The 57671-nt window shown below is 58.2% G+C and carries 46 protein-coding genes and 1 tRNA gene (1 of these 47 only partly in view); 17 read left to right on the top strand and 30 right to left on the bottom strand.

Translation table 11 applies throughout. The features are described 5' to 3' along the window. Nucleotides 1-303, bottom strand: partial view of a bifunctional 2-polyprenyl-6-hydroxyphenol methylase/3-demethylubiquinol 3-O-methyltransferase UbiG gene (gene ubiG / locus BHE81_RS11305; protein WP_002913014.1) — the 5' end (the start) only. 426 nt of this gene lie to the left of the window's left edge; 303 of the gene's 729 nt are visible here — the first part of the coding sequence; the start codon lies at nt 301-303; its stop codon lies beyond the left edge, outside the window. A gap of 146 nt (nt 304-449) precedes the next feature. Between ubiG and gyrA the strand changes: the two genes are divergently transcribed. Next, a complete protein-coding gene (gene gyrA / locus BHE81_RS11300) occupies nt 450-3086 on the top strand; it encodes a DNA topoisomerase (ATP-hydrolyzing) subunit A (protein WP_004184961.1) in 2637 nt (878 codons plus the stop codon). 110 nt (nt 3087-3196) lie between these two features. Here gyrA and BHE81_RS11295 read toward each other — a convergent pair whose 3' ends face one another. The 6 genes from BHE81_RS11295 to atoS all read right to left on the bottom strand — a co-directional run bounded on the left by BHE81_RS11295 (nt 3197) and on the right by atoS (nt 10446). Beyond that, complete coding sequence (locus BHE81_RS11295; protein ID WP_004899541.1) at nt 3197-4381, bottom strand: acetyl-CoA C-acetyltransferase; 1185 nt, start codon at nt 4379-4381, stop codon at nt 3197-3199. A gap of 28 nt (nt 4382-4409) precedes the next feature. Beyond that, nucleotides 4410-5732 carry a TIGR00366 family protein gene (locus BHE81_RS11290; RefSeq protein WP_004184957.1) on the bottom strand — a complete coding sequence of 441 codons (1323 nt, stop codon included), beginning with the start codon at nt 5730-5732 and terminating at the stop codon, nt 4410-4412. After that, nucleotides 5729-6379, bottom strand: a complete 651-nt coding sequence (locus BHE81_RS11285) for a 3-oxoacid CoA-transferase subunit B (RefSeq protein WP_023158524.1) — start codon at nt 6377-6379, stop codon at nt 5729-5731. The genes BHE81_RS11290 and BHE81_RS11285 overlap by 4 nt, the downstream gene beginning before the upstream one ends. Beyond that, nucleotides 6379-7041 carry an acetate CoA-transferase subunit alpha gene (gene atoD, locus BHE81_RS11280; RefSeq protein WP_004184954.1) on the bottom strand — a complete coding sequence of 221 codons (663 nt, stop codon included), beginning with the start codon at nt 7039-7041 and terminating at the stop codon, nt 6379-6381. The genes BHE81_RS11285 and atoD overlap by 1 nt, the downstream gene beginning before the upstream one ends. A 196-nt stretch (nt 7042-7237) precedes the next feature. Continuing rightward, the gene (gene atoC / locus BHE81_RS11275; protein ID WP_004184948.1) at nt 7238-8623 is read right to left on the bottom strand and encodes an acetoacetate metabolism transcriptional regulator AtoC; all 1386 of its coding nucleotides are present in this window, start codon (nt 8621-8623) and stop codon (nt 7238-7240) included. Next, complete coding sequence (gene atoS, locus BHE81_RS11270) at nt 8620-10446, bottom strand: two-component system sensor histidine kinase AtoS (protein WP_032424147.1); 1827 nt, start codon at nt 10444-10446, stop codon at nt 8620-8622. The genes atoC and atoS overlap by 4 nt, the downstream gene beginning before the upstream one ends. A 169-nt stretch (nt 10447-10615) precedes the next feature. On the opposite strand from atoS, the gene rcsC reads away from it, so the two are divergent. After that, the gene (gene rcsC / locus BHE81_RS11265; RefSeq protein WP_002913009.1) at nt 10616-13456 is read left to right on the top strand and encodes a two-component system sensor histidine kinase RcsC; all 2841 of its coding nucleotides are present in this window, start codon (nt 10616-10618) and stop codon (nt 13454-13456) included. A gap of 45 nt (nt 13457-13501) precedes the next feature. On the opposite strand, the gene rcsB is transcribed toward rcsC, so the two are convergent. Together rcsB and rcsD are read right to left on the bottom strand one after the other, a co-directional pair. Then, nucleotides 13502-14152, bottom strand: coding sequence for a response regulator transcription factor RcsB (gene rcsB / locus BHE81_RS11260; protein ID WP_002913007.1), 651 nt, complete (start codon nt 14150-14152; stop codon nt 13502-13504). A gap of 15 nt (nt 14153-14167) precedes the next feature. Continuing rightward, nucleotides 14168-16825, bottom strand: coding sequence for a phosphotransferase RcsD (gene rcsD, locus BHE81_RS11255; RefSeq protein WP_002913006.1), 2658 nt, complete (start codon nt 16823-16825; stop codon nt 14168-14170). 771 nt (nt 16826-17596) lie between these two features. Between rcsD and BHE81_RS11250 the strand changes: the two genes are divergently transcribed. The 6 genes from BHE81_RS11250 (at nt 17597) to mgtE (ending at nt 24950) form a co-directional block, all read left to right on the top strand. After that, nucleotides 17597-18700, top strand: coding sequence for a porin OmpC (locus tag BHE81_RS11250; protein ID WP_002913005.1), 1104 nt, complete (start codon nt 17597-17599; stop codon nt 18698-18700). Nucleotides 18701-18803: 103 nt separating this feature from the next. Continuing rightward, complete coding sequence (gene apbE, locus BHE81_RS11245) at nt 18804-19856, top strand: FAD:protein FMN transferase ApbE (RefSeq protein ID WP_004180700.1); 1053 nt, start codon at nt 18804-18806, stop codon at nt 19854-19856. Between the two features lie 73 nt (nt 19857-19929). After that, the gene (gene ada / locus BHE81_RS11240) at nt 19930-20994 is read left to right on the top strand and encodes a bifunctional DNA-binding transcriptional regulator/O6-methylguanine-DNA methyltransferase Ada (protein WP_002913002.1); all 1065 of its coding nucleotides are present in this window, start codon (nt 19930-19932) and stop codon (nt 20992-20994) included. Beyond that, nucleotides 20994-21647: a DNA oxidative demethylase AlkB gene (alkB, locus tag BHE81_RS11235; protein WP_004140817.1), complete on the top strand. Its 654-nt coding sequence runs from the start codon at nt 20994-20996 to the stop codon at nt 21645-21647. The genes ada and alkB overlap by 1 nt, the downstream gene beginning before the upstream one ends. 74 nt (nt 21648-21721) lie before the next feature. Then, on the top strand, nt 21722-23365 hold the full coding sequence (locus BHE81_RS11230) for a multidrug ABC transporter permease/ATP-binding protein (protein ID WP_004184919.1): 1644 nt from the start codon (nt 21722-21724) through the stop codon (nt 23363-23365). 148 nt (nt 23366-23513) lie between these two features. After that, entirely contained in the window at nt 23514-24950 is a 1437-nt protein-coding gene (gene mgtE, locus BHE81_RS11225; protein WP_002912996.1) for a magnesium transporter, read from the top strand. Here the strand turns inward: mgtE and BHE81_RS11220 are convergent. After that, nucleotides 24913-26073 (bottom strand): SulP family inorganic anion transporter, encoded by a 1161-nt coding sequence (locus BHE81_RS11220; RefSeq protein WP_073545739.1) that lies wholly within the window; start codon nt 26071-26073, stop codon nt 24913-24915. The two genes, mgtE and BHE81_RS11220, sit on opposite strands and share 38 nt — an antisense overlap. 358 nt (nt 26074-26431) lie before the next feature. On the opposite strand from BHE81_RS11220, the gene mqo reads away from it, so the two are divergent. Beyond that, complete coding sequence (mqo, locus tag BHE81_RS11215; RefSeq protein WP_002912994.1) at nt 26432-28066, top strand: malate dehydrogenase (quinone); 1635 nt, start codon at nt 26432-26434, stop codon at nt 28064-28066. 66 nt (nt 28067-28132) lie between these two features. Here mqo and eco read toward each other — a convergent pair whose 3' ends face one another. The 5 genes from eco to BHE81_RS11190 form a co-directional block, all read right to left on the bottom strand. Next, nucleotides 28133-28624, bottom strand: a complete 492-nt coding sequence (gene eco, locus BHE81_RS11210; RefSeq protein ID WP_004175048.1) for a serine protease inhibitor ecotin — start codon at nt 28622-28624, stop codon at nt 28133-28135. Between the two features lie 174 nt (nt 28625-28798). Further along, nucleotides 28799-29908 carry an AI-2E family transporter gene (locus tag BHE81_RS11205; protein WP_002912992.1) on the bottom strand — a complete coding sequence of 370 codons (1110 nt, stop codon included), beginning with the start codon at nt 29906-29908 and terminating at the stop codon, nt 28799-28801. 184 nt (nt 29909-30092) lie between these two features. Then, nucleotides 30093-30169 (bottom strand) — tRNA-Pro (locus BHE81_RS11200). Between the two features lie 76 nt (nt 30170-30245). Further along, a complete protein-coding gene (gene yejM / locus BHE81_RS11195; protein ID WP_002912990.1) occupies nt 30246-32006 on the bottom strand; it encodes an LPS biosynthesis-modulating metalloenzyme YejM in 1761 nt (586 codons plus the stop codon). A gap of 18 nt (nt 32007-32024) precedes the next feature. Continuing rightward, nucleotides 32025-32252, bottom strand: a complete 228-nt coding sequence (locus BHE81_RS11190) for a YejL family protein (RefSeq protein ID WP_004195346.1) — start codon at nt 32250-32252, stop codon at nt 32025-32027. 186 nt (nt 32253-32438) lie between these two features. Between BHE81_RS11190 and yejK the strand changes: the two genes are divergently transcribed. Then, complete coding sequence (yejK, locus tag BHE81_RS11180; protein WP_004144267.1) at nt 32439-33446, top strand: nucleoid-associated protein YejK; 1008 nt, start codon at nt 32439-32441, stop codon at nt 33444-33446. A gap of 19 nt (nt 33447-33465) precedes the next feature. On the opposite strand, the gene BHE81_RS11175 is transcribed toward yejK, so the two are convergent. Next, on the bottom strand, nt 33466-34227 hold the full coding sequence (locus BHE81_RS11175) for a DeoR/GlpR family DNA-binding transcription regulator (protein WP_009307400.1): 762 nt from the start codon (nt 34225-34227) through the stop codon (nt 33466-33468). A gap of 82 nt (nt 34228-34309) precedes the next feature. Here BHE81_RS11175 and BHE81_RS11170 point away from each other — a divergent pair, with 82 nt between their 5' ends. Further along, the gene (locus tag BHE81_RS11170; RefSeq protein WP_004144265.1) at nt 34310-34906 is read left to right on the top strand and encodes an NUDIX domain-containing protein; all 597 of its coding nucleotides are present in this window, start codon (nt 34310-34312) and stop codon (nt 34904-34906) included. A gap of 18 nt (nt 34907-34924) precedes the next feature. Here the strand turns inward: BHE81_RS11170 and BHE81_RS11165 are convergent, their stop codons facing one another. Further along, a complete protein-coding gene (locus BHE81_RS11165) occupies nt 34925-36211 on the bottom strand; it encodes a serine hydrolase domain-containing protein (protein WP_004175054.1) in 1287 nt (428 codons plus the stop codon). 103 nt (nt 36212-36314) lie between these two features. Here BHE81_RS11165 and BHE81_RS11160 point away from each other — a divergent pair, with 103 nt between their 5' ends. Then, nucleotides 36315-37202: a LysR family transcriptional regulator gene (locus BHE81_RS11160; protein ID WP_110246499.1), complete on the top strand. Its 888-nt coding sequence runs from the start codon at nt 36315-36317 to the stop codon at nt 37200-37202. A gap of 58 nt (nt 37203-37260) precedes the next feature. Here the strand turns inward: BHE81_RS11160 and rplY are convergent, their stop codons facing one another. After that, on the bottom strand, nt 37261-37545 hold the full coding sequence (gene rplY, locus BHE81_RS11155; RefSeq protein WP_004189006.1) for a 50S ribosomal protein L25: 285 nt from the start codon (nt 37543-37545) through the stop codon (nt 37261-37263). 136 nt (nt 37546-37681) lie between these two features. After that, the gene (locus tag BHE81_RS11150; protein ID WP_009307404.1) at nt 37682-39439 is read right to left on the bottom strand and encodes a DEAD/DEAH box helicase; all 1758 of its coding nucleotides are present in this window, start codon (nt 39437-39439) and stop codon (nt 37682-37684) included. Nucleotides 39440-39586: 147 nt separating this feature from the next. On the opposite strand from BHE81_RS11150, the gene rsuA reads away from it, so the two are divergent. The 3 genes from rsuA (at nt 39587) to BHE81_RS11135 (ending at nt 42175) form a co-directional block, all read left to right on the top strand. Then, a complete protein-coding gene (gene rsuA / locus BHE81_RS11145; protein WP_002912977.1) occupies nt 39587-40306 on the top strand; it encodes a 16S rRNA pseudouridine(516) synthase RsuA in 720 nt (239 codons plus the stop codon). Continuing rightward, complete coding sequence (locus BHE81_RS11140; RefSeq protein ID WP_009307405.1) at nt 40303-41499, top strand: Bcr/CflA family multidrug efflux MFS transporter; 1197 nt, start codon at nt 40303-40305, stop codon at nt 41497-41499. The genes rsuA and BHE81_RS11140 overlap by 4 nt, the downstream gene beginning before the upstream one ends. A gap of 331 nt (nt 41500-41830) precedes the next feature. Continuing rightward, a complete protein-coding gene (locus BHE81_RS11135; RefSeq protein WP_002912974.1) occupies nt 41831-42175 on the top strand; it encodes a YejG family protein in 345 nt (114 codons plus the stop codon). Between the two features lie 3 nt (nt 42176-42178). On the opposite strand, the gene yejF is transcribed toward BHE81_RS11135, so the two are convergent. The 9 genes from yejF to BHE81_RS11090 form a co-directional block, all read right to left on the bottom strand. Then, nucleotides 42179-43768, bottom strand: a complete 1590-nt coding sequence (gene yejF / locus BHE81_RS11130) for a microcin C ABC transporter ATP-binding protein YejF (RefSeq protein ID WP_004151118.1) — start codon at nt 43766-43768, stop codon at nt 42179-42181. 1 nt (nt 43769) lies between these two features. After that, nucleotides 43770-44795, bottom strand: a complete 1026-nt coding sequence (locus tag BHE81_RS11125) for a microcin C ABC transporter permease (protein WP_002912972.1) — start codon at nt 44793-44795, stop codon at nt 43770-43772. Further along, nucleotides 44795-45889 carry a microcin C ABC transporter permease YejB gene (locus BHE81_RS11120; protein ID WP_004200501.1) on the bottom strand — a complete coding sequence of 365 codons (1095 nt, stop codon included), beginning with the start codon at nt 45887-45889 and terminating at the stop codon, nt 44795-44797. The genes BHE81_RS11125 and BHE81_RS11120 overlap by 1 nt, the downstream gene beginning before the upstream one ends. Nucleotides 45890-45898: 9 nt before the next feature. Further along, nucleotides 45899-47704 (bottom strand): extracellular solute-binding protein, encoded by a 1806-nt coding sequence (locus BHE81_RS11115; RefSeq protein WP_009307406.1) that lies wholly within the window; start codon nt 47702-47704, stop codon nt 45899-45901. Nucleotides 47705-47772: 68 nt separating this feature from the next. Beyond that, nucleotides 47773-49335: a cyclic di-GMP phosphodiesterase gene (locus BHE81_RS11110; protein WP_002912968.1), complete on the bottom strand. Its 1563-nt coding sequence runs from the start codon at nt 49333-49335 to the stop codon at nt 47773-47775. A 188-nt stretch (nt 49336-49523) separates the two neighbouring features. Beyond that, nucleotides 49524-50093, bottom strand: coding sequence for a bifunctional murein DD-endopeptidase/murein LD-carboxypeptidase (mepS, locus tag BHE81_RS11105; protein ID WP_002912967.1), 570 nt, complete (start codon nt 50091-50093; stop codon nt 49524-49526). Nucleotides 50094-50519: 426 nt separating this feature from the next. Further along, nucleotides 50520-51233, bottom strand: coding sequence for a phosphatase PAP2 family protein (locus tag BHE81_RS11100; RefSeq protein ID WP_002912965.1), 714 nt, complete (start codon nt 51231-51233; stop codon nt 50520-50522). Nucleotides 51234-51270: 37 nt separating this feature from the next. Beyond that, a complete protein-coding gene (locus tag BHE81_RS11095; protein WP_110246502.1) occupies nt 51271-52248 on the bottom strand; it encodes a CobW family GTP-binding protein in 978 nt (325 codons plus the stop codon). Nucleotides 52249-52369: 121 nt separating this feature from the next. Further along, on the bottom strand, nt 52370-53836 hold the full coding sequence (locus tag BHE81_RS11090) for a mannitol dehydrogenase family protein (RefSeq protein ID WP_009307407.1): 1467 nt from the start codon (nt 53834-53836) through the stop codon (nt 52370-52372). A 207-nt stretch (nt 53837-54043) separates the two neighbouring features. Between BHE81_RS11090 and uxuA the strand changes: the two genes are divergently transcribed. Next, entirely contained in the window at nt 54044-55234 is a 1191-nt protein-coding gene (gene uxuA, locus BHE81_RS11085) for a mannonate dehydratase (protein ID WP_002912952.1), read from the top strand. A gap of 70 nt (nt 55235-55304) precedes the next feature. On the opposite strand, the gene yeiP is transcribed toward uxuA, so the two are convergent. Then, complete coding sequence (gene yeiP / locus BHE81_RS11080; RefSeq protein WP_002912951.1) at nt 55305-55877, bottom strand: elongation factor P-like protein YeiP; 573 nt, start codon at nt 55875-55877, stop codon at nt 55305-55307. 147 nt (nt 55878-56024) lie between these two features. Between yeiP and BHE81_RS11075 the strand changes: the two genes are divergently transcribed. Beyond that, the gene (locus BHE81_RS11075; protein ID WP_004175066.1) at nt 56025-56279 is read left to right on the top strand and encodes a YkgJ family cysteine cluster protein; all 255 of its coding nucleotides are present in this window, start codon (nt 56025-56027) and stop codon (nt 56277-56279) included. Nucleotides 56280-56318: 39 nt separating this feature from the next. Here the strand turns inward: BHE81_RS11075 and setB are convergent, their stop codons facing one another. After that, nucleotides 56319-57500 (bottom strand): sugar efflux transporter SetB, encoded by a 1182-nt coding sequence (setB, locus tag BHE81_RS11070; RefSeq protein WP_004151122.1) that lies wholly within the window; start codon nt 57498-57500, stop codon nt 56319-56321. Nucleotides 57501-57671 lie beyond the last annotated feature (171 nt).

Raw genomic sequence — 57671 nt, 5'->3', positions numbered from 1 at the left:
GCTCTCCAGGGCGTGCAGCCTGGCGACCTGCAGCGGTTCGGCCCCCATGTCCAGCCCGGTGACCGTCGCGCCTTCGCGCGCCATGCTCTCGGCGAGGATGCCGCCGCCGCAGCCGACATCGAGGACTTTTTTACCGAACAGGCCGCCGGAGCGTTCGGCAATATAGCCCAGCCGCAGCGGGTTGATGCGGTGGAGCGGTTTGAACTCGCCCTCCAGATCCCACCAGCGCGAGGCGACGGCTTCGAATTTGGCGATTTCAGCATGATCGACATTAGGGGCTACCGACGTTTTTTCGGCATTCATGGGCGCTTTTACTCCTTTTCTGTTCAGACCTGCGAGTATATCAGCAGCGCGCCATGAATAAACCGTATTGCTTTACCTCTATTAGCGCGGCTGTGTTATAATTTGCGACCTTTGAATCCGGGATACAGTAGAGGGATAGCGGTTAGATGAGCGACCTTGCGAGAGAAATTACACCGGTCAACATTGAGGAAGAGCTTAAGAACTCTTATCTGGATTATGCGATGTCGGTCATTGTTGGCCGTGCGCTGCCGGATGTCCGAGATGGCCTGAAGCCGGTACACCGTCGCGTACTTTACGCCATGAACGTATTGGGCAATGACTGGAACAAAGCCTATAAAAAATCAGCCCGTGTCGTTGGTGACGTAATCGGTAAATACCACCCGCACGGCGACTCCGCGGTATACGACACCATCGTGCGTATGGCGCAGCCGTTCTCGCTGCGTTACATGCTGGTGGACGGCCAGGGTAACTTTGGTTCCATCGACGGCGACTCCGCCGCGGCGATGCGTTATACCGAAATTCGTCTGGCGAAAATCGCTCATGAGCTGATGGCCGATCTTGAAAAAGAGACGGTCGATTTCGTCGACAACTATGACGGTACGGAGCGTATTCCGGACGTCATGCCGACCAAAATTCCTAACCTGCTGGTGAACGGCGCCTCCGGGATCGCCGTAGGGATGGCCACCAACATACCGCCGCATAACCTGACGGAAGTGATTAACGGCTGTCTGGCGTATGTTGACGATGAAGACATCAGCATTGAAGGGCTGATGGCGCATATTCCTGGCCCTGATTTCCCGACCGCCGCCATTATCAATGGCCGTCGCGGCATCGAAGAGGCCTACCGCACCGGTCGCGGTAAAGTGTACATCCGCGCGCGCGCGGAAGTGGAAGTGGACGCGAAATCCGGCCGCGAAACCATCATCGTGCACGAAATTCCGTATCAGGTGAACAAAGCGCGCCTGATCGAGAAAATCGCCGAGCTGGTCAAAGAAAAACGCGTGGAAGGCATCAGCGCGCTGCGTGACGAGTCTGATAAAGACGGGATGCGCATCGTGATTGAAGTGAAGCGCGATGCGGTAGGGGAAGTGGTGCTTAACAACCTCTATTCCCAGACCCAGCTGCAGGTCTCCTTCGGCATCAACATGGTAGCTCTGCACCATGGTCAGCCGAAGATCATGAACCTGAAGGACATCATCGCCGCGTTTGTACGCCACCGCCGTGAAGTGGTGACCCGTCGTACGATTTTCGAACTGCGCAAAGCGCGCGACCGGGCGCATATCCTCGAAGCGCTGGCCGTTGCGCTGGCCAACATCGACCCGATTATCGAACTGATCCGTCGCGCGCCGACCCCGGCAGAAGCGAAAACGGCGCTGGTTGCCCAGGCGTGGGATCTCGGTAACGTCGCGGCGATGCTGGAGCGCGCCGGGGATGACGCCGCGCGTCCGGAATGGCTGGAACCAGAGTTCGGCGTGCGCGACGGTAAATACTACCTGACCGAGCAGCAGGCTCAGGCGATTCTGGATCTGCGTCTGCAGAAACTGACCGGCCTTGAGCATGAAAAACTGCTCGACGAATATAAAGAGCTGCTGGAGCAGATCGCAGAGCTGCTGCACATTCTCGGCAGCGCCGACCGTCTGATGGAAGTGATTCGCGAAGAGCTGGAGCTGATCCGCGACCAGTTCGGCGACGAACGTCGTACCGAAATCACCGCCAACAGCGCTGATATTAACATCGAAGATCTGATCAACCAGGAAGATGTGGTGGTCACCCTGTCGCATCAGGGGTATGTGAAGTATCAGCCGCTGACCGACTACGAAGCACAGCGTCGTGGCGGTAAAGGCAAATCGGCAGCGCGCATTAAAGAAGAAGACTTTATCGACCGCCTGCTGGTGGCTAACACCCATGACACCATCCTCTGCTTCTCAAGCCGCGGCCGTCTGTACTGGATGAAGGTCTATCAGCTGCCGGAAGCCAGCCGCGGCGCGCGCGGTCGGCCGATCGTCAACCTGCTGCCGCTGGAAGCCGATGAGCGCATTACCGCCATCCTGCCGGTCCGCGAGTACGAAGAGGGCGTCAACGTCTTTATGGCCACCGCCAGCGGTACCGTGAAGAAAACCGCGCTGACCGAGTTCAGCCGTCCGCGTTCCGCCGGTATCATCGCGGTCAACCTGAACGAAGGCGATGAGCTGATCGGCGTCGATCTGACCTCTGGTCAGGATGAAGTGATGCTGTTCTCCGCGGCCGGTAAGGTTGTACGCTTCAAAGAAGACGCCGTTCGCGCCATGGGCCGTACCGCCACCGGCGTACGCGGTATTAAGCTTGCGGAAAACGACAGCGTCGTCTCGCTGATTATTCCACGCGGCGAAGGCGCGATCCTGACGGTGACGCAAAACGGTTACGGTAAACGTACCGCGGCGGCGGAGTATCCGACCAAGTCGCGTGCCACCCAGGGCGTTATTTCGATCAAAGTCACCGAGCGTAACGGTTCCGTGGTCGGCGCCGTGCAGGTGGATGACTGCGATCAGATCATGATGATCACCGACGCCGGGACGCTGGTGCGTACCCGCGTTTCCGAAGTGAGCATCGTGGGCCGTAACACCCAGGGCGTGATCCTCATCCGCACCGCGGAAGATGAAAACGTGGTGGGTCTGCAGCGCGTGGCTGAGCCGGTGGATGATGAAGAGCTGGATGCCATCGATGGTAGCGCGGCGGAAGGCGATGACGATATCGCCCCGGAAGCGGATACCGATGATGATGTCGCGGATGACGCCGACGAGTAATTCCGTATTGTGATATCGCACAGAAGGGAGGCCTGGCCTCCCTTTTTTTCGTTCTGAATATACTGCGTAACGATGGGCTGCCGAATGACAAAGCACTCGGCAAAGGGGGGTTAATTTATCCTTTCCACAATCATCGCGATGCCCTGACCGCCGCCGATGCACAGCGTGGCCAGACCGAGCGTTTTATCGTGCGCTGACAAGGCATGCAGCAGGGTCACAAGAATACGCGCACCGCTGGCGCCGATAGGGTGTCCAAGGGCGATTGCCCCGCCGTTGACGTTCACCTTCTGCGGATCGAAACCCAGCGTCTTACCCACGGCAAGGAACTGTGCGGCAAACGCTTCGTTGGCTTCGATCAGATCGATATCAGAAAGTGTCAGTCCGCTCAGTTGCAGCGCTCTCTGCGTAGCGGGAACCGGCCCCATCCCCATTAACGCCGGCGCGACGCCGCCGCTGGCCCAGGCTTTGATCCGTGCAAGAGGTTTTAATCCCGCTGCCAGCGCTGCGGATTCTTCCATCACCACCAGCGCCGCCGCGCCGTCGTTAATGCCGGAAGCATTACCTGCCGTTACTGTGCCAGACTTGTCGAAGGCCGGACGCAAAGCGGCAAGCCCTTCTGTCGTAGAGTCGGCTTTAGGAAACTCATCACGTTCAAAAATGGTCGTTTTTTTACGGGAGGTGACGCTGACCGGCACAATTTCGGCCCGGAATGCGCCGGAATCGATGGCGGCAAGCGCTTTACGCTGTGAAAGCAGCGCCAGCTCATCCTGCATTTCCCGGCTGATGCCGTATTCCTTAGCAACGTTTTCTGCGGTGATCCCCATATGATAACCGTGAGTGGCGCAGATAAGACCGTCGCGCAGGATCACGTCGGAGAGCCGCCCGTCGCCGAGACGGTAGCCCCAGCGGGCTTTAGCGTCCAGCAGGTACGGCGCCTGGCTCATGTTTTCCATACCGCCTGCGACCAGCGCTTGCGCCTGTCCGGCCAGAATCGCCTGCGCGGCCAGCGCCACGCTTTTGAGGCCGGAGCCGCACACTTTGTTAACGGTAAAGCCGCATACCGTCTCGGCAAGACCGCTTTTGAGCAGCGCCTGGCGGGCCGGGTTTTGCCCGAGACCGGCCTGTAGGACGTTGCCCATAATCACTTCATCCACGCGCTGAGGATCGAGTTGCGCGCGCTGAAGGGCTGCCTTAATTACCGTAGCGCCGAGGTCGATGGCGCTGGTGGTCGCCAGCGCGCCGTTAAAACTGCCGATTGCGGTACGCGCCGCGCTGACGATGACACAATTTTTCATCTTAATTCCTTAAAAGTGAGGGGGGCCGTCAGAACAAGGTCAAACCAATGACAAAAATGACCCCAGAGAAGAGAAGGGCGGTGATGCAGTAGCCCATAATGTCGCGTACTCCGAGTCCGGCAATGGCCAGCGCGGGCAGCGCCCAGAACGGTTGCGCCATGTTCATCCACTGCTCGCCGTAGGCGATCGCCATCACCGATTTACCGAGGTCGGCCCCTAACGCCTGAGCGGCAGGTATCACAAACGGCCCCTGGATAACCCAGTGGCCGCCGCCCGACGGCACGGCGAAGTTAATCAGCGCGGAGCTGAAGAAGGTCATCACCGGGAAGGTGTCTTTGTTGGCGACGTTGATGAAAAACTCCGTGATAAGACCGCCGAGGCCGGAGTGTTCCATCATCAGTTGGATCCCGGCGTAGAAGGGGAATTGCACCAGGATACCGGCGGTGCTGCGCGCGGCGGCGCTGATGGCGCGCATATAGGCCATCGGCGTTTTGTGCAGCAGCAGACCGGCGATCATAAACATCAGATTGACGGTGTTAATGGTGATGTTGAATCCCTTTTCGGCGAAGTAGATCGCCAGATAAGCAATCCCCAACGCGCCAATGATCAGCGCGAGGATGCGGCTCTCTTCCAGCTTTTCCGACGGCGGGGCGTCAGCCGGCAGTTTCTTCTGAAAATCGGCCTCTTCCAGCAGCAGTTTCGGATCGATGCTGATTACATCGGACGGTTTTGGCGTCATCATGCGGGTGATAAACGGCATTACCACGATAAGCCCGAGCGTGATGAAGATGTTGAATCCGGTGAGCAGGGTATCGCTGACCGGGATTAAGCCCGCAATATGTTCGACCGGGTTGCCCGGCGTCGCCGCCAACAGGGGCATGGAGCCGGAAAAGCCGCCGCCCCAGGTGAGAAAACCGATATAGGCGCAGGCAATCAGCAGCGGATAATCGGAGCCGGGCACGCGACGGGCGACCTCACGGGCAAACATCGCCCCGACCACCAGGCCAAATCCCCAGTTGATCACGCAGGCGACGGAGCCAAAGAAAGTCACCAGCATCACGCCCTGAACGGGCGTTTTCGCGGCGGAAGCGGCGGCGCGCAGCAGGCTTTTAACCGGGCCGGAACTGGCCAGCGCGTGACCGGTGACGATAATCAGCGCCATCTGCATGCCGAACGCCAGCAAGTTCCAGAAGCCGTCGCCCCAGAATTTCACCATACTGATTGGCGTTTGCGGCGTCAGCCAGAGGGCAATGCCAAAGGTCAGCAGGGTCAGCAGCATCGCGAAGATCAGCGGATCAGGAAGCCAGCGGCTGACGACCCGCGTCATAAAGCGTGAGAGACGGCCAATCATGCGCCACCCCGCTGGATCAGCAGATCTGCGGCAATGTCGAAGCGTGCTTCGGTTTTCGCCCGCAGAGTTTCAGGGGCGCACCCTTCGGCGATTTCAGTCAGCCACATCCGGCCATCAATAAAGCGGAATACCGCCAGTTCAGTGACCAGCACATGAACCGCATGCTGGGCGGTCAGCGGCATGGTGCACTGGCGCAGGATCTTCGCGGAACCGTCTTTGGCGCAGTGTTCCATGGCGATGATTACTTTGCGCGAGCCGGTCACCAGATCCATCGCGCCGCCCATGCCGGGCACCATTTTGCCGGGCACTACCCAGTTGGCGAGGTTGGCTTGTTCATCCACCTGCAGCCCGCCGAGGACGCAGGCGTCGACGTGACCGCCGCGAATCAGCGCGAACGACATCGCGCTATCGAACATCGCCGCCCCGGGCACTATTCCACAGGGCTGTCCGCCAGCATTCACCAGATCCGGGTGGACGGTTGTGACGGGACCCAGCCCGAGAAAGCCGTTCTCCGATTGCAGCGTGATGTTAATTCCTTCCGGCAGGTAATTGGCGACCATCGTCGGCAGGCCAATCCCTAAGTTTACGACGTCGCCATCACGAAGCTCTTGCGCCACGCGGCGCGCAATACGTTGTTTAGCATCCATTATTTGCTCTCCTGTGGAATGACGATGTGGTCGATAACGGCGCCCGGGGTGACGATCTGGTCGGGAAGCAGCTCGCCTGTCGCCACCATTTCGTCAGGCTCAACCAGCGTAATGTCGGCGGCGAGAGCAATGAGGGGGTTAAAATTACGGGCGCTGAGCTGGTAGGTCAGGTTGCCGAGCGGGTCGGCGCGATGGGCGCGGATAAGGGCCAAATCCGCACGCAGTGGGCGTTCCAGCAGCCAGGTTTTACCGTCAAGCTGGAGCGTTTGCTTCCCTTCCTCCACCACGGTGCCGACGCCGGTCGGGGTGAGAAACCCGCCCAGCCCTGCGCCGCCGCAGCGGATTTGTTCAATCAGGGTGCCTTGCGGAACCAGTTGAACCTCCATCTCCTGGGTTATCATCCGCCGTCCGGTTTCCGGATTCGTGCCGATATGAGAAGCGATGACTTTGCTCACCCGACCATTAACGATCAGCGGGCCGACGCCGGTATCGACAAATGCGGTATCGTTGGCGATGAGCGTCAGGTCTCTGACGCCGGATTCAAGCAGGGCTTCCACAAGGCGGGGCGGGGTGCCTACCCCCATAAAACCGCCAACCATGATGGTCATGCCGTCACGAAAGAAGCCAGAGGCGTTCTGTAAGCTAATCAGTTTTGTTTTCATTATGTTTCCCTTTGCATACTCCATTTTGGGTACGCAGAGGGAATAGCAAGCGGGATGCCAGGATTGATTCGTCGGAAGGAAATTCGTTAACTTACTGAATATGAACTTTTATTTTCCCTGCGGTGCGCAGGAATATTGGCGGGCGTTATGCAGAATTTTGCGCACTGTGCAAAATTCTGCATAGCAGATTCTGGTACTAAAGGCCGGCCGGATCGATACCGTACTCTTGCAGTTTGTACATCAACGCGCGTCGGCTGATGCCTAACATTAATGCGCTGCGCGTGCGGTTTCCCTCCTGCTGTTCCAGCACTTCCATAATAATTCGCCGCTCTTCACGCTTAATCTCCTCTTTCAGGTTGCGCTCCCCTGGCTGCGCGGCTTTTACTTCGCCGCCTTTGCTCACCGGCTGGCGGAATGGGGCGGGCAGATCTTCAGCGAAAATTACTGCGCCGGTGCTCATTACCACCGCGCGCTCAATCACATTGGATAATTCGCGGATGTTGCCCGGCCACGGCCAGGCGGTAAGCCGCGACATGGCGGCGGGATCGATCTCAATCATATCGCGCTGATTTTCCGCGCTGAATTTCTGTAGAAAGTGGTTGGCTAACAGGGCGATATCCTCCCGCCGCTCGCGCAGGGGCGGAAGCAGCAGATGGATCACGTTCAGCCGGTAAAACAGATCTTCACGAAAGGTTCCCTCTTTTACCATCGCCGCCAGATCGCGGTTGGTGGCGGCAACGATACGGATATCCACCTGAATGGTTTGCTGCCCGCCGATACGCTCAAACTCTCTTTCCTGCAGGATCCGCAGCAGCTTAGCCTGCAACACCAGCGGCATTTCACCGATTTCGTCCAGCAGCAGCGTTCCCTGATGGGCGCGTTCAAACAGCCCTTGACGTTGCGTTTGTGCGCCGGTAAACGCCCCTTTTTCGTGGCCAAACAGTTCGCTCTCCAGCAGCGATTCGGGCAGGGCGGCGCAGTTTATCTTGATAAAGGGGCCGTTTGCCCGCCGGGAGTTGTAGTGAATGGCGCGGGCAATCAGCTCTTTTCCGGTGCCGCTTTCGCCGCAAATCAGCACGCTGGCCTGCGAAAGGGCGATTTTCGCCGTGTCTTTGCAGATATCCATCATCCGCGGACTGTTGGTCAGGATATGTCCCCACTGCCAGCTGGTGCTCAGCGCCTGATGCAGGCTGCGGATCTCCTGCTTCATCGCCTGTAGCTGTAAGGCCCGCTGAATCAGCAGGTTAAGCTCATCAAGATCAAATGGTTTAATCACATAATCAAATGCGCCGCTACGCAACGCTTCGACTGCGGTTTCCACTTCGGCGTAAGCGGTCATCAGAATGATGGGGATCCGCGGCTGCTGCGCGCGCATCACTTTCAGCGCCTCAATTCCGTTCATTTCCGGCATCCGGATATCCATCAGCACCACGTCGGGCGGCGTGTCGGCAAAGTGTTGCAGCGCCGCCTGACCATTACTGGCGCAGTGGGTCTCATGCCCCTGTAGCGAAAACGCGGTGGCAAGCATACGGCGAACGTTATCTTCGTCATCAACGATAAGAATACGGTAGCTGGTTTTCATTCTGACGAGGTTTCCTGCGGGTTAATCGGTAAAATAAGGGTAAAGGTCGCGCCGCATCCCGGCTGGCTAGCCACACGGATATCGCCCTGATGCGCGTTGATAATGCGCTGGCTTAGCGCCAGCCCGAGACCAGTTCCTGATGCTTTGGTGGTGAAGAACGGATCGAAGATCTTTTTTTGCACATCGCTGTCGATACCGCAGCCATTGTCTTCGATGGTCAGCGCCAGATGCGTTGACGTATCGCGCCAGGTGCGGATGCGGATTTCACCGCGCGCGCCGATCGCCTGTACCGCGTTGATTAACAGATTCAGGAGCACCTGTTTAAGCAGTTCGCGATCGGCGACGATCGCGGGCAGCTCGGCGTCGAATTGCGTACTAAAGTCGATCCGCGCCTGGACTCCGGAGGTTTGCACCAGGATCAGCGCCTCCTCAATTAGCGCTTTGAGCTGCACCTGCTGCCACTGGCTTTGCCGTGGGCGGGAAAAGTCCAGCAGCTGCTGGATGACCTTATTGATCGAATCAATTTCATTAAGGACTACCGACAGATACTCCTGATGCACCGGCAGGGTCGTCTGCTGGCGAATAATCTGCACGTAGCCGCGGATGGCGGTGAGCGGGTTGCGCACCTCATGCGCGACGCCCGCCATCAGCTCCCCCAGCGTGGCGAGTCTCTCCGTTTGCGCCAGGCGACGCTGTGCCTCTTTGCGGGCGGTTAAATCGGAGAAGATAACCAGCGCGCCGATCAGTTCGCCGTTGGCGTTATGGATGCGGCTGGTGGTGACGCTGATCTCAATCGTGCGGTCACGGCCAGGAAAACTGACCTCCTGCGCCAGATGCTCTGTGCCGTGCGCCAGGGTATCCAGCACCGGGCTATAAAAGTGGGTGTTGGCGAATAAGGTCGCATAGGGTTGCCCGACCAGCTCATCCAGTTTGTAGCCCGTGATGATCTCCGCCGCCGGGTTCATGGTGGTGACATTCCCCTCTCTGTCGATGGCGATAACGCCGTCGGCGGCGTTATCAATAATCAGGTCGTTAAGGGTTTTGGTCTCCCGCAATGTTTGCGCCAGCGCGTTGACGCTGCGGCTGATCTGCCCCAGTTCGCCGGGCAGATCGGGCAACTGCGCGGGAATTTTTTGCGCCAGCGTAGGCAGACCGTCGGTGATGATGTCGATATTGGCGCTCAGGCGGCGCGAAAAGAGGACGATCAGCAACAGGCTGCTGATAAGCCCGGCCGCCAGAACAGCAATGATCCGGACATCCATCTTCCAGGCCTGCTGGCGAATATCCTCCGTCAGCTCATTGGCCCAGATATAACCGAGAACTTCGCCATGGCGCGCTATCGGAATCATGGAATTGAGGATATCGCCGCGCACCTGCCTGCCGGAAAACACCCGCGGGGCGTTGGCGCGCATAACCTCCCGTCCGGGATGATCGGCGGCGATAGTCACCCCGACGTTGTTTTGATACAGCGCCGAAGGGGCGTAGGTGATAATGGCGTCCAGCGCCTTGTTGTAATAGCCGGCGCCAATCCCCGGAAACGCGTGGGTGATGCGTTCGGTGACTGGCGACAATTCCGCATTCAGCATGCGGATCCGTTCAGCGCGCGACAGCTGACTATGCTGGCTGAAGCGTTCGCCCAGCGCCTCGTCGAGCAGGTGTACGACGGCCGATAATTTTTTCTCTTTTTCAGATAACACCGCTGACCGGCCTTCGGTTTCTACGATATAACCAATAGAAAGCGTCGGCACAATGACCATCAGGATAGCCATCAGAATCATTTGATTGCGTAAGCGACGTGGGTATATCCTTTTTAACCAGTGCATATAGACATCCATGTAGTTCTTCTCATGCAAATGTCGATTATCGAGGGTCGCAGCACAGGTTTCTCGGGGATGTATCATATTCCCATCAAGAGAGGGCATTGCGACGCCGGGCATTTACCGCTACCTTAACCGCATTCTGTTGAGTCCCTGACGGCCGAGCATCGCCACATTGAAATATCTTGCCTCTTTTCATACAACCCTGAAGGTTTCACGTTATCTGTTCAGAGCGCTGGCGGTATTGCTGTGGCTGCTTATTGCGTTTGTCTCTGTGTTTTATATCGTCAACGCGCTGCACGAGCGGGAAGCCGAAATCCATCAGGAGCTTAATCTCAACGCCGATCAGGCCCAGCGCTATATCCAGCGTACCGCGGATGTAATGAAAGAGCTGAAGTATGTCGCCGGTAACCGCTTGTCGGCAGGGGACGCGGTAGCGCAAGGGCAAAACGGCGATATGGCGGTGCCCAACTTTGAACCCCTGTACCCCGATTCCGACTGCAGCGCGATGAGCGCCACCTGGCGTAATTCGCTGCAGTCGCTGGCATGGTTTATGCGCTACTGGCGGGATAATTTTACTGCCGCCTACGACCTTAACCGCATCTTTCTCATCGGCAGCGATAACCTCTGCATGGCCAACTTTGGCCTGCGGGACGTGCCGATTGAGCGCGATCAGGCGCTGAAAGTCCTGCATCAGCGCATAGAGCAATATCGCAACGCGCCGCAAAACGAGCGCGGCAACAACCTGTTCTGGATAAGCCAGGGCGTTCGCCCCGGGGTGGGCTATTTTTACGCCCTGACGCCGGTCTATATGGCCAATCGCCTGCAGGCGATGCTGGGCGTGGAGCAGACCATCCGCATGGAAAGCTTCTTTACGCCGGGCAGCCTGCCGATGAGCGTGACGATCTTTGACGATAACGGGCAGCCGCTGATTTCGCTGGCCGGTGCGGAAGGTAAAATCCAGAGCGAAGCGAAGTGGATGCAGGAGCGGATGTGGTTTGGCTACAGTTCAGGTTTCCGCGAGCTGGTGCTGAAAAAAAGCCTCTCGCCGTCCTCCCTGAGCATCGTCTATTCCGTCTCGGTAGATCAGGTGCTGGAGCGGATCCGTATGCTGATCATCAATGCTATCGTTCTTAATATCCTCAGCGGCGCGATGCTGTTCGCGCTGGCGCGGATGTATGAGCGGCGCATTTTTATCCCCGCGGAGAATGACGCCCAGCGCCTGGAAGAGCACGAGCAGTTCAACCGCAAAATTGTGGCTTCTGCCCCGGTAGGGATCTGTATTCTGCGCACTGCCGACGGGACCAATATTCTCAGTAATGAACTGGCGCACAACTACCTGAACATGCTGACCCACGAGGACCGCCAGCGGCTGACGCAGATCATCTGCGGCCAGCAGGTCAATTTTGTCGACGTGCTGACCAGCAACCATACCAACCTGCAGATTAGCTTTGTTCATTCACGCTATCGCAATGAAAACGTCGCCATTTGCGTGCTGGTGGACGTTTCCGCCCGCGTGAAAATGGAGGAGTCGCTGCAGGAGATGGCCCAGGCGGCGGAGCAGGCCAGCCAGTCGAAATCGATGTTCCTGGCGACCGTTAGCCATGAGCTGCGTACCCCGCTGTATGGCATCATCGGTAACCTCGATCTGCTGCAGACCAAAGCGTTGCCGAAAGGCGTCGATCGCCTTGTGACGGCGATGAACAACTCCTCCAGCCTGCTGCTGAAAATCATCAGCGATATTCTTGATTTCTCGAAAATCGAGTCCGAGCAGTTGAAGATCGAGCCGCGGGAGTTCTCTCCGCGCGAAGTCATGAACCATATCTCCGCTAACTATCTGCCGTTGGTGGTGCGCAAGCAGCTGGGCCTGTACTGCTTTATCGAGCCGGACGTTCCGGAACAAATGTCCGGCGACCCGATGCGCCTGCAGCAGGTGATCTCAAATCTGCTCAGCAATGCGATAAAGTTCACCGATACTGGCTGTATTGTCCTGCACGTCCAGTGCGCGGGGGATTATCTGCAGATTAGCGTTCGCGACACCGGAGAAGGGATCCCGGCGAAAGAGGTATTGCGCCTCTTCGATCCTTTCTTCCAGGTGGGGACCGGCGTGCAGCGCAATTTTCAGGGCACCGGCCTTGGCCTGGCGATCTGTGAAAAACTGATCAGCATGATGGATGGCGATATTGCTGTCGAAACCGAGCCGGGGATGGGTAGCCGCTTTACCATCCGTATTCCTCTGTATGGCGTGCAGAATACCTCACCGGTGAGCAGAGACGGTTTCGCTGGCAAGACCTGCTGGCTGGCGATTCATAACACTTCGCTGGCGATGTTCGTCACCTCGCTGCTCAGCTACCACGGCCTGACGGTCCGCCGCCATGCCGGCGAAACGCCGGACGCCGAGGATGTCTTACTCACTGACGATGAGGCGCTGAGCGGATGGCAGGGAAGGGCCATGGTCATCTTCTGTCGCCGTCATATCGGTATTCCGCAGGAGCGGTCCGCCGGCGAATGGCTGCACAGCGTGACGACTCCCCACGAACTGCTGCCGCTGCTGGGGCGTATTTTCCATGTTGCGCTCGCCAGTGCGGAAAATAGCCCGGCGCTGATGGCCCCGGAGGCGCAGGCCGGCAATAACGACGACATGATGATCCTCGTGGTCGACGATCACCCGATCAACCGCCGCCTGCTGGCGGATCAGCTGGGTTCGCTCGGCTACCAGTGCGTGACCGCGAACGACGGGATCGACGCGCTCAACGTCCTCAGCAAGCAGCACATCGATATCGTGCTCAGCGACGTCAACATGCCTAATATGGATGGTTATCGCCTGACGCAGCGCATTCGTCAGCTTGGCCTGACGCTGCCGGTGATTGGCGTAACGGCCAATGCCCTGGCGGAAGAGAAGCAGCGCTGTCTGGAATCGGGGATGGACAGTTGTCTGTCCAAGCCGGTCACCCTCGACGTACTGAAGCAAACGCTGACGGTATATGCGGCGCGGGTGCGTAAAGGGCGGGAATAATGGGGAGCTCCGTCTCGCCGGGGCGAGACGGAGAGGGCGAAGAGATTACTCTTTGTCCGTCGCGCTCAGCGAGACGGAAGAGAGGTAGTTCAGCAAGGCGATGTCGTTTTCGACGCCCAGCTTCATCATCGCCGATTTCTTCTGGCTGCTGATGGTTTTAATGCTGCGATTAAGCTTTTTGGCGATCTCGGTTACCAGGAAACCTTCGGCGAACAGGCGCAGCACTTCGCTCTCTTTCGGCGACAGGCGTTTATCGCCATAGCCGCTGGCGCTGATTTTTTCCAGCAGGCGAGAGACGCTTTCCGGGGTGAATTTCTTCCCTTTCTGCAGCGCGGCCAGCGCTTTTGGCAGGTCGGTCGGCGCCCCCTGCTTGAGGACGATCCCTTCGATATCCAGATCCAGCACCGCGCTGAGGATCGCCGGATTGTTGTTCATGGTCAGAACAATGATCGACAGATCCGGGAAGTGGCGCTTGATGTATTTAATCAGCGTGATCCCGTCGCCGTATTTGTCACCGGGCATGGACAGATCGGTGATCAGCACATGGGCGTCCAGCTTCGGAAGATTGTTGATAAGGGCCGTGGAGTCTTCAAACTCGCCAACGACGTTCACCCACTCAATTTGCTCAAGTGACTTACGAATACCGAACAGTACGATCGGATGGTCATCGGCAATAATTACGTTCATAGTGTTCATGTATAAGGCTACCTTCTACAGCAAGCTCTTGACGTAAGCGTCAATGTCGCTGATATATTTTTCTATGCCTTGCGCATCCTTTTCGCGAATCAGATGCTCAAGCGTTTCACATAACTGCTTGCCGGGTATCAGATTAAGCATAGCAAATGCCCCTTTGAGGCGGTGGGCGGTTTGCGCCAGAGCAGCAAAATCGCCCGCTTCGATTTCAGTATACAATCTCTGAACATCATCCGGTACCGTATCGGCAAACAGTGCGTAATAGCCGCTGGCATGGAGTTCGGCGTTACTCTCGTTTCCTGAGGTGACGGGCTGAACCGCCTCCTCCGCCAGCTGCTGCTCAATAAGCTGCAGGATAGCCTCCTGCATCGCCGTGCTAATATTAAAGTTGACCCGCAGTTGGCCCGGGCCGATCTTGCGTATCCCGACCTCATCATCGCTTAAAAGCAAGCCTGAAGCAGTAAGATTAGACGGATTATCCGTTAAATAAAGATCAAAGGCTTGACTGGTCGCCCGATCGTCCGGTGTGATGCAGGACGCTCCCCAGCTCTCCAGCTGGCGAGTGACAATCCGCCGCACTTCGCTGGAAGTCACATCCAGCAGGACGATAACGTCATCCAGCAAATGCTCTCCCGCCTCTGGCGCCTCTTCGCTGGCCGGCATTTTCAGATGCAGGGTATAGCGCGTCCCCAGCGACTCCCGGGCTTTAATGGTCAATTGCCCGCCCAGCTTGCGCGTCATGCGGTCGCATAGCCAGAAGGTAAGGGCGTTTGCTTTGCCGTACAGGTCGCTCTGGGTCTCGTTGAGATACGGGAAGTGCATATTGTCGATCTCGTTTGCCGAGACGCCGTTGCCGGTATCCAGAATGCGGAAGGTCAGGCGATCGCTGGCCGACTCATCCTGACAGACGTCGAGGGTGATCTTGCCGATAGGCGTGGTGGTCACTGAATATTGGATTAACAGCACCAGCGTGCGCCGCAGAGCTTCACGGTCGCCATAGCGCTGCTCGCCGGCCGGGAGCGCATTGTTGATGAGCAGCTGCAGACCCTTGCGTTTCATCGCCGGCAGCACTTCCGGCACGACGTCGTCAATAAGCTCCTGCACCGAGAACAACGTCTGGTTGGTTTTCCAGGCATCGCTTTCCAGCAGATTGGCGAGCTGAATGTCATCGATGAGTTTGACCAGCTCATCGGCATGCTGGGCCAGCGTCCGATTCTCTGTACTACTGAGCGCCGCCGCCTCTGCCGCCAGCGTCAGCGCGGGCTGCTTCAGGGCGCTGCCGATGTGCTGCATAAAGGCGGCCCGTCCCTGCTGGTTTTTCTCATACAAGCGCTGGGCCTGCTTGAGCTTTTTATTGACCAGCACTTCGCGGTCCTGATCACGGATGATCAGGATCTGGGTGCGCGGCGCTACCTGGCTGCGATACTGGCGGATTTCATACTGCTCATTATTGACGGTGGCCTGAATTACCCCCTGATGCTGGTCCGCCATATTGGTGATGTTCTGCAGATTCAGGTGCGGAAGCAGATGGTCGGCAATTGGATTGCTGATAACCGTTCGGTTGGCTTCCTGATCGTGAACGAGCAGCCCCAGCGGCAGCAGAGAAACAATCTCTTCGTTAATGGCGCGCAGCAGACGCAGTTCGCTGTTGGCGGCGGAGGGGAGCCCGGCGCCAGACGAATGGCTGCGTCCTTTATAGTGGCGAAAGGTGGTAAAACCAAACAGCGCTAGCGCCAGCAGACCAATGTTGAGCAGCAGCGGCAGAAGAATGTTCTGCATGGACTCCAGCAGCATGGTGCTCATTGGTACCGTCCACAGCAACTGCATACCGGTGGTGCTGATGTCGGTGGCGATGTCAATCTGCATGCCGTTAAAGGTGATCCCGATATGATCGGCGCTCTCTTTATCCGGCGTGGTGGCGAGATTTTGCGACGGGTCAGGCTCGATACGGAAGCTGTCGATGGTCATGCCGGGCGGGATCAGATCGTTAATCGGCAGGTCGAAGGCGACCACCGTGGCAAGGTGTCCGGGCTGGTTGAAGGTGGTGCGTAACGTAAAATAGTGCGCGTTCTGCCAGGCGAGATGGCGCAGCGGCGAGAACGTCTCGCGCTCATCAAGGGTATTAGCCTGCAGCAGCATTTCCGCGCGCCGTGACTCCACGACGCTGCTGATCGTTGACTCTTTGAAGCTCGAAGAGAGGTCCTTCAACGGCAGGGTGGAGACCAGGATCAGACTATTGTCCAGGCCGTTGAGATAGTACATCGACCACGGAATGGTCTCCGCGCCCCACAAAATATCGAGATAATCGGACATTTTCTGCGTCATTTCGAGGGTGGAGCTGTCATGGGAGCCAAAGATCAGGGCTTCGGTTTTACGCCGGGGTTTCTCCAGGTAGTAAACGTCCTGTTTTAAACGCGTCTCCTGCAGACCGCCGCTTGCGGTGTTGACTGAGGTGGCGGCGATATTGTCGTAGATCTGCCAGGTGGCATAGCGCCAGGCGTCAATGCGCTGGTGCAGAGCGTGGGAGACATCAACCACCTGATAGCTTTTCTCCTTCAGCCAGGCATTGACGGCGCTTTGAATCATCACCCCCATTGTCGCCAGCAGGACAATAACCATCAAAATGAAGAAGCGGCTGATGTTGCCGGGGATCAGGGAGAATTTTTTCGGGGTCATCTTGTGGCTGAACGACTCATCATTGTTTGTAAACAGGATGTAGCGCCAGAGTAACTGGCAACAAAGCAGATGCTGCTGGCAGTATAAAGGCTAATGGCGTAAATCCATACTACAGATTGGCGCCAGCGGTGCGATGCCGCCCAGGAATTATCTTAGAAACGAAGCGTAAATGAAACCGCGCCGGGAAGGTTAACCGGCGACGATATTGACGGAAACAAAAGGGAAGAATCGCACGAAATAACAAGACATTGGCAGAATATGCCCCACTGATGGCCTAATTGATTGATTAATAGTCGTTAGGGAATCATTAGCCGTAGCACAGATAAATTAAAGTTGTGTAAAGAAGGGTAAAAAAAACCGGATGCGAGGCATCCGGTTGAAATAGGGGTAAACAGACATTCAGAACTGAATGACGGTAATAAATAAAGTTAATGATGATAGCGACTCTTATTTTAGCCACCAATGATCATTTTGTTTTACCATTCAGTGCTATAGATATGTTGTTGTCTATCGCTTTGATTATAAAAGGTTAAATATTTTTTTTGATGATTAGTGCGTATTTCCCTGACCATTTTGCGGTGAAAAAAGTTCCGCTGAATTTACAAATTGAAACATCTTGTGGGAACTTTGAAACATCTTAGAAGTTTTAGTATCATATTCTTGTTGGATTATTCTGCATTTTGCAGCACAATGAAATAGCCGACTGATTAGAAGGGTAATCAGTAAGCAGTGGCATAATAAAAGGCATATAACAAACAGAGGGTTAATAACATGAAAGTTAAAGTACTGTCCCTCCTGGTACCGGCTCTGCTGGTAGCAGGCGCAGCAAATGCGGCTGAAATTTATAACAAAGACGGCAACAAATTAGACCTGTACGGTAAAATTGACGGTCTGCACTACTTCTCTGACGACAAGAGCGTCGACGGCGACCAGACCTATATGCGTGTAGGCGTGAAAGGCGAAACCCAGATCAACGACCAGCTGACCGGTTACGGCCAGTGGGAATACAACGTTCAGGCGAACAACACTGAAAGCTCCAGCGATCAGGCATGGACTCGTCTGGCATTCGCAGGCCTGAAATTTGGCGACGCGGGCTCTTTCGACTACGGTCGTAACTACGGCGTAGTATACGACGTAACGTCCTGGACCGACGTTCTGCCGGAATTCGGCGGCGACACCTACGGTTCTGACAACTTCCTGCAGTCCCGTGCTAACGGCGTTGCAACCTACCGTAACTCTGATTTCTTCGGTCTGGTTGACGGCCTGAACTTTGCTCTGCAGTATCAGGGTAAAAACGGCAGCGTCAGCGGCGAAGGCGCTCTGTCTCCTACCAACAACGGTCGTACCGCCTTGAAACAGAATGGCGACGGTTACGGTACCTCTCTGACCTATGACATCTATGATGGCATCAGCGCTGGTTTCGCATACTCTAACTCCAAACGTCTTGGCGACCAGAACAGCAAGCTGGCACTGGGTCGTGGCGACAACGCTGAAACCTACACCGGCGGTCTGAAATACGACGCGAACAATATCTACCTGGCCACTCAGTACACCCAGACCTACAACGCGACCCGCGCTGGTTCTCTGGGCTTTGCTAACAAAGCGCAGAACTTCGAAGTGGTTGCTCAGTACCAGTTCGACTTCGGTCTGCGTCCGTCCGTGGCTTACCTGCAGTCTAAAGGTAAGGATCTGGAAGGCTACGGCGACCAGGACATCCTGAAATATGTTGACGTTGGCGCGACCTACTACTTCAACAAAAACATGTCCACCTATGTTGACTACAAAATCAACCTGCTGGACGACAACAGCTTCACCCACAACGCCGGTATCTCTACCGACGACGTGGTTGCACTGGGCCTGGTTTACCAGTTCTAAGTTGCAAGCTGCATAACAAAAAGGCGCCTCTGGCGCCTTTTTTTATGTCCGGTTTAACCTCGCTGGTATACTCTTGTCGCCCTGGTAAGAGGAGCCTCGATTAATGGATATGACTTTCTTTCGCGCCGCGCTGCTGGGCGCCTGCGTTCTGCTCTCTGGCTGCGATTCAGCTACCACTCCTGCGACCCCCACCGCGACGGCCACCGTGCTGGATGGCAAAACGATGGGCACCTTCTGGCGGGTCAGCGTCATTGGCGTGGATGAGGCAAAGGCCCAGGCGTTGCGCGCCAAGGTTCAGGCCCAGCTGGACGCCGACGATCGCCTGCTGTCGACCTGGAAAAACGACTCAGCGCTGATGCGCTTCAATCATGCCGCCACTACCGAACCCTGGCCGGTGAGCGAAGCGATGGCGGATATCGTCACCCTGTCGCTGCGGATTGGCGCCAAAACGCACGGCGCGATGGATATTACCGTGGGGCCGCTGGTCAACCTGTGGGGCTTTGGCCCGGATAAACAGCCGGTCACCACCCCGGATGCCGAGGCGATAGCCGCGGCGAAGGCGCGCACCGGCCTGCAGCATCTGCAGGTTATTAATCAGAGCGGCAGGCAGTTCCTGCAAAAAGATATTCCCGATCTGTTTGTCGACCTCTCCACCGTGGGGGAAGGCTATGCCGCCGACCACCTCGCGCGGTTGATGGAGCAGGAGGGGATCTCCCGCTATCTGGTGTCAGTGGGCGGGGCGCTGGTCAGCCGCGGGATGAATGGCGAAGGCAAGCCCTGGCGGGTAGCGATCCAGAAACCGACCGACCGCGAAAACGCCGTTCAGGCGATTGTCGACATCAATGGTCACGGCATCAGCACCTCCGGCAGCTATCGCAACTACTATGAACTCGATGGCAAACGCATCTCGCACGTTATCGATCCGCAGACCGGGCAGCCGATAACCCATAAGCTGGTCTCCGTGACCGTCATTGCGCCAACGGCGCTGGAGGCGGACGGCTGGGATACCGGACTGATGGTGCTGGGGCCGGAAAAAGCGCAGCAGGTGGTGCGCGAGGAGGGGCTGGCGGTCTACATGATCGTTAAAGAAGGAGAGGGTTTTAAAACCTGGATGTCGCCGCAGTTCCGCACTTTCCTTGTCGGCGAGAAAAATTAAAAAGCAAGATTGCGGGTTTTTTACTGCGGGCTTTACCACAGACTGAGGGTACACTTACAGCTGGAGACCCGTCATGAAACCGATAGTTGCCGATACCGATGATCGCCGCTGGCAGGCGGTCTGCGAACGTGATACCCGGGCCGATGGTCAGTTCGTCTTTGCGGTACTGACCACCGGCATCTGCTGTCGTCCCTCCTGCCGCTCGCGGCGCGCGCGGCGAGAAAACGTACGCTTTTTTGCCGACGTCGCCGCCGCCGTGGCGGCGGGATTCCGCCCCTGCAAACGCTGCCAACCGGATAAAGACTACCCGCAGCAGCAAAGGGTCGACAAAGTGGCGCAGGCCTGTCGGCTGCTGGAGCAGGACGCGCCCCTGACCCTCGAGGCGCTGGCAGGCCAGCTGGCGATGAGCCCGTTTCATTTCCACCGTTTATTTAAATCCGTCACCGGCATGACCCCTAAAGCCTGGCAACAAGCGTGGCGGGCGCAGCGCCTGCGGGAAGCGCTGGAGCAGGGGATACCGGTGACCCGCGCCGCGCTGGCGGCTGGTTTTCCCGACAGCAGCAGCTATTATCGCCAGGCCGACGCAGCGTTAGGGATGACCGCCAGCCAGTTTCGCCGCGGCGGCGCCGCCACCGTGGTAACCTGGACCACGGGCGACTGCGCGCTGGGTCGTTGCCTGGTGGCGCAGAGCGAGCGCGGCGTCTGCGCGGTGCTGCCGGGTGATAACGATGCGGCATTGCTCGACGACCTGCGCCGGCGCTTTCCCAATGCCGAGCTGCGTGAAGGCGACCCCGATTTTTGTCAGCAGATGGCCGAGATTTTCGCCCACCTCGACGACAGCCGGCGGCCGGTATCGCTGCCGCTGGATCTGCAGGGCACCGCGTTTCAGCTGCAGGTCTGGCAGGCGCTGCGGCAGATCCCGGTGGGCGAGACCCGCAGCTACCGCCAGGTGGCAGAGCATATTGGCCAGCCGCGGGCGGTAAGAGCCGTGGCCGGCGCCTGCGCGGCGAATTCGCTGGCGGTGATTGTTCCCTGCCACCGGGTGGTGCGTGAAGATGGCGCCCTGTCCGGTTATCGTTGGGGAACGGCGCGAAAAGCGCAGCTGCTGGCGCGCGAGGCCCAACATGAGGAGGAGTAATGCTCGATCTGTTTAGCGATACCCCACCGTGGCAGGAGCCGCTGGCCCCCGGCGCGGTGGTGCTGCGGCGATTTGCCCGCGAACGCGCCCCGGCGCTGCTGCAGGCGATAGCCGACGTCGCCAGTCAGTCGCCGTTTCGCCAGATGGTCACGCCGGGCGGGTACACCATGTCGGTCGCCATGACCAACTGCGGCGCGCTGGGCTGGACTACCGATCGCCACGGCTATTTGTACGCCCCGGTCGACCCGGTAACCGATCAAACCTGGCCGCCGATGCCTGCCGTATTTCATGAACTGGCGCTGGCGGCGGCCGCCGCCGGCGGCTACCCGGAGTTTTCCCCCGACGCCTGTTTGATTAACCGCTATTGTCCTGGCGCAAAACTGTCGTTGCATCAGGATAAAGATGAACAGGATCTGCGGGCGCCGATTGTCTCGGTCTCGCTGGGCTTGCCGGCTATCTTTCAGTTTGGCGGCTTGCAACGCAGCGACCCGCTGCAGCGGCTGCTGCTGGAGCATGGCGATGTGGTGGTCTGGGGCGGCGAGTCGCGTCTGTTTTATCATGGCATTCAGCCGCTGAAAGCGGGGCATCATCCGGAAACGGGCGACTGTCGTTACAATCTCACCTTCCGACAGGCGGGCGGTCGCCAGTATTAAAATAAGAATTATTCTTGATGTCATCGGCGAGCCGTTTAAACTGCTGGCTGTTTTGCTTTTGCGGATAGCCTGTTATGGAACTTCTCTCTCTCGTCTGGCGCCAGTACCGCTGGCCGTTTCTGGGCGTTATTGCTCTCAGCCTGCTCAGCGCCGCGCTGGGTATCGGCTTAATCGCTTTCATTAACCTGCGTCTGATTACCGCTGTCGATACCTCGCTGCGGGTCCTGCCGGAGTTTCTTGGTCTGCTGGGGCTGCTGATGGCGGTGACCCTGGGTTCGCAGCTGGCGCTAACCACCCTCGGCCACCATTTTGTCTATCGTCTGCGCGGTGAGTTTGTTAAACGCATCCTCGATACCCAGATTGAACAAGTAGAGAAGATCGGCAGCGCGTCGCTGCTTGCCGGGCTGACCAGCGATATCCGCAATATCACCATCGCCTTTGTGCGCCTGCCGGAGCTGGTGCAGGGGATCATTCTCACCTTCGGCTCCGCGGCCTACCTCGCCTGGCTGTCAGGAAAAATGATGCTGGTGACGGCGCTGTGGATGGCGCTCACCATCTGGGGCGGCTTTGTGCTGGTCTCGCGGGTGTACAAACATATGGCCAGCCTGCGCGAAACGGAAGATAAACTGTATCACGACTATCAGACGGTGCTGGAGGGGCGTAAAGAGCTGACCCTCAACCGCGAGCGCGCGGAGTATGTGTTTAACCAGCTCTACCTCCCGGACGCCCGGGAGTACCGGCACCATATCGTTCGCGCCGATACCTTCCACCTCAGCGCGGTCAACTGGTCGAATATTATGATGCTTGGCGCCATCGGGCTGGTGTTCTGGATGGCCAACAGCCTCGGCTGGGCCGATACCGCCGTGGCGGCGACCTATTCCCTGACGCTGCTGTTTCTGCGCACGCCGCTGCTCTCCGCCGTCGGCGCGCTGCCCACGCTGCTCAGCGCCCAGGTGGCGTTTAACAAGCTGCGTCAGTTCTCCCTCGCCCCGTACCGGGCCGACTTTCCCCGGCCGCAGGCGCATCCTGACTGGCAGACGCTGGAGCTGCGCGATGTCACCTTCCATTATCCGGACCAGCGCTTTGCGGTAGGGCCGCTTAATCTGACGCTGAAGCGCGGCGAGCTGGTGTTTCTGATAGGCGGCAACGGCAGCGGCAAGTCAACGCTGGCGATGCTCCTGACCGGCCTGTACCAGCCAATATCCGGTCAGATCCTCGTCGACGGCCAGCCGCTGGCGGCGGAGAGGCCAGAGGAGTACCGCAAACTGTTTTCCGCAGTGTTTACCGACGTCTGGCTGTTTGACCGCCTGCTCGGGCCGCAGGGCGAGGAGGCCGATCCGGCGCTGGTGGCGACATGGCTGGAGCGTCTGCAAATGGCCCACAAGCTGCAGCTGGAGAACGGAAAAATCGCCGACCTGCGGCTGTCGAAAGGGCAGAAGAAGCGCGTGGCGCTCCTGCTGGCGCTGGCCGAGTCCCGGGACATCATTCTGCTGGATGAATGGGCGGCGGATCAGGATCCGCATTTCCGCCGCGAGTTCTACCAGGTCCTGCTGCCGCTGATGCAACAGATGGGCAAAACCGTGTTCGCCATCAGCCATGACGATCACTACTTCCAGCACGCCGATCGTCTGCTGGAGATGCGCGCCGGCCAGCTCGCCGAACTTACCGGCGAAGAGCGGGAACAGGCTTCCCGCGATGCGGTGGCCCGTACGGCCTGATTCACAACGCGCGCCCGGAAAAGCCCGGGCGCCGCTGAAATTTTCAGCGTCTACATCGCTGACGGTTATTATTTCCCCCTCCTCGCGCTATGCTTAAGGCTTCCGGCCCGCAGGCCGGCTCACCATTCTCAAAAGGATTGCCCGATCGATGTCCGTTTTGCATAAAAAAAGCGCCCGCTTGCGTGACGAAGAGCGCGCCCGTCTGATTTGGCTCTTGAGCACCGATAAAGCGGTGACTTCCGCGCTGCTGGGCAAACTGACGCTGGCTGAGCGCTATGATGAAGGGACGCTGGCCGATGACCTGGCCGAAGTGGAAATGCTGGTCTCGCATCTGCCGCCGCCGGATCTCGCCGATGCGCTGGAAGCGCTTCCCTATGACGCCCGCACCGCGCTATGGTGCCTGGTGCCCGACGATAAACGCGGCGAAGTGCTGCTGGAGGCCTCAGAGAACGTCTGGGGCGACCTGATCGACAAGATGAGCGACCCCGAGCTGCTGCAGGCCATGCAGCCGCTGGATATCGATGAACAGGTTTACCTGCTGCAGCATCTTCCGCGCAACCTGACCGGACGGCTGCTGGCGACCCTGCCGGCCGAGAAGCGCGCCCGTATTCGCCAGATTATGCGCTACGCCGACAACAGCGTCGGGTCGATCATGGAGTTTGAGGTCATTACGGTGCGACCGGAGGCCACCCTGGCGGCGGTGCAGCGCTATCTGCGGCGTCTCGGAAAAATGCCGGAAAACACCGATAAGCTGTTCGTTACCACCCGTAACAAGCTGCTGCTCGGCGAGCTGGAGCTGCAGACCATTCTGCTCAATGATGCGCAGAAGCGGGTGGGGGAGGTGATGGAGGGCGACCCGGTCACCTTTCAGCCGCACGAAGAGGCGGAGAAGGTGGCGCGCACCTTCGAACGTGATGACTTGCTCAGCGCCGCCGTCATTGATGCCGACGGCAAGCTGATCGGGCGCCTGACCATCGATGAGATCGTCGATGTGGTTTATGAAGAAACCGATAACGATCTGCGGCGGATGGGCGGCCTGAGCGATGAAGAGGATGTCTTCGCCCCGGTCAGCAAAGCGGTGAAAACCCGCTGGGCATGGCTGGCGGTCAATCTGTGTACGGCGTTTATTGCTTCCCGGGTCATCGACGGCTTCGAACACACCATTTCACAGCTGGTGGCGCTGGCCTCGCTGATGCCGATCGTCGCCGGCATCGGCGGCAACACCGGCAACCAGACGATCACCATGATCGTCCGGGCGATGGCGCTGCAGCAGATCCAGCCCGGCAGCTTTACCTTTCTGATCCTGCGTGAAATGGGCGTTGCGCTGATTAATGGCCTGGTGTGGGGCGGGATTATGGGGGCCATCACCTGGTGGCTGTATGACGATCCGCAGCTCGGCGGGGTGATGACGCTGGCCATGATGCTCAACCTGCTGATGGCGGCGATGATGGGCGTGATAATCCCGATGGTCATGGTGAAGCTGGGGCGTGACCCGGCGGTCGGCTCCAGCGTAATGATCACCGCCATCACCGACACCGGCGGCTTCTTTATTTTTCTGGGTCTGGCGACGCTGTTTCTAATGTAGCCTGCGCTTTTGCCCGCAGGCGGCGGGGGATGATCGCCATCGCGACAATCCCCGCCAGCACACCGATCGCCAGATTGCTGGTTCCCACCGTCGCGGCGACGGTCACCAGCATCACCAGCGTTTCCGGCCACGGATTACGCGCCAGCTCGCCCGGGCGAATGCTGTGCCAGCTAAAGGTCTTCACCGCCACGATCACCATCACCCCGGCCAGAACCGCCATCGGGATCTTCGCCATCACCTGGCTGAGCGCTGTCACCAGCAGGAGCAGCACCAGGCCGGCGATTACCGTTGAGAGGCGGCTGCGGGCCCGGCCCATTTCCACGTTCACGATAGTCTGGCCGATCATCGCGCAGCCGGCGATGCCGCCATAGCAGCCGGCAAGGATATTGGCGATACCCAGCCCGGCGCTTTCCCGCGATTTGTTCGACGGGGTATGAGTGAGATCATCCACCAGCTTAGCCGTCAGCAAGGACTCCATCAGGCCGACAAAGGCGATGCTGAGGGCGCACGGCCAGATTATCTGCAGGGTGGTCAGGTTCAGGGGAACGGTCAGGGCGGTGAACCCCGGCAGGCCGCCGCTCATTGACCCTTCATCGCCGACGGTCGGCAGCTGCTGGCCGGTGGTCGCGGTATAGAGGGTGAGCGCGACGATGGCGATCAGCGGCGCCGGGATAGTCTTAATAACGCGCGGCGCCCACAGGACGATAAGCAGCGTCAGGACGAACAGGCCAACGATTAGCGGTTGTCGACTCCAGAAATGCGGCACCTGAGCAAAGAAAATCAGGATCCCAAGGGCGTTGACGAAGCCGGTCATCACCGCCGGGGGAATAAAGCGCATCAGGCGCGCCATGCCGCACAGACCAAACAAAATTTGAATAATACCCGCCAGAATGACAGCCGGTAAAATGTACCCCACGCCGTGCTGATGCACCATCGGGCCAATCACCAGCGCCACCGAGCCCGCGGCGGCGGTGACCATCGCCGGGCGTCCGCCGAAGATTGACATCGCCAGGCAGAGCACCACCGAAGCAATCAGGCTTACCTGCGGGTCAACGCCGGCAATGACTGAAAACGAAATCACTTCAGGGATGAGCGCCAGGGCGGTGAGCACGCCGGCCAGCACTTCGCGCGTTAGTAAAGACGGGGAGCGGAGGATGGGACGCAGGTTGCCGGAAGCGGCGGGGTCAGAAACTGGGGGCATAAAAAAAGTTCGCAGCTTATAAAAAAAAGGGAGCGGTGTCAGGCCCTGCTTCCGTGCGGTCTGTCACAAAACCAGGGATGATAGCGCGGAATCTGTCAGCGCACCAGTACAAAAAGTGATTTGGTGTATACATTTATTAAACATTTTTATAACGGATCTCAAAACAGAACTTAAAATTTAAACAATATTTAAATTTTTGAGCTTCGGTGGTAACGTGAGGGGTGAGAATCGTATCACCTGCGCTAAATAAAAACAGCGAGTAAAGTAAGGCTCAAATCCGATGAATAAAAAGATGGCCGTACCACGCTCACAGGCGGTTGGTCCCAACAGCACTCGGACCAACACCCGCCATGAGCAAGAGACGGATGTATTGTTGATTGGCGGCGGCATTATGAGCGCCACACTGGGAACCTGGCTGCAGGAGCTTGAGCCAGACTGGTCTATTACCATGGTTGAGCAGATGTCCAGCGTGGCGGAAGAGAGCTCAAACGGGTGGAATAATGCGGGTACCGGCCACGCGGCGCTGATGGAGCTGAACTACACGCCGCAGACCGCCAACGGCATCAATATCGACAAAGCGGTCGACATCAACGAAGCCTTCCATATCTCGCGTCAGTTCTGGGCGCATCAGGTGACGCGCGGCGTCCTGAACAAACCAAAATCTTTCATTAACAGCGTGCCGCACATGAGCTTTGTGTGGGGCGAAGATAACGTCAACTTCCTGCGTGCGCGCTACGCGGCGCTGCAGCAAAGTGAACTGTTCCGCGGTATTCGCTATTCTGAAGACCATCAGCAGATCAAAGCCTGGGCGCCGCTGGTGATGGAAGGCCGCGACCCGCTGCAAAAGGTCGCCGCCACTCGCTCAGAAGTGGGAACCGACGTCAACTATGGTGAAATTACCCGCCAGCTGATCGCCGGTCTGCAAAAGCATGATAATTTCTCCCTACAGCTGGGCACCGTGGTGCGTCGCTTCAAGCGCAACGCCGACAAGAGCTGGACGGTCACCCTGGCGGATGCCGACAATCGTCGTCAGAAGCGGGTCATTAAAGCCAAATTTATCTTTATCGGCGCCGGCGGCGCAGCGCTGACCCTGCTGCAGGAGACCGGCATTCCGCAGGCCAAAGAGTATGCGGGCTTCCCGGTCGGCGGCCAGTTCCTGGTCTGCGAAAATCCGGAGGTGGTGAACCACCATCTGGCGAAGGTCTACGGTCAGGCCGAAGTGGGCGCGCCGCCGATGTCGGTGCCGCACATCGATACCCGTATTATCGACGGTAAACGCGTGGTGCTGTTCGGACCATTCGCCACCTTCTCGACCCGTTTCCTGAAGAACGGTTCGCTGTGGGATCTGCTGGCCTCGACGAATACCTCAAATATTTTGCCAATGCTCAACGTCGGCCTGGACAACTTCGATCTGGTAAAATATCTGATTAGCCAGGTGATGCAGAAAGATAAAGATCGTCTGGCCGCGCTGTGCGAATATTATCCGGAAGCGCGGAAAGAGGACTGGCGGTTGTGGCAGGCCGGTCAGCGCGTGCAGATCATTAAGCGCGACGCGAAGAAGGGCGGGGTACTGCGCCTGGGCACCGAAGTGGTCAGCGATGATGAAGGCACCGTCGCGGCGCTTCTCGGCGCGTCGCCAGGGGCCTCCACCGCGGCGCCTATCATGCTGCAGCTAATGGAAAAAGTGTTTAAAGATAAAGTCAATTCGCCGGAATGGCAGGCCAAGCTGAAGGCGATCATCCCAACCTACGGTATTCGTCTTGACGGCAACCCGGCGGAGATCGAGAAAGCGCTGGCGTGGACCAGTGAAGTGCTGGAGCTGAAATATGAGCCAGCCGGGGCGGTGGATGAGGTACCGCAGGCGGAGCTGAAGCCGCTGAGCGGCGGCAAGCCGATGGCGGATATCGCGCTCTGATAAACGCTCTGACAAAAACGGCAGCCTGCGGGCTGCCGTTTTTTATTGCCGTTTGCGCTGTTCGCCTTAGCGGACGACGGCGTTGCCGATAGTCTCGTCGGCGCGCCAGATGCGATATTTCACATCGACATTGCTCGGCGTGTATACCACGATCGGCAGTTTGCTGTTGTAGCGCAGCATGGCGTCATCCCCGAGGCCGGCAGTGACAAATTTCTTCTCTTTTTTGCCGTCCGGGCAGGCCATCATGGTGGATACCGGGCCGCTCAGCTTCTCAAAGACATAGTAATCATAGCCCCAGCCTTCCAGGGTTTTACTTTCCAGTTCCCCGCCGAGACGATGATGGTTGCAGTCGACTTCCAGCGTCTGGCCGATCATCAGCTCAACCTTGAGCGCCGACTCATCCTGCTGCTGCGGCAGCTGAATAACCTGACGCTTCATGCCTTTTTCCGCTTTCGGGAACGGCGCGACTTTTTCCAGCGGCTGGTCTGCGGCCAATGCGCCAGCGGACATGCAGGCGGCGGTCAGCAGAGAAACGGCTAGCGTAGTGATTTTTTTCACGGTTGATCATCCTTTATTTTCGTTCCTGACAGAGATAGCCTATCATCACTCAGCTGAATGTTAAGATTTATTTACCAATTTTTGCAAAATGAATAGTGTTATCTACTGGTAAGACATCGACCGCGCAGAGCGCAACAGAGGCGCTGGCGGGCCGCCAGCCCCCTGCCGGGAAAGCTATTCATTACGGCTATTTTTCGCTTCCTCAATAAACTCTTCATCGATTTCATCGGTATTGCCGGCATGTTCTCGTCCCGACAGCAGGTTCCAGCAGGCGATAAACAGGGCGGCGATCAGCGGCCCGATCACGAAGCCGTTGATACCGTAGATCTCCATGCCGCCCAGAGTGGCGATAAGGATCAGATAGTCCGGCATCCTGGTATCCTTGCCCACCAGCAGTGGACGCAGAATGTTATCCACCAGGCCAATCACAATCACAAAGAAGCCGACGATAAAGGCGCCCTGCCACAGTTGGCCGGTGGCGAAGAGGTAGATGGCCGCTGGCACCCAGATAATGGCCGAGCCCACCGCCGGGATAAGCGACAGAAACGCCATCAGCGCTCCCCAGAGAATGCTGCCGTCCAGACCGGCGATCCAGAAGGCAAAGCCACCCAGCGCCCCCTGCGCCAGCGCCACGGCGACGGTACCTTTTACCGTGGCGCGGGCCACAGCGGCGAATTTAGCGAACAAATGCTGCTTCACATAGCTTGATAACGGTAGAGACTCGAGGATCAACAGCACCAGATAAGGTCCATCCTTCAGCAGGAAAAACAGCAGATACAGCATGATGCCGAAGCTGACGGTGAAGCCAAAAGTCCCTTTGCCAATCAGAAACGCGCTGCCGGCCAGATACTGACCGCCTTTCAGAGCGGCATCAGAGAGCTGCTGCTGGATCTGCTGCGCGCTATCAAGGTTATGATCGGCGAGGAAGCTTCTGGCCCAGCCGGGAAGATGGGCGAACAGGCTGGCGACCACCGTCGGAAACTGGGTGTCGTTATGCTGCAGTTTGCTGTACACCAGGTTGAGCTCGTAGGCCAGCGAGGAGAGAATGATAGCCAGCGGCGTAAAAACGATAAGACAGATAATGACGATGGTCATCAGCGCCGCGAGGCCATTGCGCTCGCCGAGGCGGGTACGGATCTTGTTTTTGACCGGATTAAAAATCACCGCGAGGATCGCAGCCCAAAGGATGGCGGAATAATAGGGTGAGAGAACATCAAAAAAGGCCAGGGTTACAATGAAGACGATAAGGATGAAAAATCCTTTGGTAAGTCCATTAACTCTCATGTTATCCGCTCCTGCTTATGAGTCATACGGTCGAATAATAGATGCTACGACGTAATTTACCATCAGGATAGTCGTACATCTTCACGATACATTGAAGAAAGGGCACAAATTAAGCGAGCGGGCGGCAACAGGGGAAACAGGCATAAAAAAACCAGCCTTAAAAGGCTGGTTTCTGTGGAGTTTTTGGTCGGCACGAGAGGATTTGAACCTCCGACCCCCGACACCCCATGACGGTGCGCTACCAGGCTGCGCTACGTGCCGACGCGTGGGGAACAATATTACCCGTTCCCCAGGCGAATGCAAGCGGGTCACGCGCGATTGATTCATAATTAATCAATCAGTTAGCGATAAAGCGTTTTTCGTCAGTCAGGACCTGCAGCAACAGACTGAGCTGCGGTTTCTGATCTTTAATTTTCTCGCCGTCGCGGCTCCAGGTGGTATAGGTGCCGTTATGGTTGAGGACCACGGTGATGGTCGGGGTGGTGATGGCCAGCGTATCGCCGTTGGCCGCGGTGACCCAGTTACGACGCCGCGCGGCGCTGAACAGATCTTCTCCCTGCGAGTACTCATTGGCCGGCGTCGAAACGTGAAGCAGGCGCTGCATCAGCGTAGTCATCACATCTTTGTTATCGGTCAGGGTGGCAATCTCCTGCGCCGGCGTGCCCGGCCAGTGAATAACCAGCGGCACCTGCAGCTGCTCGCGCGACCAGTCGAACGCGTCGTGTTTCGCATTCAGCGGCTTGCCGTGGCCGCCGGTAATAATTACCACCGTATTATCGAGTTTGCCGGCTTCGCGCAGCGCAGTCAGCACCCGATCGATCTGGGCATCAACGTCGCCAGCCGCCTTGCTGTAGCGGCGGACAAAGCCCTGCTGCTGCGTGTCGTCGAGGGTGGTGCCATTGAGCGAGATCCACGAGAACCAGCGATTCTCATCCTGCGCGTAACGGTCCAGCCAGCCGATCCACTGATTGGCCGTCTGCTCGTCGCTCTGGGTCTTCGCGCTCGGCAGCGAGAAATCGGAGAGCAGCGCCTGGCGATACAGCGGGCTGCTAAACCCATCGGAGGAGAAGAGGCCCAGCTGGTAGCCCTGCTGGTTGAGGGCGGTAATCAGCGCGGCGGGAATACGCGCCGAGAGGACACCGTCCATATAGCCAGGCGAAATACCGTAGAACAAGCCAAACAGGCCGCTGTCGGCGGTATTGCCCGAGCTCATATGCTGGGTAAAGTTAACGTTTTCTTTGGCAAATGCCGCCAGCGCCGGCATGGTCTTTTCAAACCGCGAGTAGTTCAGGTTGTCGACGGTGATCAGCAGCACGTTGTAGCCCGCGCCGAGGTCACGGTAGCGCAGGTTGCTAAGCGGATACTGGACCGATACCGCCTCCGGCGCCCCTTGCTCCACCAGACGACGCTGATAATCCTGGGCGTCGAGCAGGCCATGTTTCTCAAGGAAACGACGGGCGGTCATCGGATAGGAGAGCGGCAGATTCGCCCGCTGCATAGTGATCGGGCGATAGAAATTGGCGTCCGCCCAGATATAGACCAGGTGGCTGCTGACGAACGACAAAAAGAAGAACCAGGCGACCGGGCGGGCGTAATGTCGGCGGCGCGTCAGGCTGCGCAGCTTTTGCCAGCTCCAGGTGGCGAAGAGCATTTCAATCAAAAAGATGACCGGGACGCTGATAAACATCAGCTGCCAGTCGCGCGCCATCTCATTCTGGTCAGGGTTGATGACCAGCTCCCAGACGACCGGGTTTAAGTGCAGATGGAAGCGGGTAAAAACCTCGCTGTCTATCAGCAGCAGCGTCATCCCGGCGGTGGCAAGGATCACCGACAGGAAGCGCATCAGGCGCTGCGAGACCACGATAAAGGTCAACGGAAAGAGGATCAGCACATAGCTGGTAAACACCAGAAAGCTGAAATGCCCGACGAGACTGACGTACGAAAACAGTCGTCCGGCAAGCGTCGTCGGCCAGTCGGCGACAAAAAGGTAGCGGCTGCCGAGCACCATGGCCAACAACATGTTGAACAGGGCGAACCAGTGCCCCCAGCTAACCATCTGGGAGACTTTTTCTCGGTAGGGCTGACGTAGAGTCACCATATACTGTTGCTGTTATCCTTAATGCGCTGGATCGTCGTTAATCGAAGATTGCAAAGCCTGCGCGAAAGAACGGGCGATGGCCTGACGCTGCGCCGGCGCGACGCTACTGTTGATCAGGTTGGTCACCATATTGCCTAACACCATCAGTGAAAGGTCCACCGGGGCTTTGTGTGATTCCAGGACGTTCGTCAGCTCGCTGAGCAACTGTTCGACCTGTTGATCGCTATAGCGGGAAATTTGCGGCATAAACTCAAAATCTGTTTGTTCGTGAAAGGGCAACATATTACCGTAGCAGCAGCTTTTTTTCCGCATTTTTTCGCCGCGGCGCAAAAGCGCATCAATCGACGGTAACGACGTCGAAATGTGTGGCGCCAGTTGCGTCGGCCACCCGGCGGTGGTTGAATACCGCCCGGTCTAAAAGGAGAGTTTAACATGAGTCTGGATATCGACCAGATTGCCCTGCATCAGTTAATCAAACGTGATGAACAAAATCTGGAGCTGGTGCTGCGCGAGTCACTGCTGGAGCCGAACGCGACGGTCGTCGAGATGATGGCTGAACTGCACCGGGTCTATAGCGCCAAAAGCAAAGCCTATGGCTTGTTCAATGAAGAGAGCGAACTGGCCCAGGCGCTGCGCCTGCAGCGTCAGGGGGAAGAAGAGTTTCTGGCGTTTAGCCGCGCGGCGACCGGTCGCCTGCGCGATGAGCTGGCGAAATACCCGTTCGCCGAAGGAGGCATTGTCCTCTTCTGCCAGTATCGTTACCTTGCGGTCGAGTATCTGCTGGTGGCGGTACTCAATAACCTGAGCAGTATGCGCGTCAACGAAGAGCTGGATATCCGCTCGACCCATTATCTGGATATTAACCATGCCGATATCGTTGCGCGCATCGATCTCACCGAGTGGGAAACCAACCCGGAGTCGACCCGCTATCTGACCTTCCTGAAAGGGCGGGTAGGGCGCAAAGTGGCCGATTTCTTTATGGATTTCCTCGGCGCCAGCGAAGGGCTTAACGCCAAAGCGCAGAACCGCGGCCTGCTGCAGGCGGTGGATGACTTCGCCGCCGATGCCCAGCTTGATAAATCCGAGCGACAGAACGTGCGCCAGCAGGTCTACGCCTACTGCAACGAACAGCTGCAGGCGGGGGAAGAGATTGAGCTGGAGTCGCTGTCCAAAGAGCTCGCCGGCGTCAGCGAAAAGAGCTTCCAGGAATTCACCGCTGAGCAGGGCTATGAGCTGGAAGAGAGCTTCCCGGCGGATCGCAGCACCTTACGTCAGCTGACCAAGTTTGCCGGCAGCGGCGGCGGATTGACCATTAACTTCGACGCCATGCTGCTGGGCGAACGCGTATTCTGGGATCCCGCCACTGATACCCTGACCATTAAGGGTACCCCGCCGAACCTGCGCGACCAGCTGCAGCGCCGGACGTCAGGCGGCAATTAAGCCCTGCGCCCCGGCGGCGCTACCGCTGAACGGGGACGATCTCCACGCCGCTCTGCACCAACTGTTGGCGTAGCGCGGCGTCGGGTTCTCCATCGACAATCAGCGTACTGGCGAGGCTCAGCTCGCCGATGGCAAAGGCCGACGCGGCGTTGAGCTTTTCCCGGGAGGCCATTACCACGGTTTCTGCCGCCCTGGCCGTCAGCGCGCGCTTGATGCCTGCCTCTTCGTAATCACCGGTGGTGAAACCCGCCCGCGGGTGGACGCCGGTCACCCCCATAAAGAACAGATCGGCGTTGATCCGCGCCATTCCCGCCAGCGTCTCGGCGCCGACGGCGACAACCGAATGTTTAAATACTCTGCCGCCGAGCAGGATCACCTCGATTCGCGAGTGGTCCACCAGCGCCACGGCGATGCCCGGGCTGTGGGTGACCACCGTGCAGCTGAGGTCGGCGGGTAAAAAGCCGATCATCGCCGCGGTGGTGGTGCCGCCATCGACAATCACCACCTGTCCCGGCTGGATCAGGGCGGCGGCGGCGCGGGCGACCGCCTGCTTGGAGGCGATCTGCACGCTTTTGCGCGTTTCAATTGGCGCAATGGCGGCGGATACCGGCAATGCCCCGCCATGGACCCGCTGCAGTTTTCCCTCCGCCGCCAGCTCGCGCAGATCGCGGCGAATGGAGTCCTCGGAGACGTTAAACCGCTGGCTTAGCTCCCCGGACATCACCTGTTTTTCCTCGGTGAGGATCTGGAGGATCTGCTGTTTTCTCTGACTGGCGAGCATCGGTTTTCCTTCATCGAATGATCTTGTTTGTGCACGATTATGCATGTTATGGTGCCTGCTGTCACCTCAAAGGGGAAATAACATGCAAACACATGCACCGCACGTCCGCCACGTTCGCGAGACGCTGCTCTCGGATAACTGGTACACGTTGAAAAAATATACTTTCGAACTGCTGCGTCGGGACGGTCGCTGGCAGGAGCAGAGCCGCGAGGCTTATGACCGGGGCAACGGCGCAGTCATTTTACTCTACAACCGGGAAAAGCGGACGGTGGTCCTGACCCGTCAGTTCCGTTTTCCGGTATTTACTCATGGCCACGACGGATATCTCATTGAGGCGGCCGCCGGGCTGTTGGATAACGCCTCGCCGGAGGCGCGGATCGTTGCCGAAGCGGAAGAGGAGACCGGCTTTCGCGTGACCCGTGTCGAACCCGTCTTCACCGTCTTTATGAGCCCCGGCTCCGTCACCGAAAAACTCTACTTTTTTATCGCCGAATATCAGGCCGATGACCGTCGGGGCGACGGCGGCGGACTGGCGGCGGAAGGTGAGGACATTGAAGTACTGGAGTGGCCGCTGACGCGGGCGCTGCAGGCCATTCGCGATGGCGAGATCATGGATGCTAAAACCATTATCCTGCTGCAACACCTGGCGCTGAATGCCGACACGCTCCTCGCCGGCTGAGCGGCAAGGAGCGGGGAGTTAACGCAGCTCGCGGGCAATGGCGCTGTACATCAGCGCCGCTTCCAACGGCTGAGCGTTGAAGGAAGGTTCCGCCTGCGGCCAGGTCGACCACTGGACGATCACCAGGTGTTCCGCGCGGTTCACCATGATCACCTGGCCGTAGATCCCCAGCGCCCACAGCGACCCTTTAAGCCCTTCCTGCGGCGTCGGCTGGACGTTTTGCGCATTCGCCGGAATCGCGTTATTCCACCACTGATAGCCGTAAATACCCTCCGGATGCGCTGCCGAGACCGAGTTTAGCGCCTTGGTCCAGCTGGCGGCTTGATCGAACCAGCCAGTCGGCACCAGCTGTTTGCCATTGCTTAACCGACCGTCACGGGCGACGAATTCACCAAAGCGGCCCCAGTCTTCAAGGGTGGCGTTAAAGCCGTGGGCGCCGACGTCGTGCTTCCCTTGCTGATAAGCATGCCACACGCCGTCGTGGGCCATCCCGGCCGGCTGCCATAGAGCCTGTTCAAGCCAGGCGGCCAGCGACATGCCGGTGGCGCGCTCCAGGATATCCCCAAGCAGCCAGGCGCCGCCGGAAGAGTAGGACCACTGCTCGCCCGCCGGGTGTTGACGCGCCAGGCCGGTGACGATCTTACGCACGCAGGCATAGGCGCCGGGCTGCGCTTCACACTGGGTCAGGCGGGCGAAATGCGACTGCGGGTCGGTGTAGTCTTCATTCCATTCCACCCCGCTGGTGTGTTGAATCAACTGCTTCAGCGTTACGCCGTCCCAGGCGGTGCCTTTCAGTTCGGGTTCATAAACGGTAATCAGGTCATCAAGGGAGTGGATTTTACCCTGTTGAATGGCGATACCGACCAGCGTCGAGACCACCGATTTGCCTACCGAGCGCGAGGTCCACAGGGTGGTGTCGGTATTACCTTCGGCGAGATATTTCCAGGCGACTTTACCATCTTTCAGCACCAGCATACCGCTGACGTTCTCGCGCTTCAGGTAATCCTGCAAATTCCAGGTGTGGCCGTTGAGCGTATAGCGGGCATCGGTCAGTTGTTTTTCAGCGCGCTCCAGCGGCGTCGAGGCGCCGTGGCGGAAGACATCGCCGGCATAGTTGCGATAGTCATTGCGAAAGCCAATCACGCGTGAAGTCTGATCCCAGCTGAGCATGTCTTTGGCCGCGGGTAGCGTTTGATCGTAAGGCGTTGGGCAGACATCCAGCGTCAGGCTGCCGCAGTGTTGCGCCATTGCCGCCGCCGGCAGCGCCGCCAATATTAACGCCAGGGCCAGTGGTTTTCTTATCATTGTCATTTCCTCGTTTGCCATAGATTCGCTGCGCAGTATATAAATCGGCGCGCGCCGGCTAAAATCAGCACATGGGGGATTTTCCCCCTTAAGGGAGAAAAGGATGAAAACCCTACAGTACTCATTCGCACAGATTGAAGCCTTCGCGACGATTGCTGAGACCGGCAGCCTGTCGCAGGCGGCCATTCGTTTAGCTAAAGACCGGACCACGCTGCGCGATCTGCTGGACTATCTGGAAGATGCTCTGGGCTACCGGCTGTTCAGCCGTGAAGGACGTAGCCTGACGCTAACTGCCGAGGGTGAGCAGCTGTTTCGCCAGGCGCATCTGCTGTTGCGTCAGGCGCAGGCTTTCGAGTCTTTTGCGCAAACGCTGCCGCAAACCGCCGGGCAGGCGCTGCGTCTGGTGTACGATCCCTTCGTGCCGCGTGAATTTCTCTGTGCGCTGGCCGATAACCTGGCCCGACGGCAGATCCGCCTGAGCTGCTGGAGCGCCTCGCGTCGCGAAGCCGAGCAGGCGCTGAGCGATGGCGTGGCGGAGATGGCGATATGTCAGGCTAACAACCGCACGCTGGGGAGCGAAATGGAGTGGCGGGCGCTCGGCACCGTGGATCTGCGTTTCTACGCGGCGGACAGCCTGTTCCACGACGCTCCGCGGCCGCTGACGCTATTGAATCTTTCGTTGACGCCGCAGTTAGTGATGCACCGGCGCAGTGACGATCAAATCGCCCGCCGGCTGCAGATTTCCGGCCATAGGCTGTATATGAATGAAATTACCCTGTTGCGCCATGCGCTGGAGCAGGGGAGGGGCTGGGGGTTTTTACCGGACCATTTGCGGCCAGGCGAGTGGCAGGGAGTCAGTGAAATCGCGACGGAGGTCGGCAGTCAGGGGCTGAACGTCACTATGGTGATGCTCTGGCTGCCCGGAATGAATAAGCATCGGATGCTTAGCGACATCGTGCACGAGGCGCCGGAGCTTTGGCAGCGCAGATAACAAAACGCCCCGGAGCCTGAGACCCCGGGGCGCTTGCCATACAACTTGCTATCGGCGATTACGCGCGAACGAAGTCGATGTGAGTCAGTTTCGGCTTGAACGCGTGGCGCTGAACAGCCTGAACTTTGACTTTTTCTTCTTTGCCATCAACAACGACGGTCAGAACTTCGCTGTAAAACTCAGCTTTGTCCTGCATGTTCCATACTTTGTCGTGGTCCAGTTCGATAGCAACCGGAGCAGCTGCGCCACCGTAGATGATTGCCGGGAACTTGTTAGCTGCGCGCAGGCGGCGGCTCGCACCCTTACCCTGCTCTTTACGTACTTCTGCGTTGATAGTAAACATTGATGTCTCTCTATATATAAAGCCTGCTACAGGCGACCCAGCAACAGGCGGATTATCTGCTTTGCGAATGCAAAAGCGGGCGGCATTATAGCCGCCAAACGACACCCGGGCAATCAAAACCTCAGCTTTCCGGTAATTAACGCAGCTCGTTGGCGCGACGAAAACGCCCCTGATAATCGAACACTTTTTCCCGCACCTGCCAGTACTGCCCCTTCATGCGGGCGACGACAAAGTCCGGATGGCGCAGCAGCGCCTGCTGGGTCACGATATCCGCCGGCGTTATCCAGCGCAGCGGCACCCCGGGGGTGCGGGTATGCGGGCGAATAAACAGTTGTTCGAAGGCGGTGCGCTGGGCGGGGGTCTGCAGACGGAAGCGCTCACTGACATCCGCCCCGTCTTCATCGTAGTAGGTGATTTTCAGCCACGGGCCCTTCTCGTCGCCGCCGTGCTGCAGGGCCATGCCGCTGCAGCGCAGCACCAGCGCGTCCTTCAGTTTCAGCGCCGCCTTCAGCATATCGTCCGGGTCAACCAGTATAGTGTCGCACTCCCGGCAGCGGCGGGCGGCGATGTCGTTTTCCGCATTACACTGCGGGCAGTTTTTAAAGCGAAAGCGGAAGTCGCACTGTTCGCGGTGGCCGTCGTCATCTTCGAACCACCCCTGGCAGCGGCGGCCAAAGTGTTCAATCAAGGTGCCGTCGGCGGTGGTTTTGCCCCAGAAGGTATTGGCGAAGCCGCAGGCCGGGCAGAAGACCTGCACCGGCACGTTGTCGCTTTTGCCCTTCGGCGTCCCCACTTCCGGGGCATACAGGTCATGCGGATTGCCGGCGTAGTCGAGGATCAGACAGTCGGTTTTCCCCGGCGCCAGGCGCAGACCGCGGCCAACGATCTGTTGGTAAAGACTCACCGACTCGGTGGGGCGGAGGATGGCGATCAGGTCGACGTGCGGGGCGTCGAAGCCGGTGGTCAGCACCGCGACGTTCACCAGATAGCGATACGCCTGCGCTTTAAAGGCCTCGATGATGCGATCCCGCTCCGGCCCAGGCGTTTCGCCGGTGATCAGCGCCGCCTGGCCTACCGGCAGCAGGCCGGTCACTTCCCGGGCGTGTTCCACGGTGGCGGCAAAGATCATCACCCCTTTGCGGTTTTCGGCGAACTCCACGATCTGGCTGACAATATGCGGCGTGATACGCTGTTGTTTTTTCAGCTCATGGTTAAGATCGGCTTCGCTGAACAGGCCGTTGCTTTGCGCCTGCAGGCGACTGAAATCGTACTGCACCACCGGCATATCGAGGCGCTCCGGCGGCGTCAGATAGCCGTGTTTAATCATATAGCGCAGCGGTAGCTCATAGATGCAGTCGCGGAACAGGGCCTTTTCATCGCCGCGCACCATCCCATGATAATGGAACTGATAGATCCAGCCCTTGCCAAGGCGGAACGGCGTGGCCGTCAGGCCGAGCAGCCGGATCTGCGGATTGACCTGCCGCAGGTGACCGATGATCTGCTGATACTGGCTGTCGTCATCATCGCTGATGCGGTGGCATTCATCGACGATGAGTAGCGAAAATTCGCTGCGAAACTGGTCGAGATTGCGCGCCACCGACTGCACGCTGGCGAACACCACTTTGCCGTGGCTCTCTTTTCGCTGCAGACCGGCGGCGAAGATATCCGCCTCGAGGCCAAGGGCGCAGTATTTGGCATGGTTCTGCGCCACCAGCTCTTTGACATGGGCCAGCACCAGCACGCGGCCGCGCGCCAGCCTGGCAAGCTCGGCGATCACCAGACTTTTGCCCGCGCCGGTGGGCAGGACAATCGCCGCCGGCTCGGTATGGCGACGGAACCAGGCGAGGGTGGCATCGACGGCTTCTTGTTGGTAAGGACGTAATGTAAAAGTCATGAATTCACGGGGCTAATTAACTGGCGAATAGTATGCCATGAATCTTTTCCCTTGAGTGGTGTTAAGAGCCCGTTATACTAGCCGGTGAAATTCTTCTTTTTCGGGCGATTTGCCCGCTCCAGCACTATGACAGGCTAAAAAAATCTCATGCGACTTGATAAGTTTATCGCTCAGCAGCTGGGCGTCAGCCGGGCTATTGCCGGGCGTGAAATTCGCGGCAGCCGCGTTACCGTGGACGGCGACATTGTGAAAGATGCCTCTTTTAAGCTCCAGCCGGAGCACGAGGTGGAGTATGACGGAAATACGCTGACCCAGCAGAATGGCCCGCGTTACTTTATGCTCAACAAGCCGCAAGGGTACGTCTGTTCCACCGACGATCCCGATCATCCGACTATCCTTTATTTCCTCGACGAGCCGGTGGCGCATAAGCTGCACGCCGCCGGACGGCTGGATATCGACACCACCGGGCTGGTGCTGATGACCGATGACGGCCAGTGGTCGCATCGCATTACCTCGCCGCGCCACCACTGTGAAAAAACCTATCTGGTGGCGCTGGAAAGCCCGCTGGCGGAAGGGACCGCGGAGCTGTTCGCCAAAGGCGTCCAGCTGCATAACGAAAAAGATCTCACCAAACCGGCGTTGCTGGAAGTTATCACTCCGACCGAAGTGCGCCTCACCATCAGCGAAGGCCGCTACCATCAGGTGAAACGCATGTTCGCCGCCGTGGGCAACCACGTGGTTGGCCTGCATCGGGAACGCATCGGCGACATCCTGCTGGATGAATCGCTGGCGCCGGGTGAATATCGTCCGCTGACGGAAGCGGAAATCGCCAGCGTGGGCGCCCCGCAGCCACGGAGTAAAACGTGACGCTGAAGCAAAATTCTTCACTGGGGATTGTGTTTATCCTTGGCCTGCTGGCCATGCTGATGCCGCTGTCTATTGATATGTATCTTCCGGCCCTGCCGGTGATCGCCGCCCAGTATAACGTCCCGGACGGCAGCGCGCAGATGACGCTCAGCACCTATATCCTCGGCTTTGCGCTGGGTCAGCTGCTGTACGGCCCGATGGCGGACAGCCTTGGCCGCAAGCCGGTGATCCTCGGCGGGACGCTGGTCTTCGCGGCGGCGGCGGTAGCCTGCGCCCTGTCGCAAACCGTCGATATGCTGATTGTCATGCGTTTCTTCCACGGTCTGGCAGCCGCGGCGGCCAGCGTGGTGATTAACGCCCTGATGCGCGACATCTATCCGAAAGATGAGTTTTCGCGCATGATGTCGTTTGTCATGCTGGTCACGACCATTGCGCCGCTGGTGGCGCCGATGGTCGGCGGGGCGGTGTTGGTCTGGTTCAGCTGGCATGCCATCTTTTGGATCCTCGCCCTGGTGGCCCTGCTGGCCTCGCTGATGATCGGCCTGTTTATCCGCGAAACGCTGCCGGCTGAAAGGCGTCAGCCGTTCCATCTGCGCACCACGCTGGGTAACTTTGCCACGCTGTTCCGCCACAAGCGGGTACTGAGCTATATGCTGGCGAGCGGCTTTAGCTTCGCGGGCATGTTCTCTTTCCTTAGCGCCGGTCCCTTTGTCTACATCAATATAAACCACGTCGCGCCTCAGCACTTTGGCTACTATTTTGCGCTGAACATCGTTTTTCTGTTTCTGATGACCATGTTCAACAGCCGGTTTGTGCGGCGGGTAGGGGCGTTGCGTATGTTCCGCGCCGGGCTGTGGATCCAGTTTGCCATGGCGGTGTGGATGGTGGTCTGCGCGCTGCTGGATGTCGGCTTCTGGTCACTGGTGATCGGCGTAGCGGCCTTTGTCGGCTGCGTATCCATGGTGTCGTCTAACGCCATGGCGGTGATCCTCGATGAGTTTCCGCATATGGCGGCCACTGCTTCGTCGCTGGCGGGGACTTTCCGTTTCGGTATCGGGGCGATTATCGGCGCGCTGCTGTCGATGGCGACGTTTACCACCGCCTGGCCGATGCTGATCTCTATTGCCTTCTGCGCAACCTGCTCTATTTTCTTTTCGCTTTACGCATCCCGGCGGCGAAAAATCGCACGCTAGGTCACATTTTCAGGGGCGAAATCGCCCCTTTCTTGATGCATGTCAACCGCAATGGGCTTCAGGGTTCTGCCATTTGTTTCCTTTATGTAAAATCAATTAGTGTAAAAAGTCGCATTGTTGCGATAAAAAAGTTGTTTTGGATCACAGAAACGGGTACATATAGCGCCAATCGGCTCGCCGGGTATAAAAAATAAAGCGCTGGATTATAAGCGCTTAACCCTGGTCCGCCGCCGCTGTAAACGTTTTCTGCCTCAAGGCAGGACTATTTGTCAACAGTGTGTTAATATTGATGTAAATTTATTGTGAAGCCTTTTGCTTCCGGGGAAACCAAGTGAATACACAACAACTCTCTATCGTACACCGTCTGCCGCAGAGCTATCGCTGGCTGGCCGGTTTTGCGGGTTCCAGAGTTGAACCGATTCCGCAAAACGGCGCGCAGAACGAGAACAGTCTCGTTGCCCTTAAATTGCTGAGCCCGGACGGTGAGAAAGCCTGGCCGGTGATGCATAAGCTCAGTCAGGCGTTAAGCGACATCGAAGTCGACTGTTCCGTGCTGGAGTGCGAAGGTGAACCCTGCCTGTTCGTTAACCTGCAGGATGAGTTTGCCGCCACCTGTCGTCTGAAAAACTTTGGCGTGGCCATCGCCGAGCCCTTCTCCGGCAATAACCCTTTCTGACCGTCAGCTTAGCGCCAGCAGCTGGCGGGTATACTCATGCCGGGGTGCGCTGAAGACGGACTTGCACTCGCCCTGTTCGACCACCTCTCCCTGACGCAGCACCATCACCTGGTGACACAGCGCCCGCACCACGCCTAAATCATGGCTGATAAAAATATAGGCCAGCTGATGCTTTCGCTGTAAGGCTTTCAGCAGGTTCAGGATCTGCGCCTGAACGGTTTTGTCCAGCGATGAGGTCGGTTCATCGAGGACGATCAGCTGCGGTTTGACGATCAACGCTCTGGCGATGGCGATACGCTGTCGCTGGCCACCGGAGAACGCCGCCGGATAGCGCTGGCGGCTGGCCGGGTCGAGGCCGACCTCCTGCATGGCAAGGATCACCGCCTGTTCGCGTTCGGCCGCCGTCAGCGTCGGCTGGTGGACGCGCAAGCCTTCCTCAATGATCTGCTGCGCCGTGAGGCGCGGATTGAGCGACGAGTTCGGATCCTGAAAAACCACCTGCATCTGTCGGCGCAGCGGTAGCAGCTGTCGGCGGTTACGGCCCTGAATCGGCTGGCCGGCGAAGGTTATCTTGCCCCCGGACGGGATCAGGCGCAGCAGGGCCAGGCCGGTGGTACTTTTACCGGAACCCGATTCCCCCACCAGGCCCAGCGTCTCGCCGGCGCGCAGCTGAAAGCTAAGGCTGTTGACCACCCGATGATGATCGACCACCCGACGCAGGATCCCTTTGCGAACGGGAAACGCCACCTTTAAATCGTCCGCCTGCAGCAGCACCGGGGCATCGGCGGCCAGCGGCACCGGCTCCCCGTCCGGCTCGCTATCCAGCAGGCGTTGGGTGTAGGGATGCGCTGGCGCGCTGAACAGCGCCCGACAGTCATTGTGTTCCACGCAGCGGCCGTTCTGCATAACCGCCACCCGGTCAGCCAGCTGGCGGACGATGCTCAGGTTATGAGTGATAAACAGCAGCCCCATGTTCAGCTCCTGCTTCAGCTCGCGCAGCAGTTGCAGAATTTGCGCCTGCACCGATACGTCCAGGGCGGTAGTCGGCTCGTCGGCGATCAGCAGCTCCGGGCGAGTCAGCAGCGCCATGGCGATCATCACCCGCTGGCGCTCGCCACCGGAGAGCTGATGCGGATAGTCCGCCAGCCGCCGCGGCGCCTGACGGATCCCGACGCGCTCCAGGCAGTCGAGGATCTCCCCGCGCGCCGCCTGTTTGCGCATTCCCCGGTGTAACGACAGCACCTCGTAGAGCTGTTTTTCCAGGGTGTGCAGGGGATTGAGCGATACCATCGGCTCCTGAAAGATCATCGCGATCCGGTTGCCGCGCACGCCGCGCAGGGTCGCCTCATCCGCATGCAGCAGCGACTGGCCATGAAAACGGATGTCACCGCTGGGGTAGCTGGCCGGCGGGGTAGGGAGCAGCCGCAGCACCGACAGGGCGGAGATGCTCTTACCTGAGCCGGATTCGCCCACCAGCGCCAGCGTTTCGCCGACCGCCACCTCGAGCGACAGATTATGCACCACGGTCTGCGTCTCGCCCTGCTGGCGAAAGGCAATAGAGAGATTGTCGATAGCTAATAGCGGGTGGGTCATATTACACCGCCTTACTCGGGTCAAAGGCGTCGCGAACCGCTTCACCGATAAAAATCAGTAGCGTCAGCAGCACGGCGACGGAGAGAAATGCGGCAATGCCCAGCCAGGGCGCCTGCAGGTTGTTTTTGCCCTGCAGCAGCAGCTCGCCGAGGGAGGGCGAGCCGAGCGGCAGGCCGAAGCCGAGAAAATCCAGCGACGTCAGGGTGGTAATGGAGCTGCACAGGATAAAGGGCAGGAAGGTGAGGGTCGCCACCATCGCGTTGGGCAACATATGCCGCAGGATGATCTGCCGGTCGCTAACCCCTAACGCCTGCGCCGCCCGAACATAGTCGTAGTTGCGGGTGCGGAGAAATTCCGCGCGCACCACGCCCACCAGCGTCATCCAGCCAAAGAGAACGGTGATTGCCAACAGCCACCAGAAACCCGGCTGCACGACGCTGGAGAGCAGGATAATCAGGAACAGCGTTGGCATGCCGGACCAGACTTCGATAAAGCGCTGCCCCCACAGGTCGATTTTACCGCCGTAGTAACCCTGTATCGCTCCGGCCAGCACCCCCAGCACGCTGGAGAACAGCGTCAGCAGCAGACCGAAGAGCACCGAGATGCGTGTCCCATAGAGGATCCGCGCCAGCACATCGCCGCCGTTGGCGTCGGTGCCGAGCCAGTTGCTGGCCGAGGGCGGCGATGGAAAGGGAACCGTGCTGGCAAAATTAATTGTCGTCGCGCCGAAGCGCACTGGCGGCCATAGCGCCCAGCCGTGAGTCGCCAGCTGCTGCTGCAGCCAGGGATCCTGATAGTCGGCGGCGGTGGCGAACGCGCCGCCGAAGGTTTGCTCGGTGTAGTTTTTTAACACCGGGACGTACAGCTGGCCCCGGTACTGCACCAGCAGCGGGCGATCGTTGGCCAGCAGCTCGGCGCCCAGGCTGCAAAGAAAGAGAATTAAAAACAGCCACAGCGACCAGTAGCCGCGACGGTTGTGGCGAAAGCGCGCCCAGCGGGCCTGATTAACGGGACTGAAGAAAGACATTAGCGGCCCTCAAAATCAATGCGCGGGTCGACCAGCGTATAGCTGATATCGCTGACGATATTCAGCAGCAGGCCAATCAGAGTGAAAATATAGAGCGTGCCAAACATCACCGGATAGTCGCGGGAGACCGTCGCTTCATAGCCCAGCAGACCCAGGCCGTTTAGCGAGAACATCACTTCGATCAGCAACGAGCCGGTAAAGAACATACTGATAAAGGTGGCCGGGAAGCCGGCGATTACCAGCAGCATGGCGTTACGGAACACGTGTCCCCAGAGGATCTGTTTCTCACCAACGCCTTTGGCGCGGGCGGTGACCACATACTGTTTGCGGATCTCGTCGAGGAAGCTGTTTTTGGTCAGCATAGTCAGCGCGGCAAAGCCGCCAATTACCGTCGCCAGCACCGGCAGGGTGATGTGCCACAGGTAGTCGAGGATCTTCTGATACCAGGGGAGGGTGTCGAAATTTGGCGAGACCAGACCGCGCAGCGGGAAGAGGTCGAAATAGCTGCCGCCGGCAAAAATCACGATCAGCAGGATGGCGAACAGAAAGGCAGGGATCGCATAGCCAATGATAATCAGCGTACTGCTCCAGATATCAAAGCGGCTGCCGTTGCTGACCGCTTTGCGGATGCCCAGCGGAATGGAGACCAGATAGATAATCAGCGTGCTCCACAGCCCGAGGCTCACCGAGACCGGCAGGCTGTCTTTAATCAGCTGCAGCACGGAGGCGCTGCGAAACAGGCTGTCGCCGAAATCAAAGCGCAGATAATCGCCCAGCATCTTCAGATAGCGTTCGTGCAGCGGTTTATCGAAGCCGTAGCGGTGGGTGATCTCGGCGATGACTTCCGGGTCGAGGCCGCGCCCGCCGCGATAGTGACCCTCGCTGATATTGCCTGCGCCGGTGCGGGCATGGCTGGCGCCCATCCCGCCGTCGCCAGCCCCCGGCATCCCGCCGCGCTGATTAAACTCGATGGCGGCGATGGCCTGATCGACCGGGCCGCCAGGCGCGATCTGGACAATAAAAAAGTTAATGGTGATGATGGCCCACAGGGTGGGGATGACTAACAGCAAACGGCGGATCAGGTAGCTGCCCATGGGATGTCCTTAGCGTCTGTCCGCGGGGAGGGTGGCCGCTTTGTTCACGTCGTACCACCAGGTATCGAGGCCGGACGAATAGATGGGGCGGGTCGCGGGGAAAGAGAACTTATTCCACCACGCGGTGCGGTCCTGCGCCATATACCACATCGGCAACATGTAGTTATTCCAGGTCAGCACACGATCCAGCGCCCGACCGAGAGGGATCAGTTTCTGCTTATTGCCCTGCCACTGCAGGATCTGCGCAATCAGCTTATCCACTACCGGGCTTTGCACCCCCGGCGCGTTGTAGCTGGAGTGAATATAGTCGGACGCCCAGGAGATTTGCAGGTCGGTCCCCGGCCAGGGCATGGCGCGCCACAGGCTTGGCATCATGTCGTAATCCCGGCTGCGGCGGCGGTTGCTGTACTGCGAATTATCAACCTGACGAATATCCATGACGATCCCCAGACGCTGCAGGTTGTGCTGAAACGGCAGCACCCAGCGGTCATTGCCTCCGGCCGGCAGCAGTAGCTCAAAGCGCAGCGGCTTGCCGGTGGCGGCGTTGACCCGGCGCTGGTTCTTCACCGTCCAGCCCGCCGCATTGAGCAGGGCGTCGGCTTTGAGTAAGTTTGCGCGGTCGAAGCCATCGCCGCGGGAGACCGGCGGCTGGTAAACCTGGCTGAAGAGCTCCGGGGGCAGTTCTTTTTTCATCGGCGTCAGCAGGGCCAGCTCGGCTGCGTCGGGCAGGCTGCGGGCGGCATATTCGGTGTTCTGGAAATAGCTGTTGGCGCGCTGATAGGCGCTGTAAAACAGCGCCTTGTTCATCCATTCGAAATCGAACGCCAGGGTAATGGCCTGCCGCACCCGGCGATCGGCAAAAATCGGGCGCTGAATATTGAACGCCAGCCACTGGGTATCCTGCGCCGAGGTATTGGTATGCTCATCTTTAATGATGTAGCCGCGGCTGAAGTTGCGACCGACGTAGCGGGTAGCCCAGTTTTTGGCGACGGTCTCTTCCCGGCGATCGACGGCTCCCGCTTTAAAGGCTTCGAAAGCGACATTGTCGTCGAGATAATAGTCATAGCGCAGCGTATCGAAATTCCAGCGACCGCGGTTGACCGGCAGGTCGGCCGCCCAGTAGTCGGCGACGCGGGAATAGGTAATATATTGCCCCATTCGCCAGGCGCTGATGCGGTATGGCCCGCTGGCCAGCGGCGGCTTCGACAGCGGGTCGCTGAGTTTGTGCTGGCGCCAGAACGCCTCGGGCATCACCGGCAGGCTCAGCAGACTCAGCATGTTCTCTTTGCCGGGCTGGCCGAGGTCAATACGCACGGTCAACGGCGCGATGGCCTTCACGGTGGTGCCTTTATAAAACAGGCGAAACTGCGGCACCCCTTCGGTCATAAACTTGTTGAAGGTAAACGCCACATCGCGGGCGGTGATCGGCGTGCCGTCATGGAAGCGGGCGCGCGGGTTGAGCGCGATCTCCATCCAGGAATAGTCCTCGGCATAGCGCGCCCGCTCGGCAATCAGCGGGTAGTAGCTGCCGGGCTCATCATCCGAGGTGGTGAACAGGGTATCGTAGAGCGCCTCCGTGCGTACCGCGGGGTTGCCGCGCAGCGCATAACGGTTGAAGTTATCAAAGGTGCCGATCGCCGCCAGGGTGAGGGTGCCGCCTTTCGGCGCCCTGGGATTGACGTAATCAAAATGACTGAAACCGGCGGCGTATTTCGGTTCGCCGATAATCGCGAAGGCTACGCTTTCCTGAATGGTTTGCGCCTTAGCGTCCAGGCTAAACAGAGCCAGCAGAATCAGAAAGAGGCGCGCATACATAGGCGGCAGAATACCCTGTCATGGCCGGCCCCCATGGCCGACATCCGTTCCCGCATCATAAGTGAGACTTAGCGCGTTGTGAAATAGTTCGCGGGTTCATCGTGCGCAGCCACCAGCCCGGCCAGCGACAGCGGTCGGCTGATCCAGTACCCCTGCAGGAAATGAACGCCCTGGCCGCGAAGCCACTCCGCCTGTTCCTGGGTCTCCACCCCTTCGGCGACGGTCATTAATTTCAGCCGGCGGCTGAGGGTCAGTACCGCATCCAGCACCGGCGAGGTTACTGTTTCAGTACCAATCGCCTGCACAAAACCGCGATCGATCTTCAGATAATCGAAGTTATAGCGTTCGAGATAGATCAGCGCGCTATGCCCGGTGCCGAAATCATCAATCGCGATTTCGAATCCCTGGCGGTGGAGCCAGGCGAAGTTAGCCATCGATTTTTCTTTATCAATCATCGCCCGCTCGGTTACCTCCAGCACCACGTGAAAGTGGTCGGCTGGCAGCGCGGCGGCGAAGCGCAGCATATCGTCGCGGAAGCTGTCGGCCTGCAGATGGGCAGGGGAAATATTCAGCCCCAGCTTCACGCCGCGCGGCAGAATACGCTTCAACACCGCAGCGTCGCTGGCGATCAGCGCGAGCAGGTGATGGGTTAGCGGCACGATCATCTGCTGGGTTTCGGCCAGGTTAATAAAAACGTCGGGCGGAATTTCACCAACCACCGGATGGCGCCAGCGCATTAGGACCTCCACGCCGCTGATACGTAGAGTCTGAGCATTAACCACCGGCTGATAAACGATGTAGAACTGGTTATTTTTGATCCCCAGCAGAATGGATTTTCGCGGATCCGATTTGATCGTCAGCACGTAATAGCAGAGCAGCCCCGCCAGCAGGCCGCAGACGACCCCGAGCAGCAGAGCAAACTGCGTATTTTCCGCCAGCCAGCTGTTGGCATACAGGTAGACCTTCAGCGGTAAGCCCTCGATCTGTGCCTGGCGGATCGGCGCGTTATGCAGCGTTTGCGGATCCACCAGCCGATTACTGAAGGTGGAGATAGCGGTGTGATCGATGGCCAGCGCAATGCCGCTGAAATCGTTTTGCCGCGCGGAATAGAGGATATACGGCGTGAGATTAGCGTTAATCGACACGAAAATGCCGCTGTTTTGATCGCCGGGTTTACCTACCCACAGCGCCAGCGCCGCGCTCTTCGGCATCATCGGCGTGCCTGGTAAAATCGCCATAGCAACGGGTTTGCTGATATCGATGGCCGGGATCAGCTGGCTGAGGGGCGTATTCATGGCTCCCGTAGCCGATGAGCAAAAGGCGATGCCGTTTTTGACCAGCAGGAAAGCGCGGACGTTGGGGCTGAACGCGGCGTGGGAGGTAAGCCCGGAGTCAATATTCTCGCAGGGCTGGTCCACCAGCGGCTGCAGGCCGTCAATGGTCTGGCGCAGGTCGTGAAAATAGCTTTTCAGATAGGTATTAACATTGTTGATAATGGCGTCGAAACGCTCGGCCCGGTTATGGTAGATCACCATAAACTGAATGCTCCCGGCCAACAGCGCGACGATGATCCCCACGCTCAGGCTGGTTAACCAGGTTTTACGCTGGGGCGAAAAGTAGCGAGTAAGCATAGCCAGATTCTTTCCGTGTTATTGAAGCGCATCAACGGAGTGTCGGTCGTCGTTTTTCTCATTCCCACTTAAAAGACATAGCTTATTTTGCGACGTTGAGAACCAGGTGGCAAAAAAAAACACTGCCTGGGGCAGTGTTTTTTATCCCGCAGCCAGCCAAGGGATAACCGGCGGCGGTGGAGGACAGTTTACGAGCGGCTCAGGACTCGACGCGCTTCATTGTAGCGCTTTTTCCAGTATGGCTCATCCATGCTGGAGATAGTCACCCCGCTGCTGGTGGAGGCGTGAACAAACTGGTTGTTGCCGAGGTAGATCCCGACATGGCGGCCGGTAGAGCCGGCGCGAAACAGAACCAGATCGCCTGTCCGCAGTTGGGCACGGGAAATCGATTTTCCGGTTTCCTGCTGTTCAGAAGTTGAACGCGGCAGTTCCAGACCAAATTGTTCGCGGAAGGTGCGCTGCACAAACGCTGAGCAGTCGATACCCTTGCGGGTGCTGCCGCCGAGGCGGTAACGCACGCCTTTCCAGCTGGCATACTGATCCATTAAACGGGACTTTACGTCCAGGTTACGGACCATCGTTTCAAATTCATCCTGAGAGGCTTGCAGTGATGATAAATCGCCACTACCCACAGCATGCGTCTCAGAATGCATATTCCTGGCGGTACTTGTTGAACTACACGCGGAAAGCAGAACCGCTACTGCAATCGCGGGGGCTACCCGCAAGATATATCTCAAAATCGGCTGAGATTTGACCATGCTGTTTATTTTCCCTTGTTGTCCTTAACGACAATGTCGTTATAAAAAATGCCAAACGTGTTAGAGCCTAAATACCCATCCGCAATGAGACAATTCCTTAAGCTTAAATTTGTGCAGTCACGCACAATTTTATTCATGCCCTGAATTAATGCTGCGGAAAAGGCAAAACGAGAACGAGATTACCCTATCAAACGCCGCATGGCGAGCGGTTTTGCGCGATTTCTTATAAGTATTTTGGTGACAAAAAGTGAATCATCGGGAAAGGCCAAAATTACGGCAATATCGGGCAAAAAACAGACAATTCCTTCATTTGTCACGGGATTAATGTGACAAGAAGATGAACGTCATGTTGAAAAAAAGGGAAAATGTAAAAAGGGACCCAAAAGGTCCCCTTATAGTTAATGACTCTGGCGGCTGCCGGAGACATTATTTGGCCGATATTCTGCTGGGTAAGTAGCGATCGAAAAAGGCGATCAATTTATCGCTCAGCGGGGTCATCAATACCCAGGGCGCGCCGATCAGCACGGCGGTCAGGGAGCCGACGGCAATATCGCTAAACCAGTGGGCGCCAATCATTACCCGCGGGAAAGCAAAGACCACAAAGATAATCAGCGCGACGCCCAGCGCGCGACGGCCAAAATAGCGCCACATAAAGCTGGCGAAGATCAGCAGCATCATCCCATGATCGCCAGGGAAGCTGTCCTTCGACGCATCCTTAGTGGGGAAGTTAACGACGTCGCTGACGCGGGTAATATCGCTAAAAAACAGCGACGGGCTGGCGCGCTGTACCGGCATCAGGTGTTGTGCGAGCTGGTTGATGATCACCGCCGCCAGCAGCATCACCAGGCCCATGATGGCGATCTGACGACGGCCTGCAGTCGGCGCCTTTAGCCAATAGCTCAGCATCAGGCAGCCCATCGCCAGCAGCGAACAGGCGTCGAAGGCGCGATTGTTGATGATCGCCAGCAGCCAGGCATAAGCATGGCTGACACTGACGCCATGGTTAAAGAAATGGAAGATCGCGGAGTCGACCGGCAACCACGCGCCATGGTTGGCTGGCAGATACCAGGAGCAAAATAGCGCTACACCCGCGATGTTAAGCAGCAGGATTAAAGGAATTCGGTTTTTCATCATAGCCATTGCGATTTTGTGACAGTCGGCGGCAACCTTAGCCGCCTTAACTTAAACGAAGCCTCAACAACGAGGTCTGGAGTGCGTTCCAGTCGGCTTCATTCGCGGAAATAAGCTCGATCCGGCTATCGGGCGGAGCGACGCTGAGGGTCTCGATTTGGAGATCCTCCCCCTGACGGTTGATTCGCACCGCCCCCTCGGCAATGCGCATCACGCCTTTAACGCGCCCCACTGGCGCCAGCCTGGCCCATTCGAGCAGGCCGATGGTGTCAAAAACCGTCTCCGCGTCGAAGATCCAGCCGCAGCCCTGATAGCCCTGGCCATTGTTGAGATGTCGGCGCCAGCGCTGGTGTTCCGCCAGGCTGAGCGCGGCGAGGCCGGAAGTGGGGGAATGGCGGTGGGCGTGCTCCGCGCTCGCCGGCAGCGGGGCGGTGTTCCGTCGTGGCTCATCGAGCAGGGTCAGATCGATATTGCCCTGGATTGCCGACACCTTGCGACGCTCGCCGCCCCAGCGCTGCCACCAGTCGGCCAGCGCCCGGGCGCTTTCGGGGGTTTCCCGATCACTTTTATTCGCCACAATGATGTCCGCCGCGGCCAGCTGATCGCGGAAGTTGTCGTTGCTGACGGCTCTTTCATCCAGCAGCTGGCGGGGATCGAGGATGCACAGCGTGGCGCGCAGATCGATCCAGGGCTCATACACCGCCGCGGTGAGGATATCGAGGATCTGCTTTGGGTGGCCCAAACCGGTGGGTTCGATCAGCAGGCGATCGGGTTTGCCCTGGCGCAGCAGGGTGTTCAGCCCAACCTGCATCGGCAGGCCATTGACGCAGCACATGCAGCCGCCGGGGATCTCTTTGAGCAGGGCGCCGCTATCGGCCAGCAGCGCGCCGTCTATCCCGACTTCGCCAAACTCGTTAACCAGTACGGCCCATTTTTCATCCGCAGGCTTCTGCGCCAGCAGATGAAGAATCGAGGTCGTCTTACCGCTGCCGAGAAAGCCGGTGATCAAATTGGTTCTGGTCACTCTTTTTCTCCAGGATAAATGTAATGTTGTAACAGTTACGCCTATCCTGACGAAAAAAGGGGGAAAAGAGAAGTCCTGAGGCGGACAGAAGAGAATTCTGTCCGCATAAGCGCAAATATTGTTAAGAATTCAGCGCGTGGGCGACGGCCTCGCGGGCGCCGTGCGTCGCCAGCTGTTGCCAGGCGGCGCGGATCCCGGCGACAAACTGGGCGTTGTGCGGCAGGTCGCGGCCAAATATTTCCTCCAGCCCCAGCAGGGCGTCGACGCGCTGCTGCTCATCGCTCTGCGCCACCCGCAGCCGGATCTTGTCGACCAGCGGATCGCGCACGTCGATCGTCTGACCGGCGTCGTCCGTGCCGCTGACGTAGCGCATCCAGCCGGCCACGCCGAGAGCCAGCAGTGGCCAACGGCTGTCGCGCGCCAGATGTACGCGGATGCCATCGAGCATGCGCTGGGGCAGCTTCTGGCTACCGTCCATGGCGATTTGCCAGGTGCGGTGTTTGAGCGCCGGATTGCTGAAGCGGGCGATGAGACTGTCGGCATAGGCCAGCAGATCAACGCCGGTAATGGTCAGCGTCGGAGCCTGTTCGTCAAGCATCAGCTGGCGGGCGGCGCGGCGGAAGACGTCATCCCGCATGCAGTCGCTAATGTGCGCATGCCCTGCCAGATAGCCAAGCCAGGCGAGGAAAGAGTGGCTGCCGTTGAGCATCCGCAGCTTCATTTGCTCCCAGGGCAACACGTCATCGGTCATCTGCACGCCCGCCGTCTCCCAGGCGGGTCGCCCGGCGACAAAGTGATCTTCGACCACCCACTGAATGAAGGGTTCGCAACTGATGGCGCAGGGATCGTCGACCCCCAGCACGGCGGCGATTTCCGCCAGCGACTCCGGTGTGGCCGCGGGAACAATGCGATCCACCATGGTGCCCGGGAAGCTGACGTTGTCGGCGATCCAGTCCGCCAGCGCCGGGCTGCGTTTTTCCGCCATGCCGAGGATGGCATTTTTTACCACGTGACCGTTGTCGGGGATATTATCGCAGGAGAGCACGGTAAAGGGCGGAAGGCCTCGTTCCCGGCGGCGGGCCAGCGCTTCAACTAAAATACCGGGAGCTGACTGCGGCAGCGTCGGATTCTCCAGATCGTGAATAATGCGCGGATGCGTCGGATCCAGTTTCCCGGTCGCCGGATCGATGCAGTAGCCTTTTTCCGTAATGGTCAGCGAGACAATCGCTACCTGCGGCTCGCAAAATTTTTCGATAATCGCCGCCAGCGAATCGAGCCTGGCGTTCAGACATTCGTGCACCGCGCCGATCACAATGGGCTGGTTGCCGTCGGCGCCTTTTTCCAGCACGGTAAACAGATGGTCCTGTTCGCGAAGTTGGCTCATCAGCGTGTCGCCGCTGAACAGACTGATTTCACAGATCCCCCAGTCGCCGCCGACGTTATTCAGCACGCGATCGGTGAGCAGCGCCTGGTGCGCGCGGTGAAACGCGCCAAAGCCGAAATGGACAATACGCGAGCGGAGTTGGCTGCGATCGTATTGAGGGTATTGCACGTTCTTCGGTAGCGTAGCGGTTGCAATTGTTGTCATTCTTCCCACACCTGTTTAACTGCTTATTAACAATGCCAGTCTAAAGTTATATGACAGGAAGTTAAATTGGTAAGCCGAAATTATCCGCTGACTGTGAGCTGGATCAATCAATAGGCCAGCACTGTTTGCAGCCAGGTGAGAAACATGTATGGTAGTCGTCATGAGTGTCGCCATTATTGGTATAACAACTTTTGTGAGGGCATAGCGATGGAGCAAACCTGGCGGTGGTATGGGCCGAACGATCCGGTATCGCTTGATGATGTACGGCAGGCGGGGGCGACCGGCGTCGTCACTGCGCTGCACCATATTGCAAACGGTCAGGTATGGCCGGTCGACGAAATTAAAGCGCGTCAGGCGCTGTTAGCGGCAAAAGGGTTGACCTGGTCGGTCGTCGAAAGCATTCCCGTCCACGAGGATATTAAAACCCACAGCGGGCAGTATGCGACCTGGATTGCCAACTATCAGCAGAGCATCCGCAACCTCGCGGCCTGCGGCATCGATACCGTGTGCTACAACTTTATGCCGATCCTCGACTGGACGCGCACCGATCTGGAATATGAGCTGCCGGACGGCTCCCGGGCGCTGCGTTTCGATCAGATCGCTTTCGCCGCCTTTGAGCTGCATATCCTTAAACGCCCGGGAGCGGAAGCGGATTACAGTGAAGAAGAGCAGCGTCAGGCTGAGGTCTATTTCAAGGCGATGAGCGAAGCAGATATCGATAAACTGACTCGCAATATCATCGCCGGCCTGCCGGGAGCGGAAGAGGGCTACACCCTTGACCAGTTCCGCGCACGTCTGGCGGAGTACGACCACATTGATAAAGCGCAGCTGCGTGAAAATATGGCCTATTTCCTGCGCGCCATCGTGCCGGTGTGCGAAGAGGTAGGGATCCGTCTGGCTGTGCATCCGGACGATCCGCCGCGGCCGATCCTTGGCCTGCCGCGTATCGTGTCGACTATCGAAGATATGCAGTGGCTGAAGGAGACGGTGGACAGCATTAATAATGGCTTCACCATGTGTACCGGATCGTATGGCGTTCGCGCCGATAACGATCTGGTGAAGATGGTGGAGACCTTTGGCGATCGCATCCATTTTACCCATCTGCGCTCTACCTGCCGTGAAGCAAACCCGAAAACCTTCCACGAGGCGGCGCACCTTAGCGGCGACGTCAATATGGTGGCGGTGGTGGATGCTATCCTGCGTGAAGAGCAGCGGCGTAAACAGGCCGGCGATCTGCGCCCGATCCCATTTCGTCCGGATCATGGTCATCAGATGCTCGACGATCTGCGCAAGAAAACCAACCCAGGCTATTCGGCGATTGGCCGTCTCAAGGGGATGGCGGAAGTGCGCGGCGTCGAGCTGGCGCTGAAAATGACCAAATACCCTGAACTGCTGTAATCGCGGCAATGGGGATAATAAAAAGGACAGCCAGCGCTGTCCTTTTTTACTGTCGGGGCGTTACCGATGATTAATCCGCGCGGCCCATATAGCGGCACTCTTCGATATGAATGCGGATTTTCTCACCGGTGGTCAGGTATTCCGGCACCTGAATCACCAGGCCGGTGCTCATGGTGGCTGGCTTGGTGCGGGAGCTGGCGGACGCGCCTTTAATACCCGGCGCGGTTTCGATAATTTCCAGGTCAACGGTCTGCGGCAGCTCCAGCGCCAGCAGCTGGCCGTCCCAGGTCAGCACCTGCATGTCTGGCATCCCACCTTCCGGAATAAACTGCAGCTCTTCTTCAATCTGCTCTTTGGTAAAGGTGTAAGGGGTATAGTCTTCTTTATCCATGAACACGTATTCGTTGCCATCGACGTAGGAGAAGTCGACGAAACGGCGGGTCAGGGTGACGGTATCGACGATATCGTCGCCTTTGAAGCGCTCTTCTACTTTCAGGCCGGTGCGCACATCGGAGAAACGCATTTTATACAGTGTCGCAGCACCGCGGGCGCTGGGTGACTGAATATCAATATTTTTCACAATCAGCAGCTTGCCGTTGTAATTCAGCACCATACCTTTTTTAATTTCATTCGCTCTTGGCATTGCAGTAATCCTGTCACTTAACGAGTCAAAAATATCGCGTAAAACTACTCGCGCCCGGGCGTTCAGGCAAGCGGATTTCGCGAGTTTTGCTATCTTCTGGCAAAACGTTTAGGCTGTGGCGCAAAATGAGCGTTTGGGAGTCGGGTTGTGGAATGTCGTACTGATTGTGGCGCATGTTGCATCGCCCCCTCTATATCATCGCCGATCCCCGGCATGCCGCAGGGCAAGCCGGCTAACACACGTTGTATCCAGCTTTCCGAGCGCAATTTATGCCTTATTTTCGGCTCCCCTCTGCGCCCGAAGGTGTGCGCCAGCCTGCAGCCCTCGCCGGAGATGTGCCTCACCCACCGCGATGAAGCGATCACCTGGCTGCTGGAGCTTGAGCTGGCCACCGCGCCCTGAGCTCAACGCAGCAGATGAGAGGGATGGAAACCAATGTGCTTACACGTCTCTTATCCGCCACAGGCAGGCCTGAGTGACAACGCCCATCGCCAGCGCAATCCAGAACACCGCGTGATAGCTCCAGATCTCCGCCACTACCCCCGCCAGTGAACCGGCGATGATCCAGCCGACGCGGGTAGTATTGGTATAGAGGGTGGTGGCCGCGCCCGCCTGCCCCGGCATCAGGTCCTGGAAATAGAGCATGCCGATCCCGGCGAGGATCCCGATATAGATGGCGTTCAGCACCTGCATCGCCAGCAGCAGCGCTGGCGTATGCACCGTCAGCATGCCGACGTAAAACAGCACCCCGGCCACTGCAGAAAGACGCATCAGAAAGCGTTTGCCGAAACGCCGGGCGTAGTAACCGGCAATCAGCATGGTCGGAATTTCCAGTCCGGCGGCGGTGCCCATCATCAGCCCCGCCAGCTTCTCCGGCAGATGCAGCTCGTTAATGATAAACAGCGGCATGTTAATGATGTACAGGCTGTTAGTACCCCACATCAGAGTGCAGATGCTGAACAGCAGCAGCGCATCGCGGCGATGCGTGCGCGGAGCTTCCAGCCGGCCGGTCGCTACCGGCTTTGCTTTACGCATGCTGGGCAAGAATAGCCAGACCATGATCCCGCAGACGATAAACGCCGCCGCGGCGCTGAGATACATCGCGGTAAAACCAAATCCCATCGCCAGGGCGTAGGCCAGCGGGGGACCAATCACCCATGCCAGGGAGACCTGGGCACGTAAAATGGAGCTGAACATCACCGCTTCGCGGCCGGTCCTGTCGGCATGCTCCCGCGCGAGGGCAAACATCTGCGGGTTGGCGGTCGATCCAAAGCTGCTGAGAAAAACGCCGATGAACAGCAAAATGAAATAGTTGCGGTTCCAGGCAAAGAGTACGCAGGCCAGCACCCCCAGCAGACAGCAGACGACAATCAGCTGCTTGCGATCGCCCTGACGGTCGGAGCGGCCGGCGAGGAACTGACTGACCAGAATGCCAATAACCGCGCTGCCGGTAAAAAAGAAACCGACCATCGCCGGGCGGACGTGCACTTCGTTGGTCAGAAACAGGCTCAGGGTCGGGGTTTGCAGCGCCCCGGCAATACCCGTCAGAAAGGCGACGATTAAGAAGGCGGAAGAGGTGACATCGAACCCGCGTCGGGGGAGAGCGGCGCTACGGTTTTCCATGGGTTTGGTTTTCTGTAGTTTCAGGAGACGGCGCGGAGTTTACGCCTGCTGGCTAAAAATAAACAGTAGTATGGCACGAATAATTAAAAAGGCGTTTCAAAATATAGGGTTCAGCAAAAAGCTGACGTTCGAGGCGGTCGACAGCTAAGGCTTCAGCAAAAGTGTGCAGTA

This window comes from Klebsiella sp. AqSCr (assembly GCF_008452795.1).
GTDB lineage: Bacteria > Pseudomonadota > Gammaproteobacteria > Enterobacterales > Enterobacteriaceae > Klebsiella > Klebsiella pneumoniae.
The sequence above is the reverse complement of the archived record's forward strand: the minus strand, read 5'-3'. Positions and strand labels throughout refer to the sequence as shown.

What these genes read in the sequence shown, in the direction of transcription:
- mqo (WP_002912994.1), top strand. Translation starts at nt 26,432, where the DNA reads ATGAATAAAAAGATGGCCGTACCACGCTCACAGGCGGTTGGTCCCAAC.
- uxuA (WP_002912952.1), top strand. Translation starts at nt 54,044, where the DNA reads ATGGAGCAAACCTGGCGGTGGTATGGGCCGAACGATCCGGTATCGCTT.
- alkB (WP_004140817.1), top strand. Translation starts at nt 20,994, where the DNA reads ATGCTCGATCTGTTTAGCGATACCCCACCGTGGCAGGAGCCGCTGGCC.
- atoD (WP_004184954.1), bottom strand. Translation starts at nt 7,041, where the DNA reads ATGAAAACAAAACTGATTAGCTTACAGAACGCCTCTGGCTTCTTTCGT.
- BHE81_RS11295 (WP_004899541.1), bottom strand. Translation starts at nt 4,381, where the DNA reads ATGAAAAATTGTGTCATCGTCAGCGCGGCGCGTACCGCAATCGGCAGT.
- BHE81_RS11250 (WP_002913005.1), top strand. Translation starts at nt 17,597, where the DNA reads ATGAAAGTTAAAGTACTGTCCCTCCTGGTACCGGCTCTGCTGGTAGCA.
- gyrA (WP_004184961.1), top strand. Translation starts at nt 450, where the DNA reads ATGAGCGACCTTGCGAGAGAAATTACACCGGTCAACATTGAGGAAGAG.
- BHE81_RS11090 (WP_009307407.1), bottom strand. Translation starts at nt 53,836, where the DNA reads ATGACAACAATTGCAACCGCTACGCTACCGAAGAACGTGCAATACCCT.
- BHE81_RS11165 (WP_004175054.1), bottom strand. Translation starts at nt 36,211, where the DNA reads ATGATAAGAAAACCACTGGCCCTGGCGTTAATATTGGCGGCGCTGCCG.
- mepS (WP_002912967.1), bottom strand. Translation starts at nt 50,093, where the DNA reads ATGGTCAAATCTCAGCCGATTTTGAGATATATCTTGCGGGTAGCCCCC.
- rsuA (WP_002912977.1), top strand. Translation starts at nt 39,587, where the DNA reads ATGCGACTTGATAAGTTTATCGCTCAGCAGCTGGGCGTCAGCCGGGCT.
- BHE81_RS11150 (WP_009307404.1), bottom strand. Translation starts at nt 39,439, where the DNA reads ATGACTTTTACATTACGTCCTTACCAACAAGAAGCCGTCGATGCCACC.
- BHE81_RS11190 (WP_004195346.1), bottom strand. Translation starts at nt 32,252, where the DNA reads ATGCCGCAAATTTCCCGCTATAGCGATCAACAGGTCGAACAGTTGCTC.
- BHE81_RS11285 (WP_023158524.1), bottom strand. Translation starts at nt 6,379, where the DNA reads ATGGATGCTAAACAACGTATTGCGCGCCGCGTGGCGCAAGAGCTTCGT.
- mgtE (WP_002912996.1), top strand. Translation starts at nt 23,514, where the DNA reads ATGTCCGTTTTGCATAAAAAAAGCGCCCGCTTGCGTGACGAAGAGCGC.
- yejF (WP_004151118.1), bottom strand. Translation starts at nt 43,768, where the DNA reads ATGACCCACCCGCTATTAGCTATCGACAATCTCTCTATTGCCTTTCGC.
- BHE81_RS11160 (WP_110246499.1), top strand. Translation starts at nt 36,315, where the DNA reads ATGAAAACCCTACAGTACTCATTCGCACAGATTGAAGCCTTCGCGACG.
- BHE81_RS11110 (WP_002912968.1), bottom strand. Translation starts at nt 49,335, where the DNA reads ATGCTTACTCGCTACTTTTCGCCCCAGCGTAAAACCTGGTTAACCAGC.
- BHE81_RS11290 (WP_004184957.1), bottom strand. Translation starts at nt 5,732, where the DNA reads ATGATTGGCCGTCTCTCACGCTTTATGACGCGGGTCGTCAGCCGCTGG.
- BHE81_RS11230 (WP_004184919.1), top strand. Translation starts at nt 21,722, where the DNA reads ATGGAACTTCTCTCTCTCGTCTGGCGCCAGTACCGCTGGCCGTTTCTG.
- rplY (WP_004189006.1), bottom strand. Translation starts at nt 37,545, where the DNA reads ATGTTTACTATCAACGCAGAAGTACGTAAAGAGCAGGGTAAGGGTGCG.
- yejM (WP_002912990.1), bottom strand. Translation starts at nt 32,006, where the DNA reads ATGGTGACTCTACGTCAGCCCTACCGAGAAAAAGTCTCCCAGATGGTT.
- atoC (WP_004184948.1), bottom strand. Translation starts at nt 8,623, where the DNA reads ATGAAAACCAGCTACCGTATTCTTATCGTTGATGACGAAGATAACGTT.
- BHE81_RS11175 (WP_009307400.1), bottom strand. Translation starts at nt 34,227, where the DNA reads ATGCTCGCCAGTCAGAGAAAACAGCAGATCCTCCAGATCCTCACCGAG.
- atoS (WP_032424147.1), bottom strand. Translation starts at nt 10,446, where the DNA reads ATGCACTGGTTAAAAAGGATATACCCACGTCGCTTACGCAATCAAATG.
- rcsD (WP_002913006.1), bottom strand. Translation starts at nt 16,825, where the DNA reads ATGACCCCGAAAAAATTCTCCCTGATCCCCGGCAACATCAGCCGCTTC.
- rcsB (WP_002913007.1), bottom strand. Translation starts at nt 14,152, where the DNA reads ATGAACACTATGAACGTAATTATTGCCGATGACCATCCGATCGTACTG.
- BHE81_RS11170 (WP_004144265.1), top strand. Translation starts at nt 34,310, where the DNA reads ATGCAAACACATGCACCGCACGTCCGCCACGTTCGCGAGACGCTGCTC.
- yejK (WP_004144267.1), top strand. Translation starts at nt 32,439, where the DNA reads ATGAGTCTGGATATCGACCAGATTGCCCTGCATCAGTTAATCAAACGT.
- apbE (WP_004180700.1), top strand. Translation starts at nt 18,804, where the DNA reads ATGGATATGACTTTCTTTCGCGCCGCGCTGCTGGGCGCCTGCGTTCTG.
- BHE81_RS11125 (WP_002912972.1), bottom strand. Translation starts at nt 44,795, where the DNA reads ATGTCTTTCTTCAGTCCCGTTAATCAGGCCCGCTGGGCGCGCTTTCGC.
- BHE81_RS11100 (WP_002912965.1), bottom strand. Translation starts at nt 51,233, where the DNA reads ATGGCTATGATGAAAAACCGAATTCCTTTAATCCTGCTGCTTAACATC.
- BHE81_RS11120 (WP_004200501.1), bottom strand. Translation starts at nt 45,889, where the DNA reads ATGGGCAGCTACCTGATCCGCCGTTTGCTGTTAGTCATCCCCACCCTG.
- BHE81_RS11205 (WP_002912992.1), bottom strand. Translation starts at nt 29,908, where the DNA reads ATGAGAGTTAATGGACTTACCAAAGGATTTTTCATCCTTATCGTCTTC.
- yeiP (WP_002912951.1), bottom strand. Translation starts at nt 55,877, where the DNA reads ATGCCAAGAGCGAATGAAATTAAAAAAGGTATGGTGCTGAATTACAAC.
- BHE81_RS11115 (WP_009307406.1), bottom strand. Translation starts at nt 47,704, where the DNA reads ATGTATGCGCGCCTCTTTCTGATTCTGCTGGCTCTGTTTAGCCTGGAC.
- ada (WP_002913002.1), top strand. Translation starts at nt 19,930, where the DNA reads ATGAAACCGATAGTTGCCGATACCGATGATCGCCGCTGGCAGGCGGTC.
- setB (WP_004151122.1), bottom strand. Translation starts at nt 57,500, where the DNA reads ATGGAAAACCGTAGCGCCGCTCTCCCCCGACGCGGGTTCGATGTCACC.